Here is a 57671-nt window from a genome sequence, read left to right on the forward strand (position 1 = left end):
CCCCAAGCTTCAAGCAAAGCGGCGATGCTTTCAACTCTGGCTTGAGGCTCGCAGCCTGGGGCTTACTGGCCGGCGAACATTTTCGCGGCGCGGGCGCGGATCTCCTCGACGCTGAGGTCTTCCTTGTGCGTGGAGACGAACCACACGTTGCCGAACGGATCCTTCAGGGCGCCACTGCGGTCGCCGTAGAACTGGTCCTTCAGTTCCGTGACTTTTGTGGCGCCGGCTTTGATGGCCTGGTCGTAGATTTTGTCGCAGTCCTCGACATAGAGGTGCAGGCCGACAGCCGGATCCTTGATGCTTTGGGTGGCCTTGAGGCTGTCTGGCATGTCGCACGGGTCGGCGAGCATCAACGAGGAGTCGCCGATTTTCAGTTCCGCGTGGCCGACCCGGCCGTCCGGGCCTTCCAGGCGGAACATCTCGACGGCGTTGAAGGCCTTCTTGTAGAACTCGATGGCATCGGCGGCACCCTTGATACCGAGGTAGGGGGTGATGCTGTGCTGGCCTTCGGGGATGGGTTTGACTGCCATGTTCGTAAGCTCCTTTCACGTGGGTGGGTTGCAACACCTGGATGATTAGAGTCGTTCAAGCGGGTGGAAAATCGACAGTCGCTTTAGATCGTTTTTCTATAAAAAGGCGGTTCGCCGGCAAGCCGGCTCCTACACGTAGGCGCTAAACGGCTTGCTGGCGAATGGGGCGTCAGAAGATGTAGTCGGTGGTCAGGAAACTCGACTGCCGGTTGCGGATGATCTCGCTGATCAGTTGCTTGTTTGCATCCTGGAACTTCGTTGCCACCAGAGTGCGTATGGAGAACACCCGCAGTGCGTCGTGCACCGACAACGTGCCTTCGGCGCTGTTCTTGCGGCCGTTGAACGGGTAAGTGTCCGGGCCGCGCTGGCACTGGGCGTTGAGGTTGATGCGCCCCACCTGGTTGGCGAAGATGTCGACCAACGCGCCGATGGTTTCGGGGTCGTTGCCGAACAGGCTCAACTGCTGGCCGTAGTCGGAGTCGAGCACATAGTCGATCACCGTCTGCAGGTCACGGTAGGGCACCACCGGCACCAGCGGGCCGAACTGTTCCTCGTGGTACACCCGCATGTCGCGGCTGACCGGGTAGAGCAGGGCGGGGTAGAAGAACGAACCGCGGCTCTGGCCACCGCCTTCATTGAGTACCTTGGCGCCTTTGCTTGTGGCATCGGCCACCAGGCCATCGAGGTAGTCGACCTTGCCAGGCTCCGGCAGTGGCGTCAGGGCAACGCCCGGTTCCCAGGGCATGCCGGGTTTGAGCGCGGCCAGCTTGCGCTGGAACTTGTCGAGGAACGGCTCGACCACATCCTCGTGCACGAAGAGGATCTTCAAGGCGGTGCAGCGCTGGCCGTTGAACGACAGCGCGCCGGTGACGGCCTCTTCCACGGCGTTGTCCAGGTCGACCTGAGGCAGGACGATGCCGGGGTTCTTGGCATCCAGGCCCAGGGCCGCGCGCAGGCGGTGCGGGCGCGGGTGCAGTTTCTTCAGGTCGCTGGCGGCTTTATGAGTGCCGATGAAGGCGAACACGTCGACCTTGCCGCTGGCCATCAGGGCGCTGACTGTCTCACGGCCACGGCCGTAGATGACGTTGATCACCCCAGCCGGGAAGCTGTCTCGGAACGCTTCCAGCAGCGGCCGAATCAGCAGCACGCCGAACTTGGCCGGCTTGAACACCACCGTGTTGCCCATGATCAGCGCCGGGATCAGCGTGGTGAAGGTTTCGTTCAGCGGGTAGTTGTAGGGGCCCATGCACAAGGCCACGCCCAGCGGTGCGCGGCGGATCTGGCCGAGGGTGCCCTGTTCCAGCTCGAAGCGGCTGGAGCGGCGGTCGAGGTCCTTGAGTGCATTGATGGTGTCGACGATGTAGTCGCAGGTGCGGTCGAATTCTTTTTCCGAGTCCTTCAGGTTCTTGCCGATCTCCCACATCAGCAACTTGACCACGGCCGTGCGCTGCTCGCGCATACGGGCCAGGAATGCCTCGACATGCTGGATGCGTTCGGCCACGCGCATGTTCGGCCAGGCGCCGCGGCCTTTGTCATAGGCGGCGACGGCGGCGTCCAGGGCGGTGAGCGCGGTATCGGCATCGAGCAGCGGGGCGCTGCCGAGGATCACCTGGCGCTCACTGTCGCCGTCCTTCAGCCAGACCGGGCTGCGTACCGTGGCCAGCGGGCCGTCCCAGCGCCTGAGTTCACCGGCGACGAGGTAATCGCGTTGTTCCAGAGGTTCGCCCAGGCGCCAGGCCTCGGGAATGTCCGCGGGGGCGGGAAACAGCGAATCGAGCAGACGGTCCATGGGCACTGCACCTCTCTAATCCAGATGATGAAACGCTTCAGCCGGTGAGCATGCGCTCACCGGCTGAAAAACACCAGTCTGGCTCATGAAGCGAAGTGTGGCACCGGCCCTGGGGTCATTCCTCGAAGGGCGGAGGGAACACCTCGTCGTCCAGCAGTCTCATTGCGCCGATCGACAAGGCATAGCCTCTCACCCGAGGGTCGGTAAAGGTGCGCAGCCGCTCCCACAATCGTGGCTGGCTGTAGTCGGGCAATTGCTGCAGGCCCCGGAGCTCGCGGCGATAGGGAAGTGGCAGATCATTCCAGATGGCCCAGTCGCCGACGTCGGTGTCTTCGAGCATTTCGTCGTAGTCAACGTCGGCAACCAGCAGGTCGATGCCGTGCTGGTCGTAGTAGGTCTGGATCTGCTGGCTGATCTGCTCGCTCAGGTCGTCGCTCTCCAGCCACAAGTTCTGGGCGGCAACGCGGGACAGTTGCAGGTCTTGCGGCAGGCTTGCGAAGCGGTTGTCGCGCATGTCGAAAACCGTCGGGCGCCAGTCGTCGTCAGCGCGAATGCCTGTAGGCCAAGTCACGAGCTCACAGTGGTTGAGGTTGAGCATGTCGAGGTCGTCCAACCGACCGAGGTCGGGGCTGCGGCCCAGAGGATTGTGCGACAGGTCCAGCAGCTCGAGATCGCTCAGCCGGTCAAGAGCTGCCTGGTTGGCATCGTTCCAGATGATTCGATTACCTTGCATGTCGAGCCAGCGCAGCGACTCCGGCACTGCGATATTGGGGATCTGTGTCAGACCGCAGTCCATCAGGTGCAGGCGTTCCAGCCGGGGAAAGCGCTCGAGGAACTCCGCGGGCAGCTCGGTCAGGTTGCGATTGCCATTCAGGTCCACGCGGCGGATATGCTCGAAGCGGTCAGGCAACGCCAGCGCGGCCAGGTCCTCGTTGGTCAACGCCAGGTCGGACAGGCTGAGCAGGTGCACGGCGTACCCTTCCTCTTCGGCATATTCCGAAATGCGTTGCCAGTTGCTCACCAGTCTACGGGCGGCGGCATGGCGCAACGGATCATCGCCGGCCCATGTACGCAGTTCACCGCGAAAGTCCATGAGTTGGCGTTCCAGGTCGGCCATCTGTTGCACTGGGTCCAGGCCAGCCTCCACCCATTGCGTCAGTTGTTCGTTGATCTGGAAGTCGGCAGCCTCGGGATAGAGCTGCCGGTAGCGTCGGAACGCCGCACCGATGTCGATGCGCGGGGCCGCCTCTTCCATGCCCCCCGACAGCCCGCCGCGCGGTCCCCAACCCAGCGCAGAGGGTTCGAGCAGGCGCATGGCACGGGTGTTGTCTGATACCACCAGGCGGTGGATCGCGCCGCGCAGGCTATCGGCATCATCGAGCGTCAGCCCCAGGGCCTGGCGGTCGCCTCCGGACAGCGCGTGAAGAGCAGCCCTGCCGAGGTCATGATCCCGAGGCTGCGGTGCCGGCCGATCGCCAAGATAGGCTTCGTAACCTTCGGCGGACTTGATCACGATGCAGGTGCGGCTGCCCGGTTCGGCGCCAGAGGCCATCAATACCACGCCTCGAGGCGACGCCGCGCGCAGCTCGAGGCGCAATTGCGCCGGCCAGCCTGGGAGCTGGGGCAGGGCATTGATGATCAGGCGTTCGCTGTCGGCGCCGGCCTGCTCGGGCAGGAAAAGGCCCTCCAACGCGCTGTTCAGGAACTGGCGGGCCAAGTCGTCGTGCAGGGATGCAACGGCTTTCGATGGAAGCTGCCTTTCGGCCTGCATGCGCCCGGCCATTGGCCTGGTCAGGTGCGGGTAGTCCTGCAGCAGGCGGCCTTGCACCGGTCGCCACAGGCGCTGGCTGCCGTCGTCGAGGGTGATCGGATCGAGACTTTCCATCAATGCGCTCGAGCCAAGCTGCTTCACTGCCTTGCCAGCAAGGTGCAAACCGCCGATCACCGCCAGGTTGAGCGCGACCGACGCGAGATGGTCGATAGCCTGCTGTCGATCGCCAACCTGCCAGGCTTCGTAGCCTTCATAGGCTTCATCCAGCAACTGATAGGCAACCACTGCGGTCATGATCGTGCCCAGGGCCGGTACGAACATGCCAGCAATCATCAGCGCATCGAGGCCAACGCTGTCCCATAAGGCCTTGCGGGCTTTATAGGCCAGTTCGTCGGCATCGGCGGTGGGCACGGCCACTTGCCTGGCCTCACGCTTGAGACGGGCCAGGTGATCATCGTGCAGGAAATCGTAAAGGTCACCGGTGATGGGTGAGGTTGTCGGGTGCAGGTCGGCACCGTTGCGCAGTGCCCAGGGCTGATCATCGGGCGTGTCACCCCTGGCGTCGAGGTTCTGCCGGAGTCGGCTGGCAAACAGGGCGCGTTGCGCGCTCGGTACGTAGTCCATGAAGCGTTGGCGGAACACCGCATCCAACAGTTCCGTGCGTAACTGCTTGTGCAGGGCATCGAGGTTGTCGAACGCGCGTAATGCCGCTTGGTGGCCTGGCAGGTAGAGCAGCAGGCCGGTTGTGCCTGTGTCGATGATGGCGGCTTCGTGCAGGGTAATGCCGAACAGGCACAACTGTTCGCAGGAATATGCACAGCCATCGGCCAGCATCGATTGCACGGCATCCCAGCCTGCGCCGCTCAGTTGATGGCGCACCCTGGCCAGGTCGCTGGCCAGGCGCAGGCTGTCCTGGAGCACACGGACCGCCTGCTGGCGAACGGCGGAGGGGGCGAACAGGGTATCGAGATGCTCCTGGTAGCGCTGGCCGAGGTCCAGTTCGCGGCAGGCCCTGGCGAAGTCGGCGGGCGAGAGCGCAAGCGGTTTGATGGTCACCTGCTCCGAAGGCAGGGTGATGTCCACCCCTGTTTCACTGTCGCCCAGGGTCGTCTTGCCTGTCACCGTTGTCTTGCGCACAGTCCAGTCACCGTCCAGGGCAAGGGCACTGTCCCAGCTGAAGGTGACGGGGTCGGCGAAGTTCTGCAGGGCCGCTTCGAGCAGCGTGCGGTGCTCGTGGTGGGTGACATACACCTGGAAGGTGTAGAAGTGTCTTAGCCATACCAACCCGGCCGTACGTAGCGGGGCGTTGACGCCGTATGTTTTGCGCAAGCGTTCGGCAAGCAGGGGCTCGGCGAACGCGGTGATGTTCTTCAGGCCGCGTAGTTGCGCGGCCAACGAGCGTTGCGAGGTCATCAAGCGTGCCTGGCTGGCCTTCACGGCTTCGCGCAGGTCAGGCGCGGCGTTGGCGAACCAGTCGGCCTCGGCGCCGGGCAAGCCCTGTATCGGCATGATGCCCTCGCTCAGCCGCTGCCAGTGCTCAGGGAGGGCGTCCTGTGTCCAGACGGGCAGCTGGCGTTCGAGGAGGGCCTGATGTGGGTTGGGTGTATTCGAGTCCATGTGCGGCTCCTTGCAAAAGGCCTATCAGACCGGCCGCAGCAGTGCCGCAGGTCGTACATAGGTCTGGCGCTGGCCGTGCCGCAAAAGAAACCTCAATTTCGCCCGTGCCGCGCCGATAACCGCTCAATAGCCTTACGTCGCCTGCCTATGACCCTCTCCCAATTCCCCCATGAAGCGCTGCCGCCCACTTCGGGTGCGCTGCGTCAAACGTTGAACCGCTTGCTGCCGGTCGGCTTCGCCCTGGTCGGCATCGGCTTGTCGGTTGCCCTCGGCTACCTCGATGCACAGCGCGAACGCAACGAACAGTTGGGTAACCTTGCTGCGCGCCTGGCCGGGATGCGCGGGGCGCTGGAGGCACAGCTGGGCGCCGCGTTCGGTGAAGCCGAAGGCATCGCCCAGTTGATCGCCGCCGATGGCGGCATCAGCCCGGCGCATTTCCATGGCATGGCCCGCGATGCCTTGCAGTCGATGCCTTACATGCGCCATATCGTGCTGGCGCCGGGGGATGTGATCCTCGATGTCTACCCGATGCAGGGCAATGAACGGTTGATCGGGCTGGACTACCGCCAATTACCGGACCAGTTCCCGCTCCTGCAGTCGGCCCGCGACCAGGCACGGCCCGTGCTGGCCGGCCCCTTGCAGCTGTACCAGGGCGGCAGGGCGCTGATCTACCGGCGCCCGGTGTTCATCACGGGCAAGCGTGGTGTGCAGTTCTATTGGGGCAATGTGTCGATCGTGGCCGATATCGACCGGCTGCTGCTCAGCGCCGGGTTGCGCCCGGACACCGAGTTCGAACTGGCCGTGCGCGGTGTCGACGGCAAGGGTGCCGATGGCGCGCTGATCTGGGGCGACCCCCGGCTGTTCGAAGAGTCCCAGGTGAAGATGACCGTCGATGTACCCGGGGGTGTCTGGCAGTTGGTGGCCGCGCCTCGGGCGAGCGCGGCGGGGCTCGACTTGTTCGCCTCGCCGCTGTTCCTGTTCGCCTTGAGCTGCACCGGGTTGTTCAGCCTGTTCGTTGCCCAGCTCAACCGCAAGCAGCGTCTGCTTGAACAGCGCAACCGCGAACTGCGCCAGTACCAGGCCCAGCTGGAGCGCCTGGCCCACTACGACACCATCACCGGGTTGCCCAACCGGGTGCTGTTCCAGCAGCAACTGACCGAGGCCATCCTGCAGGACCATGGCCTGGCGGTGCTGATGCTCGACATCGACGGTTTCAAGCAGGTCAACGACAGCCTTGGCCACCCCATGGGCGACCTGCTGCTGCAGCAGGCTACCGCGCGCTTCCTGCAGGAGTTGCACAGCCAGGATCGGGTATGCCGCCTGGGCGGCGATGAGTTCGTGTTCATGCTCCAGGGCGCCCAAGGGCAGGTGCAGCACCAGATCCGTGCCTTGCTGCGTTGCTTGCAGCGGCCGTTCGATCTCAACGGCAATGCCACCTTGGTCACCGGCAGCATCGGACTGGCCTGGAGCCCCCAGCACGGTGAAGACGCTGACAGCCTGCTGCGCCACGCCGACACCGCCATGTACGCGGCCAAGGAGAGCGGGCGCAACGCCTGGCGCCCGTACCACCCGGACATGACCGAGCGCCTGCAGCAACGTCTTGAGCTGGAGCGCAACCTGCGCAGGGCGCTGGAGCACAACGAGTTCGAACTGTGGTACCAGCCCAAGGTCGACCTCTTCAGTGGGCAACTGGAAGGCGTCGAGGCGCTGCTGCGCTGGCGTGATCCGCACCATGGCCTGGTGTCTCCGGCCGAGTTCATTCCGTTGGCCGAGCGCACCGGCCTGATCATTCCGCTGGGTGAGCGGGTGCTGGAGCTGGCCTGTGCCCAACTGGCCGCCTGGCGTGCCGGCGATGGCTTGCCTGGGCCGCTGGCGATCAATGTGGCGGCGTTGCAGATCGAGCGCAGCGACTACGTCACCAGCCTGGCGTCGGCGCTGGAGCGCCACGGCCTGCCGGCCAACCTGCTGGAAGTGGAAATCACCGAAAGCCTGCTGATGGAGAGCCAGCAGCAAGCCTGTGCGGTGCTCGCCCAGTTGCAGGCCATGGGCGTGGCCACGGCAGTGGACGACTTCGGCACCGGCTACTCGTCGCTCGCCTACCTGAGGGCCTTGCCGATCGACCACTTGAAGATCGACCGTGCCTTCATCAAGGACCTGCCCGAGGACGACGATGCCGTGGCCGTGGCCAGGGCAATCATCGACCTGGGGCATGCCCTGGGTTTCAGGATCACCGCCGAAGGTATCGAAACCCAGGCCCAGTTCGACTTCCTGCGCAATGCAGGGTGCGACCAAGGCCAGGGCTTCCTGTTCGGGCGGCCGATGCCCGCCGTCGATCTGGCGCGGTGGCTGGCGGCCAATGAAAGCCGCCGCCGTGGCGCATGAGGGTCAGAGGTCGAGCAGCTCGATCGCTGGTCGCTCAAGGGCGTACTGGAGGAACGCCGGGTCGTTGTCCATGCGGGCTATTCGCTGCCAGACAGCCTCGCGAGTGGCTGTCGGATTGCGATCGAATTGTGCGGACTCCAGGATCTCGCGCATGCCCCGGCGGTACTGCAATGGCAGCTTTTGCCATAAGCGCAGCCGGGCAGGGCTGGCGTCGCGCAACAGTTCCTGGTAGTCGAAATCGCTGACCAGCAGGTCGATACCGTGCTGTTGGTAATAGTCCTCGATCTGTTCGCGTATCACCGGGTTCAGCCAATCACTTTCCAACGCAAGGGGGCTGCCGACTTCGGAGGGGACCTCGAAGCCTCTCGGCAGGCGCTCGAATGTATTGCCGGAAAGGTCCAGCAACAGCGCCTGACGCAGCTGCCCGAGACCGCTGGGCAGTGCACTGAGGTGCGAGTTGTTGAGCATCAGCGATCGTAAGCTTGGCAAACGGTCGAGTGCGGGTGCGCGCAGCAGCGGATTACCGCTCAGGTCCAGCAGTACCAGTTTGGAGAGGCGGTCGAGCGCGGCCTGGGCGCGATCATCCCAGGTCACGCGATTGGACTCCATGTCCAGCCAGGTCAATCGTGAAGGCGCAGCGACATGTGGAGGGCGGGTGAATCGGCAATTACCAAGGCTCAAGCGCGTGAGGCGTGGGAAGGCGCTGAGCAGTGGTTCGGGCAGATGACTGAGTGCCGCGTTGTCACTCAGGTTCAGGTCCTCGATGTGCGTGAAACCGTCGGCAAGCGTAAGGTCGGCGATATCGTGGTTTTCAAGCTCCAGCCCGGACAGGTCGAGGCTATGCAGCGCCCGACCGTCGATCAACCATGCAAAGGTGTTGCGTCGCCAAGCGTTGAGGATGGCACGTACCGCGCGCTGGCGGCGCGGTATCTCGCCTGCCCAGGCGCCCAATCGCTCACGCAAGTCGCGCAGTGAGCGTTCACGGGCAAGCAGTTCGGCTTCTGGTGCGATCAGCCGCTGTCGCCAGTTGGCAAACACTTAGCTGATCTGCGTGTCGCTGACGCTTGGGTATAGCCGGCGGTAACGGGCGAACAAGGCATTACGTGGGGATTGCAGCACCGATTGTGCCGTCAGCGGAGTACCGCCGCGCAGGCCATGACGCAATGACGGGCGTTTCAGCCCCCAGAGGCGGTGTGGCCATTCACTACGCGATTGCACGGCCTGCTGTCGGATCAGGTTGCCCAGGACTTCGGGGCGGCCTACTTGCAATGACCCGCGCATGGCCTCGGGAAGGGCGTCATGCAATGCATCGAGCAGCGTAGGGTGCTGGTGTCCGGCGACAGGACGATCGTCTTTGTAGACCTCGTAGCCCTCGGTGGACTTGATCAGCACGCGCCGCCAGCGCGCCTGCTCGGGGCCGGCGCTGGCGAGCAGGTTACCGTCCGGTCGAGACTGACGCAGTTCAATGCGCAGTTCGCCGGTGTTACCCGGCAAGCGCTCCAGGCAATCAAGCATAAGACGCTCGCCGTCGAGGCTGGTCAGGGCCGGGCGGTAAAGACCTTCCATCGCGCGGACGATCGGTAGCTGTCCTTGCGTCTCGGCAGCTTGGGTGAGTAACCACTGCGGCAGTTGATCACCCTTGGCCCAGGCACTGCGCTCCTGCGCCGACAGACGTGCCAACAATCTTCGAGCCAATGGGGTGGTCAGGCGCGGATAGGCCTGCATCAGGTGCTGTTCCATTGTGCTTGCAGCCTGACTTGCGTACAGGCTTTCAAGGGCTTCGGATCCCAGCGCGGGCAAGCGTCTGGCCATTCCCATTCGCACCAGGGTGTCAGCCAGCAGGGCGGGTGTCGGCTGGTTCGCCAGGTAAACCTCCTGAAGGTGAGCGCGATCGACGCCGCTGATATCCAGGGCCTCCAGCAGCTCGGCGTCGTCGAGTGCATCCAGGCCAAATCCGGGCCCCAGGCGACGCAGCAACTGGATATCGCTCCATCGCTGAGGCTCCTCCTGTTCGACGTGCCAGGTGCCTTCGTCGTTGTGTTCGAGCCAGGGTCGGTAGGCGTCGTTCTGTTCTGGATGAACGATTCGCCAGCGCCCCGTGGAGCCGTCCAGTGCTTGGCGATAGGTTTTTCCTTCGATGCGAATGAAGTGCTGTTCCTGGTACAGGTATTGCCCCTTGGCGTTGGGCTGCACCGTCTCGGGGAGTTCGACCGGGCTTTGATAGGGGGCCAAGTCGGGTTTGCACAGTCGCTGGCTGCTGTCATCCAGGGTTACCGGATCGAGGCCTTCGAGCAAAGGGCTGTTGAAAAGCCTGGGCAAGACCTTGCCGGCCACATGCAGCCCGGCCATCAGGCCGAGGTTCAGGCTCACCGCTTCAAGATGGCGCAAGGCCAGATGGCGGTCGCCTGCATGCCAGGCTTCGTAGCCTTCATAGGCTTGATCAAGCAGTTGGAAGGCCGTGACCGCCAGCATGAACGTGCCCACGGCGGGAACGAATAGACCGGCAATCATCAGCGCGTCCAGGCCTGCGCTTTCCCACAGCGCCAGGCGCCGCTTGCGTTCCTGCTCATCCGCGTCGGCGGTGGGCACGGCAAACAGTCGGGCTTCGGCCTTGAGACGGGCTACATGGTCGTTGTGCAGAAAATCGAAAACCTCCGCTTTGACCGGCAGCTGCGCCATATGCAGGTCTGCCTGGGCGCGACGTGGCCAATTCTGGTCGGTTGGCGAATTGCCGTTGGCATCGAGGTTCTGCTGCAGGCGGTCGAGAAACGCGGCTTGCTGCAGGCGGGGCACATAGTCGAGGAACCGTTGTCGGAACGCTGCATCGAGCAGGTCAGCGCAAAGTTGCTCGTGCAGGCTGTCCATGTCGGTGAACTGGCGCAGCGCCTTGTCCTGCTCGGGGAGGCTCACCAGCAGGCCGGATTCACCGGCATCCATGATCAGGACTTCATGCAGGGGGATGTCGAACAGACTCAGCTGGGCACAAGGCAGGGCGACGCCGCCGTCGAGCAGCGTCTTGAGTGTGTCCAGCGCAGCCCCCGTCAGGTGATGGCGCAGGAAGGCGATATCTGCTGCCAGGCGCAGACGGTCCCTGTGTACCTGCTTGCTGTGCCTGGCAACCTTGGCTGGCGCGAACACTGACGCCAGGTGATCCTGGTAGCGCTGCCCCAGGTCCAGCTCGCGGCACGTCCGGGCGAAGTCCTCCGGTGACAGCCCCAGGGCAGCAATCGTGTAGGTTTCCGAGGCCATGACGATATCCACCCAGGTTTCGCTGTCACCGAGGGTGGTCTGGCCGACCACGGTGGTGGTGTTCACCTGGATGCCTTCGCGGGGTGCCAGTGCGCTGTCACGGCCGAAGGTGACGTTGCCGGCGAAGTTGTGCAGGGCGGCCTCCAGCAGCGTGCTGCGCTCGTGGCGAGCGACATCCACTTGGTGGGTCCAGCGGCGATGGATGCGGATCAGCTCGGTATTGCGCAGGGAGTGGTCGAAACCGTGCTCCGTGTGCAAGTGGTCTGCGAGCAGAGGCTCGGCGAACTCGGCGATCTGACGCAGAGGTTTGATCGCCCGTGCCAGGGCCTGCTGGGATCGGGCGAGACGGGATTGGCTGTCCAGTACCTGCTCGCGCAGGTCCGGCGCCGTATTGGCGAACCAGCCTGGGGGCTGTTCGGCGGTGCCCTGGGCGGGTGCCAGCGCATTCGTGAGGGGGCGCCATTGCTCGGCGCAGGCCTGGCGTGCCCAGGTGGGCAGGCGTTGCTGCAACAGCGACTGGTGGGGGATGTCGTTCGGCATTGTGCTGCTCCTGTCGAGGGAAGCGGCAAGCAGACACCATCAGCCTCGCGTAATCGCAGCACATAACGCTGGGTGTTTTCAGTATCGGACGTGATAAGAGAAAAGTTACCTCTACCGAAGCAGTAGCTATAAGCGGTGGTTTTACAATCACCAGCGCGCTGATAAAAAATTTGACGTCATTAAAAAACCAGCATTGATCTCAATTGGCCGCTTGCCAAGGTCGAGTCGCGCATCTTTACTTGTTACTGGATATGAACTGCTTGCGAAGTGTTTGTCATGTTTATCAAATAATTACGTGCGATATCCAAGGGTAAGCCACTTTTTCTGATCTGCCCCACCGGCAGCATGCATGGACATCGGAGAAGACATGAAAGCGCACTTGGCGGCCATTGCCCGGACACTCCTATCACCTTCCCTGCGCTTCGAAATAAGAAATGCTTCTAACAAACTGCGGGATCTGCTCAGTCGCGCCTGCTTCTGGCGTTGGGAAGTCGCCAGGTTCAAGTTGCAGCAAGAAAGCCCCTACGAAATTCTCTACATCGGTAGAAAACAACAACGGGCCATGGCCAAGTTGTTGATCGGCGGGAAATCCCATGGGGATGTGCCGGTCGCGGAAGGCGAAAGCCGCTCGACCGCCTCCGGTCATGTGGTCGTGGTCAGTGAAATGCCCACGTCAGGGGCCTTGAACGTGCCTCATTACCTGAGTGCCGTGGTGCCTCTGGGGCGTTCCCTCGACGAGATAACCGCCCGTTACGACAGCGAACTGCGTCGCAGCATTCGCAAGCACCGGCCGCTGTACCAGATGCGCCAGACCCTTGACGACGAAGAAATCGCCATGGCCGACAGGGACCTGCTACGGCCTTATGCCACGGCACGCCAGGGTATCCATGCGGCGCAGTTTCCCACCGACGACGTATTTCGCCTGGCCAAGGGGGTGGGGCGGCTCGACCTGATCACCTTCGAGGGAGAGGTGGTGGCCTGCCACCTGGGGTGCGAGATCACCCGGGGCGGCAAACGGTACTGGAGCACTTTACGCTTCGGCTACTGCGAGGCGGTGTTTTCGGATGCCAAGCGCTTGCGCGAGGTCAACTCCATCACCACCTTCATGGCGTTGGAGTGGGCACTGGAGAACGGTTTCGACTATTACGACATTGGCCTGTGCCTGGCACGGCCGGATGACGGGTTGTTGAAGTGGAAGAGAAGGCGTGGTGGCGATATCGACTCACTGGGCAATCACGCCTACATGTTCGTGCGCCTGCCCAAGACCGGCGTGGCGCAGTTCCTCTGGGACACGCCACTGTTCGCCGTGGAAGGCAGAAAGTTGACGCTTCACCTGGGGTTGCCGGATGAAGCCAGTGATGAGGAAGTCGCCGACCGTTATCACGAAATGGTCTTTGGCGGCCTGCACAAGATCTATCTCTACGGCGCGGGTCGCGCTGGCGAGCAGTTCCTCGAGACCCTGCGCACGCGTTACGCCAATTTGCAGTCGCCCCCCTCGATGGAACGCATCTTTTCCAATTGAGCCCCGTGCGGCTCACCGACGCCATCCTCAAGGGAGGACGCCTCATGGAAAGTGATATTACGAAGCTCAGCGAAGTGCCCGCAGCCAGTCGGCATACCTGGACCCTCGCGGCCTACAGGTACATGGCGAGGAAGCGTCTCGCGCGCAAGGCAGACCTGGACATCAAGCGCGTGGCGGCGAAAAGCTGGGATATCGCCCCGGGCGAAACCACGCTCTCGCCTCCGGCGTTCTACCTGCCCAACCAGATGGAGCGGGTGACCGGCTGGGAAGGCAAGCGCTTCTACCCCTACGTGCACCCCGGGCGCACGATGGAAGGCGGCATCACAACGGAGCAAGGCCCGACACGGGGCTATCTGATCAAGGATGTCTGGCTGGTCGACGGCGCCCTGTACAAAGGTGACGCCAGCCACTGGCTGTCGCTGAAACCAAGCACGTTCCCGCGGATCATCGTCGAGCATGAGCTTGAACGTGCGGCGGCCTATTGCACGCAGAACGGCAACACCTGGTTCGGCACCTGGCTGATGGAGGACTGCCCGACCTACGCCCTTGCATGCGAGGAGGGCATTCCGATCACCACCGCGCCCTCCACACGATTTCCGCTGTTCACCCAAGGGCCGGCCTACGAAGATTGGCTGGGGATGAAGCCGCAGCGGTTGCGCAGTGCGTTCATCCGCGAACTGGTGTTGTTCGACGACCTGAGCAACAACCGCAATCGGCACCTGCGCTACCGGGCCATGGGCGACAAACTGCTGTCGCATGTGGAGCATGCGCCGCATCCCGGCGTGTTCATCCTGCGCGGCAGTGACGGTGACTTGCGTTTGCTGCGCAACGAGCTGGAGATTGCCGAGCACCTGCGCCAGCACCGGGGTTTTCGGGTCATCGATCCGATGAAGAACGATGTCCCGGCGATCATCGCGGCCTGTGCGGGGGCGAGGGTGGTGATCGGCGTCGAAGGAAGCCAGCTGGTCCATGGCGTCAACGTCATGCAGGCAGGCTGCACCTTGCTGGCGTTGCAGCCGCCCAACCGTTTTGTCAGCTACTACAAGTACCTGACCGACCGGGACCAGCAGCACTATGCCTTCGTGGTTGGCGTACCGGAGGGCGAAGGTTTCAGGATCGATATCGACGAAGTCGAACGCACGTTGGATTTGTTGCCATCCTGAGACGCTTGCATTAGCCACGCCAGGAGCATGAGCAGGCCGGATTCTTGCACCTGCTTCAATGGCGGCAGCAACGTGTCAAATAATGAGCGAAAAGCACAATCATTCTCGCTTTTATGTTCGCCGATGAAACACCGTATTGTTCGCCGTCAGGTACCACGCAGGGATCATAACGACATACCGTTGACAGGATTGCTACGCAAAAGTGTTTGAATGTTTGATTATTTTGGTATTCGTCAAAAGATTCATGCATTGGCTGTGTGGAAAGACAGTTGCATTATTTGTTGGCGGGATTTTGACGAGTGCGATGATGTCCGATTGATTTTTATTATGGTGCCGGATCGTTGACGTAATGTCATTGTGCCCATAAGCTCAATTTACCAGCGATGGAAACTACCGCTCACCTACAACGGTTGTCCTCTTTCCAGGAGGGGAATATGCGCTCGACACTGTTCATCAAGTCGATTTTCCTGTTGGTGCTTATTAGTGGCGCAGCGCGAGCGGCCGATTCTTATATCAATCAGTCCAGTGTCATTCCTCTGGCGACGGCAGGTTGGCTGTTTGGCTTCGCCGTCATCGGCTTTGTCGCGGTAGCGAATAGAAAACGGATCTGACCGCCTGCCTGGAAGGCTTGAGCTTGACCCGATCCAAGCGCCTTCCCAGGCTGGTGTCGACAAATCGACGGTCAAGGGTGACTGACAGTATTGTCAAACGCTTGAGAAATCCCGGGCGATTGCTATATTCCACTAGCCAGTATCAACAGCCAGCACCCTAACTTTCGGGTGGTGGCTGAACTGGCAAGCGGACCTCCAGGATGATCGGGGTCACCGCAGCGAGCCGTATGGCTGCAAAGCGGAGCGAAGAGGTAGTGTGCTGTTCTCGTTCAGTGCTCTTTTGCATGGCCACCCGTTGGCCGGAGGGACCCCTCATGGTGCGTTTGCTGCTTCCCCTGCTGGGCGTGCTGATGCTGTGGTCCGGTGCATCTGGCGCCAACGAACCGACAACCCCTTACCTGTTGAGCCCCGGCGACAAGGTGCTGATTTCCGTCTGGCAGGAGGATACCCTGCGACGGGAAACCACCGTGCTTCCAGACGGCAGCATCACCTTCCCATTGGCTGGCCGGGTCGATGTCGCCGGGCTGGATGCTGCAACGGCCGCACAGAAGATCAGCGTCAAGCTCAAAACCTACCTTGCCGAGCCGAATGTCAGTGTCGACATCATCAACCCGGCCGGCAATGTTGTGTATGTCCAGGGCAAAGTCATCAAACCGGGCCCTGTACCAATGGCCGGCCCGACCGCCGTGCTCCAGGCGTTGAGCCTGTCGGGCGGACTGGACAAATTCGCGGACGTAAGCGACATCAAGGTGATTCGCATCCAGGGCAATGATCAAAAAGTGCTGCCGGTACGTTACAAGGACCTGGTTTCCGGCCGTGACCTTTCCACCAATTTTCAACTCCAGGCGGGCGACACCTTGGTCGTCCCATGAGCCTGCTCGACTTATTAAGACCGCATAGTGCCTATTATTCGAACAACAAGTGTTGCAACAGCGTTATTGATGTTGCCGTACACGGGCTTGGCCCAAGCGTCCATCTGGCAATCCTCGTTCGTGGTCCCCACGACCGTCGAGTACGACAGCAACCCATTGCTCCTGACCTCGGACGAGAAGGGTGTGATGCGAACGATCATCGAGCCACGTTATAGCCTAGTCGGCACCTTCGACCGCGATGAGTGGCGGCTGGGGTTGGGGGCGCACGTGCTGCATTCCTCCGACACCCGCGTGCTGGGCAATCGCGAGGACCCCGACCTCAGCCTGGGCTGGCGGCGGGAGACCGAACGCGGGCATTTCGGCTTGAGTGGGCAGTACATCGAAAGTTCGACCCTTTCCGGCACCGTGCTCGACACCGGCGTGGTGACCACCGACGGCACGCAGAAACTGAGCACGCTGACTGCGGACTGGAGCTATGCGCTCACCGAGCGCAGCACCCTGGACAACGAAACCACCTACAACCACGCGCGCTATGACATCACCTCGCTGACCGGCTTCGACGAGTACGCGAACACGCTCAAGTACACCTATGCCTGGAACGAGCGCACCGACGTCTTCAGCAGCATGCGGGTGCGGCGCTATGAGCCGGAGCAGACCAGCGCGGGGGCTGTCGCCACCAACAGTTACACGCCGACCATCGGCATGAAGTACCAGTTCTCCGATCAACTGGAAAGTATCGTGCATCTTGGCGTCAGCCAGGTATCCGGTTCTGGCCAGCGCCGCGGAGAAGGGGGGGTGTTGCTCAATTACCGAGGCCTGCGCACCGACGCCAGCCTCAGTGCCGAGCGCAGCACCGTCGCCAGCGCCGAGGGTGGTTTCGCTGAACTCGACATGATCCGGGGCAGTTGGAGCTACGCGCTCAGCGAGCTCAACCGTGTGGGTGTCGACGCGGCCTGGCAGGACAGCAAGGGGCAGACACCGAACACGCTGCAGACCTACAGCATCTGGGGTAGTCGACAATTCTCGCCTTTTTGGGATCTGCGCCTATCGTTGATGTACAAGGAGCGCCAACAAAATGGCTCGCCCGATGCCCAAGCTACGATCGCTGGACTGACGCTGACTTATAGATTTCCCGACCTCTGAATCCTCAGTTGGGTGGCCGCCATGAAATCTGAATACGAGCTGTCCCTGAAAGACTACATCGCCATCATCAAGGACCGGGCCCTGCTGCTGGGGGTGACGGCGGTGGTCATACTGGCGGCGACGGTGGGTGTGGCGGTCACCGTGCCGCCAGTCTATCAATCGACTGGCACCATCCTGGTCGAGTCGCAGCAGATCTCTCCGGAGCTGGTGTCGGCCAACAACAACAGTTTCGCCGATGAACGTATCGAGGTCATCCGCCAACGGGTCATGACCCGCGAGAACCTGCTGCAGATCATCGACAAGTACAACCTGTTCGCTGACAAGGGCCGGCAATTCAGCGAAGCCGACAAGATCGACCAGATGCGCAACGCCATCGTCGTGACCACCCTCAGCACCTTCGTCAAGGGGCGGGGCGAGACCACCGTGGCGTTCAGCGTGTCGTTCGAGCACAAGCGTCCGGAAGTCGCCAAGGAAGTGGCCAACGAACTGGTGACGTTGTTCCTCAACGAGAACATGAAGCAGCGTACCGAGCGCGCCAGTGAAACCACCGAATTCCTGACCCAGGAAGCCGACAAGCTGGGTACCGAGTTGGCCACGCTGGAAAACCAGCTGGCGGACTTCAAACAGGCTCACGCCAATGCCTTGCCCGAGAACCAGTCGCTGCGCATGAGCATGTTGTCGCGCTCGGAGCTGGAGTTCCGGGAAGTGGACCGCGACTACAAGAATGCCCAGGAAGAGCTGCGCTACCTGGAGCTCGAACTCTCGGCGGCGAACGCGGGGCTGGCCACGCGCCCCGACGGCACTCGCCCCTCGGCCGCCGAGCAGCCGCAGGACTTGGGCAGCCTCAAGGCCGAGTACACCCGGTTGCTGACCAAGTACACCCCGGCACACCCTGACGTGGTCGCGATTCAGCGCAAGATCCAAGCGCTTGAGGGCGCCACCGACGGCAAGGGCCTGGCGGCGGCATCGGTCAGCCTCGACGTGGCCCGGGCCCGCGCCAAGATTGTCGCGGCGCAGGACACGATCGCTTCGTTGGCCCAGCAAAAGCGCGAGCTGACCAAGAAGATGGAGAGCTACGAGGCGCAGATTCTCGAAGCGCCACAGGTCGAACGTGGCCTGGTCACCTTGATGCGCGATCACGACAACGCACGCAAGAAGTACGAGGAAATCCGCGCCAAGGAAATGGGCGCCAAGATCACCGAGAGCCTGGAGCAGGAAAACAAGGCTGAACGCTTCGTGCTGCTCGAGCCCCCGCTGATGCCCGAAAAGCCGGTCAAGCCCAATCGCAAGAAAATCGTCGCCCTTGGCCTGGTGCTGGCACCGGCCGGTGGTGGTGCATTGGTCATGCTGCTGGAGTTGCTGAACCAGCGCATACGCGGCGTGGGGGCCTTGGAGAGCGTCTTGGGTAAACGTGTGCTGGTCGCTGTTCCCTACATCTCTACCCAGGCGGATCTGGCTCGGCGCAGGAAATGGCGGGTGATGCTGGTCAGCGTGGGTATTCTGCTGGCGGCTATTCTGCTGGTGGTCGTCCACCTGTTCTATATGCCGCTTGATGTTCTGCTGTTCAAAGCCATGGCTCGGTTTGCATAGGGAAAGTCACGATGGACAGGATTACGCCGGTTGTTGGAAAGAACCTTCATCAGGTTTCACCGGGTGCCTCGGAGACGCCGCAGCCCGTGCCACTGGTGGAGCAGCATGAACTGCTGGGCCCCTTCGATTATGTGCAGACCAAGGTCGTGCCTCTGCGCGCGGAGCATCTGGAGCGCAATCGAATCGTGGCCTACAACAAGAACTCGAACATGAGCTGGGCATTCGACCTGCTGCGCACGCAGATCCTGCAGACCATGGAAGAGAAGGGGTGGCGTACCCTGGCGATCACATCGCCGACGCCCGAGGCCGGCAAGACGGTGCTGTCGATCAACCTGGCCATGAGCATCGCTCACCACACGACCAAGACTGCGTTGCTGGTGGATTTCGACCTGCGTCGCCCGAGAGTCGGCAGCGCCTTGGGGCTGCCGATGGACAAGGCGCTCAATGAGCTGCTGGCCGGCAAGTCGGGGCTCGAAGAGGTGATGGTCAACCCGACCTTGCCGCGTTTCGTGGTACTGCCGACGCGTGAGCCGATCCCGTTGTCCACGGAGATGCTGTCTTCCCCGAAAGTGAGCAACCTGATCAGCGACCTGCGCGAACGTTACGAGTCGCGTATCTGCATTTTCGACTTGCCGCCGCTGCTCAGTTCCGATGATGCGATCACCGTGCTGCCCAAGTTCGACTGCGTGTTACTGGTGGTCGCCAACGGCGTGAACAGCAAGAAGGAGATCGAGGACTGCCTGTATCACCTGGCCACGGCCAACCTGATCGGTGCGGTGTTGAACAAGGCGGAGCCGCAGAAGCGCTCTTACTACTGATGTCGAGAGCCAGCCCTTTCAATGAGGTCGAGCGCCGCCCGGGCGGCGCATCGCGGCTAAGGCCGCTGCTACAACATTGCAACGTGGCTTGGCGTTTGTTTTTCGTGTAGGTGCGGATTCATCCGCGATGCACCGCGTATGCGGTGCTCGATCTCAAGAACGCAGCAAGGCAGTCGCCATCAGGTGGACTGGGCGATATGCCCGTCCACGCGTTCTTCCAACGTTTCTTCCTCGCCTGGCAGCGCGGTGATCACGCTGAAGTCACTCACCTCGACCTCTCCGCCCCCGTAGCCCAGCAGGTGGAAAGAGAACGCCTTGCGCTCGGTCGGGTTGTCGAAGTCGAACTCCATTTCCAGTGGCTGGTCGGCCGTTACCCGCACTTCCTCGGGCAGCCCCAGCGCGACATCCTGCTCACGTTCCTTGGCCTTCAACTGAATATAGGCTTCGTGATTTGGGTCGAGCGCCCGAATCTTGACGCGCACCCGGGTACGCGAGCCCTCGGGCATTTCCAGGTATTGCGCACCGATGAGGTTGTCCGCCCAGTCGTCACGAATGCGGTCCTGCAACGCGATGGGCGCAGGGCCGCCGAACTGGTAGCGCAGGTTGAGCGGGGTGTTCAGCAGCGACTGGTCGAGGGTGGCGGCCAGCAAGTTGATCTGCGGGCCGAGGGTGTGTTCGCCATGGCCCAGAAAGCGGGCCTGACGGGTGATGAAGCCATCGCTGGCGTAGCGCCGGCAGCGTTGCTGGAAATCGCATTCGCTGAACGTGCCTTGGCCGTCGTGGTAGCGCAGCACACCGTTGGTGTAGGCGATCATTTCGCGGCCGGTGTCGTAATCGCGGTACAACGAACGCCCCGCCAGCGCTGCCGGGATCGGCAGGGTGAAGTAGTCGAGCAGCGAGGCGGTCAGGTCTACATGGCCGTAGGTGCCTCGGTTGAGTCTGGGCAGCTGCCCTTGCTCAGGCGCCAGGGTAAGGTTGAAGCCCCACGAAGAGGCCAGACGTACGCCGTCGATGCCGTGGGACTCGTCCGAGGTGACGACCACCAGGGTGTCTTTCAACACCCCTTCGCGTTCCAGTGCGTCGAGAAAGCTGCCCAGGGCGTCGTCAAGGTAGGCGACGGCGGCCTGCTTGGCGGTGGCATGGCGTTGCAGGTAGTCGTCGGGTGCGGAGTAGGGTTGGTGGGTGCCCACGGTCAGCAGGGTGAGCATCCAGGGTTGCGGCTGCTTGCGCAGCTCGCCCACGTAGTCCAGGGCGCCTTCGAAGAACGCACGGTCGTCCTTGCCCCAGGGGAACTCCAGGTAGTTCGCGTTGTTGAACCACTCGAGGCCGTGCACTTGGTCGAAACCGATGTGCGGCATGATTCGGTCCTTGGCCATGAAGCGCAGCCCGGCCCCTTGCAGGTAATGGGTGCTGAAACCGGCCTGGCGCAATTGCGCGGGCAGGCAGGCCTGATTGCGAACGTCCTGGGTCAGCAGCTCGACACCTTTCGGGGTGCCGTTGGCCAACTTGTCGTAGTCGCCACAGAGCATGGCGTACAGGCCGCGAATGGTCTGGTGGGTGTGCAACACGTAGTCCGGCGTGTTCATGCCGCGTTCGGCCCAGCGGCTGAGGTTGGGCATGAGCTCTTCGTCGAACGGGCTACCCACCGCCTGGCGGTTCGCTCGAACATAAGTGCCCGGGATACCTTCGACGGTGATGATCAGCAGGTTGCGCGCCGCGCCCGGGCCGTCGAACAACCGCTGGCCGTGCAGGTCGGTCTGGGTGAGGCCGGCAATGGGTAGCGGTGTGACGGGTGTTTCCCCCGCGACCAGCACCTGGGCCCGCTGCTGCAACTGGCCCGCTGCCGCTGAGAGCAGCTGGTGTGGCAGGTTGTATTGGCGCCATTGATCGGCCTCCGACGGCGCGAGCTGCTGGCTGCCCCAATGCATCGTCAGCAAGACTGCCGGTACGGCCCAGGCCTTGCGCGGCAGGGCTGCGCCTTGACGCGTACCGAAGCAGGCGGTTGCCAGCCAGGCGAGCAGGGCACCCGCCAGCAGCCATGGCAACCAGGGCCTGGCCAGCGCGCCGCCGGTGGAGTTCTCCATGAACTGCGGATCGAACAGGTAGGTGAGGTCCGCCTGGTTGGGCAGGCGCCCGACCGCGCTGACCAGTTCGGCAGAGGCGATCAGCAGGCCGGCCCAGGCCAGTATCACGGGCAGCGCCAGCCACAGTGGCGCACGCTGCAACAGCAGCACCAGCAGGCTGCCGATTGCCAGGTCGGACAGGTACCCCAGCGGGTCGGACCAGCCCAGCAGGGCGCGGGTTGCCAGGGGAATGGCCAGCACCAGCGTGGCCAGGGCGAGCAACCGGGCGCGGGGGTGGCCAAGCATGTTTCTCACGTAAGCGTTCCTTCTTGCCATCAAATCGTCACATAAATGTGCCGAATGATATCAGGCCACGCATACGCAGCGTCTGTAGGACAAAGCTGGTAACCAAATGACGGGCCCGCGCTGCAGGCCCATTCAACTGGCAAGGTCAGAAGTAGTAGGGGAATTTCAGGCTGAAGGAGAAGTCCGGCGCGTCCTCGGTAAGGCCGATGGACAGGTTGGGCACGATGGTCAGGTTGTTGGAGGCGGCGAAGGTCAGGCCAACGTTGAAGTTCGCGGCGTTGTAGTCGCTGTTGGTGATCGATTGCCAGTCGCCGCCGTCCTGCTTGATCTTGCTCTTGCGGGCGAACTGGTCGGTGACCGAGAACGACATGCTCATCTTCTCGTTCAGGGCGAATGCGATACCACCGCCAACCTGCCAGGAGTCGCCGAGTTTCACGTCACCCCCCACCTTGGTGTTGATCGCGGGGCTGATGTCGCTGAACGAGTCCTGCATGTTGTAGGTGTAGGACAGGCTACCGAACAGTACGGCCGGGTCGAAGGTCTTGACCAGCGAGATGCCGGGCGTGATCGCCCAGACACCATTGCCGGTGGGCAGGCTTTCGGGCACGAACAGGTTGTCGTTGGAGGGGTCGGCCTGGATCAGCTTGATACCGTAGGGATCCTTGCCGGTCGGGGCCTTCACGCGCAGCGTTGCAACGGCGTCTGGCCAGTTTTCCGATTCATCGATGAACTTGTAGGCAACGCCGAAGTTGACATCGCCGATCTCGGGGTCGCGAGTAACACTGGCGTCGGAGGCGTTCTTGCCCGAGCCTTGCACACCGCCGGAGGAATAGGTGGACTCGCGATAGACGATCGGAACGTTGACGTCGAATTGCCAACGCTGGTCGACGTTGTAGCGGGCGGTCAGGTCCAGCGTCCAGACATCCGCCTTGATGCGGTCGATGTTGATGTTGCCGAGGAAGATCGAGTCCAGCGCCAGGAAACCGTTGAGCACCAGCGCCTGGGTGTCGTAGCGCGAGTAGGTAAGCCCGGTTTCGACACTGAACTTGCCGCCGCCGAAGAAGCCGCTGGCTTCGTCATACAGGTTGGACACGCTCTGTGCGGGCTCCGAGTCATCCTTTAGCGACTGGCCATAAGAGCTGCCAGAGGCGCCTGGTGCCCCAGAAGCCACGGTCTGTGCGCCCTTGGCCTTCTCCGCTGGGGACCGCACCAGGCGTTTGGGTGGCGCTGCTGCCGGTGTTTCTTCGACCTGGCGAAGCCTTTGCTCCAACACCATCAGCGCGTTCTGTTGTGCCTCGTAGCGCTGTTTCAACTGGATAAGTTCCTGTTTCAGCGCTTCGACCTGCGGGTCCGTTGCCGCGTGCAGCAAACTGGCCGGGGCCAGGGTACTCAAACAGACAATAGCTCTGAGTGTTGACAATCGGTGCATGAGTTAGCCGTCCCTTCTGACTACAAAAGATGAGACTCAGCGTAGATCAGTATCCGGAAGTGCGTAGGCCTTTGAGCTGGTCAAGATTGGTACCGACCGATCCGGCTGCCGCCGCACCGTCGCGCAATACGATATTCAGGGAGGTCAGGTTGTTCACCCGGTTGCCGGAGCCCAGCAAGGTGGTGTTCTGCATCAGTCCACCCTGGGCCAGGCGCTGCAGGCTGCTGCCCTGGTTGTTGCCGGCATCGATATTGAGTTGCAGCCCCGAATTGCTCGCGGAAACGCTCAGTGTGCCTGCGCCGTTGCTGCCCATCACGGTCGAGCCTGCTGCCAGAAGCTGGCCCTGAGGTTGCGTCGTGGGCGCCTCGTTGCCTTTGGTGACGTTGATGTCGACATTGTTCTGCGCCGCGTTGAAGTCGCCGGCGGCGCGCACGACCTGGGTGACGCCCTGGGTGGTGTTCAGGCCACTGCCACCGGTCACGCTGCCAGTCCCGGTGCTTTGCGACGAGGAGGCGCCATTGCCCTTCTCATTGATCATCGACACATAGAACTGCGGCGTGATGGTCGAATGCTGGATCTGCATCGAGGACGTGGCGCCGATCACCTCACCGTTGGCGTTCTGCCAGGTGCTGGTCATGACGATGCCGAAACTGACGATGCGCCCCGGCAACACGTAGCGGCCGCGCAGGTTGGCCAGTTCCTGGTCCTTCAGCTCGATGGGCTTGAAGGTCTCTGCCTGGGTCGACAGGCTGGCGGCCAGGCACGCCAGTGCCAGCCAGATGCGTGTGTTCATGGGATGCTCCCGGAGCGTGGTGCTCCTTTTCATCAGAAGAAGTCGCTGCGAATGAAGCCGAAATCGACCAGCTCAGCGTCTTGCACCGGGGTGAAGTTATTGATGCGGTTCTTGGCGGACAGCGGCAGTGGTGGGTCGAGCAAGGCATTGCTCTTGTCGTAGCCCTGGCCGATGACGGCGAAGATGATGCCGTTCCAGCCTTTGACGAAGTCGTCGACCTTGAAGCGTTTGTGGCCGAGCACCGGGTCGCCGATATAGACCCAGCCTTTTTCGACCCGCTGCATGACCACGAAGTGCTTGTAGCCGCGGATGTCCATCAGGACCACCACGGGAATGCGGATGCTGTTCAAGGTTTCGGGGGCCACCCGGTAACCGCGGGCACGCATGCCGAGGCTTTCCACGTAGCGTTTCATGTCCAGCATGGAGAAGCCCTGGACCCGCACCATGTCCTGATCAGCATGTTCGAGCATGCCCTTGATGATGTGTTCTTCATCGACGTCGAGCCAGTAGGCCTGGCGCAGGATGGTCGCCAGCGCCGCGGCGCCGCAGCTGAAGTCGGTCTTCTGCTGGACCAGGTCGACGAATTTACGCTCGCGGATGCTTTGCACGGGCTTGTAGATCATGGCGCCACCCGGCAGTACGGACAGCGGCATCTGGGCGGCCTCGCTCACACTGGCCACGCACAGTAAAAATACCAAGGCGATGATGCGCATTTTCCCTGTCCCCCCTGGTTCCCTCGTGAAGAAGGCCCCCCGAAGGGGGCCTCCAGGCCACGGCTGTTACATCGAGGTGTTGGAGATGGCCAGCGAGTTGCTCTGCTGGTTGCCCACACCGGCTGCCACGTTGACGCCCAGGTTGCCGCTGCCACCATTCACCGAACCGCTCAGGGTTGCAGTGTTGGTCACAGGGTTGGCCCAGCCGGTCGGGGTCAGCACTTGGAACGAGACGGAGTTGCTAAGCGAGAAATCGCTAGCTTCGTTGTAGCTCTTCGAGATGCTGTCCGAAGACTGCGAAGCTTTCTCGCCGGACTTCTCGTAGGCCGAAGCGCTGGCTTTGTCCCATGCCGACTCGTGGGCTTTTTCGTACGAAGAATCGCGAGACTTGTCATACGACGAGTCACGGCTGCGGTCATACGAAGAGCTGAACGACTTGTCGAACGACGAATCACGGGACTTGTCGTAGGACGAGTTGCTGGACGACTCGTGCGACTTGTCGATCGACGCATCGAGCGAGGCGTTCAGAGAAGCATCGAACTCGGCGCTGCGAGAGCGGGTGAAGCGACCGGCAGTTTCGGACGAAGAAGCACTGCCCGAAGCGCTGGCATCCAGCGAGGCGTTCAGCGAAGCGCTAGACGACGAGCTGTGGTCGCGGCTCGACGAACCACTGGCATTCGAGCTGCTGGAACCATTGGCAGCCCAGTCGTTGGAGCCGCTGGCGCTGCTGCTGTGCGAGCCACTGGCGTTGCTGCTGCTCGAACCACTCGAGCTGCTGCTGTGGGAGCCGCTGGCGCTGCTGCTGCTGTTGCCCGCTACGCTGAAGCTGGAGCTCGAGTTCTTGTCGACACTGGCGTCGAACGAACCGCTACGCGAGGACGAGCCGCTCTTCGTGGTGGTGAAGGTCAGCGTGTCCACACGGTAGGTGCGGTCGGCGTTGTTTTCCACTGTCAGGCCAGGGCCATTCTGGTCGGCGGAGGCAGTGGCCGTGGCGTTACCCAGGGCGGCATTGCTGTTGGCAATGGCCATGGTGTTTTTCTGCTGGTTGAGATCACCACCGGCAATGTTGATACCCACGTTGCCGCTGCTGCCATCACCCGAACCACTCATGACGGCGGAGTTCTGGGTCGACCAGTTGTAGACCTTGTTGTTGCTGCTGGTCTGGGTGACTTTGGCGGTTGCGGTGGCATTGCCGAAGACGAAGGCGTTGTCCAGGCTGCCCAGATCGGAGCCGGCGTTGGCGATGGCGGCGGCGTTGTCTTGTTGGTTGCCGTTACCGGCCGCCACGTTGACACCGACGTTGCCGCTTGCGCCTGCGGCGGAGCTGCTCATCTCGGCATTGTTGAGGGTGCCTTCATTCTTGATCTTGTTGTTGGTACTTCTTTGCGTGTCAGTCGCCTTTGCAGTGGCGGTGACGCTTACTTTGGTTGGAGGTGGGTCATAGTGACCGTGGTGGTTGCCACGCCGATCATTCTGCCCAGCTTGTACAGCAACAGCCATGACCGCAGCAATTGCGAAAACCAGAGGCTTGAGTGCCATCGAGGGTTTCATGGTGATTCTCCGTACTTTATTTTAGGTTAAGTGTTGTTCTTACCTGTTTGGGTCAATTGGCGACCCGTACGCTCAGGGTGTTAGCCGTCTGGTTCCCCACCCCGGCGCTCTGATTCAACTGAACCACCCCACGGCTACCGGTGAATGCCTGGTCACTGGTGGTGACCTGGCGATGGCCGGGTGCGAGATCAGTTGGATCGGAGCTGTTGATCAGCGCCACGTTCTGTTGCAGAAGGACGCTGTCGTCGATGCTTTGCGGCTGGGCACTGATGCTGATGCGCAGTGCGTTGGCTTGCTGGTTGGCGGCACCGGCGCTCTGGTTGACACCCAGTGCGCCACTGCCGTGGCTGAACGAATCACCCTTGATGTTGGCCTGGGCGTCGATGGCGGGGTCGACCTGGCTGCGCAGCCGCTGGCGGATCTGGGTGCTGGCGTTGGCGTCATGGCCAATGGCGAAGGCCCGGGCGTTGGCTTGTTGCTGCTGGTCGCCGGCGGCCTGGTTGACACCGACGTTGCCCTGGTACTGGGCCCCGGAGTTGTCGATGTCGGCGTTGTTGACTACCGGGCCCTGGGCAAAAGCCGACGCACTGCACAGCGCGGCCAGAATCAACACGGTGGGCTTCATGTTACTGGCCTCCGGTCAGGATATTCAGCGCGCCCATGCCCTTTTGCACGCCGGAGTTGACCATGTTGGAGATGCCGTTGCCGCCGGACCCGGCGCCGCGCCCTCCGGCCAGGTTCGGCAACTGGCTCTGGGTGCTGATGTTTGCACCCATGTTGTTGGTCTGCTGGGTGATCAGGGTGCTGATGCCCGAACCACTGCTGATGCCGGCAAAGTCACCATCACTCAACTCGTTGGTCTGGGTGAGGATGTGCGCGGACGGGTTGGCGTTGGCGGTGGTCGGGTAGGGGTCGGGAGCCATGGGGCGGGTGGTGGCGATGCGCGGTTGCACATCACGGGTGATGACGATGATGCCGTTGTCGGCGTACACGGGCGCGCTCACGCCGCAGGCCAGTGCGCAACCGACCAGCAGGAGGCTATTGATGCCTTTTTTCGGTGTCCTCACGATGGCAATTCCTTCTTCAGGTCGCTGGCCCTGCTCAGCGTTGCCGGGAAGAAAGCAGAAGATGTGCCGGTTTTTGTTATTTCATGAGAATCAAAGGGTTGTGCTTGAAAGGTGAGGGTGCCAGGAATCTGCTGTATCAGCGTTGAGACAGACGCCCGGGCAATTTGAGCCTGGAGGAGTGTTTACCCCCTCAAACGGGCTTGCAGGGCTGTTTCACCGACGTGACACTCCAACCCCGAGCGGGCGAGCGACGCCCAGTGACAGGCACTTAGGTGCATGGGGTTGTGTCAGCGACTTAACACTCGGTGGCGCAATCCGGAGTTTTTCCGTCGAGCAGGCGTTGCACGGCGCTCAAGGCAGCTGCGCTGCGGCTCGGCCAATCACCGCCCACGACTTGAAGCGGTTGCTGGTGGCGTTGCAACCAATCAAGGCTGTCGTCGAAAAACGTCTGGCGCTGGCTCAACCCGGGCTGGCAACGCTGGCCATCACCCACCCAGTCGACGCCCATCGGGTCGAGCAGCAGGTGCAGGTCATAACGGCGTTCGAGCAGCGCCTGCTCGATCCAGGCCGGACAGTCGCCGAACAGTGCGCGGCTCCACAGCAGGTTGCTCAACAGGTGAGTATCGAGGATCAACAGCTCTGGCTGATGGGCGCGGGCGTTGTCTTCCCAGGCCAGTTGGCCACGGGCGATGGCGGGGATGTCGGCGTAACAGGTATCGCGGCCTTGCTCGTCGATGAAGTGGCGGACATATTCGCCGACCAGTTCGCCGCCGAAGTGCGCCTGGATCTCGCCACTGAGCCAGCTCTTGCCGCTGGACTCAGGGCCACACAGCACCAGGACTTTCATACGCCAGCCAGCGCCGGGTCACGGCGCCACTCCAGCCAGCCGCGCACGGCGATCAGGGTGAACAGGGCATACAAGGCTGCGGTGAGATACAGGGCCTGGTACAGGAACAGGCCGACAAAGATCACATCCACCACCACCCACAACGCCCAGCATTGCAGGCGCTTCTGCGCCATCCACACTTGCGCCACCAGGCTGAAGCCGGTCAGCGCGGCATCCAGCCAGGGTTGCGTGGCATTGGTCCAATGGGCCATGGCCGCGCCCAGCAAGAGGCTGCCCAACAGACCCACGCCCAGTCCGCCGACTACCTGTGAGAGGTCGAGGCTGGAAACCTGGCGGGCATCTTCGACGTGGCCGGAGCGGGTCCATTGGCTCCAACCGTAGAGTTGCAGCACCGCGAAGACCACCTGCAGGAGCATGTTCGAGTACAGCTTCTCCTCATAGAAGATCCAGCTGTAGAGCATCACCATCACCAGGCCGATCGGCCAGCACCAGGGGTTTTGCTTGACCGTGAGCCAGACGGCAATGACGCCAAGCGCGGCGGCGAAGAGTTCGAGGCCGGACATCGGCGTTCCTTGGAGAGAGGAGAGGGCGGGATGCTACAAGCTTCAAGCCACAAGCTTCAAGCCACAAGCGTCGGTGGCCAGTGCTTCGCAGGTGGGCCCGCTCCCACCCAGGCCGCGCCAGACCGAAGCCTTGCGCGATCCCTGTAGGCGCCGGCCTTGCCGGCGAACACCGGCAAAGCCGGTACCCGCTTCACGGCAGAGCGGGATTGTCGACCTTAGACCCTGAACTGCCGCAACAACTGCTCCAGTTCCTCGCTCAACCGCGCCAGTGCAGCACCCGCATCGCTGGATTGGCGCGCCGCCTCGGCGGTCTGCTGCGAAAGATCGGCGGTCTCGGTCACGTTGCGATTGATCTCCTCCACCACGTGCGATTGCTGCAGGGTGGCGCTGGCAATGGAGGCGTTCAGCGCGCCCAGGTTGCCCAGGGCCTGGCTGATGGCGTCGAGGCTGGTGCCCGCTTCGCGGGCCTGTTCGACCGTCTGGCGCGAGGCCTCGCTGCTGGTGTCGATGGCCTTTACAGCGGCTTCGGACTGCCCCTGCAGGTGCTCGATCATGGTCTGGATCTCGGCGGTCGATTGCGCGGTGCGCTGGGCCAGCAGGCGTACCTCGTCGGCGACCACGGCAAAACCGCGCCCTTGTTCACCGGCCCGGGCCGCTTCGATGGCAGCGTTGAGGGCGAGCAGGTTGGTCTGCTCGGCGATCGAGCGGATCACTTCGAGCACGCCCCCGATCTTCGTGCTGTGGCTGGCCAGTTCGCGGATGACCTGGACTGCCTGGTCGATGGTCGCCGAAAGCCGGTCGATCTGTTGCAGGCTGCCATGGATCGCCTGCTGGCCGTGGCCGACTTGCTGCTGGGCGTTGCGCATCTCGCTGGCGGCCTGCTCGGCATGCTTGGCCACATCGTGCACGGCATAGGTGACCTCGTTGACCGCCGTGGCCACCTGGTCCATCTGCAGCGACTGCTGGGCACTGCGGGCCTGGGCGGAACCGGCGTTGTCGCCGACGTGGCTGGCCGATTCGGCCAGGGCGTGGGCGGCGCCTTGCAGTTGGCCGATCACACCTTGCAACTTGCCATTGAAGCGATTGAAGTGCTCACCCAAGTGAGTGATTTCGTCACGGCCGTGGGTATCCAGGCGGCGGGTCAGGTCACTCTCGCCACTGGCGATGTTGCCCATGGCTTGCACCGCCTCCTGTAGGGGGTGGGCAATGCTGCGGGCGATGAGCACCACCAGCAGGGTCATCAGCAGGGCGATACCCAGGCCCACCAGCGAGGCGTCACGCAACTGACGACCGAACTCAGCCTGCACATCGTCGACGTAGACCCCTGAACCGATGATCCAGCCCCAGGGCTTGAACAGCTGGATATAGGAGGTCTTGGCCACAGGGTCGCTGGCCCCGGGCTTGGGCCAGCGGTAATCGACCGGCCCGGCGCCCTGGCTGCGGGCGAGGGCGACCATCTCGTTGAATACGGCGAAACCGTCGGGGTCGCGGATGGCGGAGAGGTCCTGGCCATCGAGCTTGGGGTTGGCCGGGTGCATGACCATCCGCGGGGTCAGGTCGTTGATCCAGAAATAATCGTTCTGGTCGTAGCGCAGGCCACGCACCACGGTCAGCGCCTGCTGCTGCGCCGCCTCGCGGCTGAGCGTGCCGGCAGCTTCCAGGCCCTGGTAATAGGCCAGCACGCCGGCGGCGGTCTGCACCACATGGCGGGTCTTCTCGGCCTTGGCCTGATACAGGTCGCCATGGATCTGGCGCAGCATCAAAAGCCCCAGTACCACCAGCATGGCCACGGCGACCAGCAAGATCAGCCACAGACGGCGGCTGATCGACATCGACCTCAGGGTCTTCATGATGCGTTACTCCGGTGTTTTTCTTTTTATCCAAGGCATCCAAGCATGCTTTGCCGGCAGTCCCTACTCGACCAACGGCTAAGTGCCCGCCGAGACAATCCGTGTTGCAGGTAATGCAAGCCTTCAACGGGGCGCTCTGCTAGGATTTCGGCCGTGCCAGATGAAACCTTTAGTCCACTGAACTTTTCAGCTGGCTTTGCGACCAACTGTCGCTGTAAAACAGCCTCGCCTTCCATGGCACGAACATGCAAATCAAAAACAAGGGGCCTGCCACCGGCAGCGCTCCACTGGGGGAATGATGGATTTTTGGAGTGCCTTGCAGGCAATCATCTTGGGCGTGGTCGAGGGCCTGACGGAGTTCCTGCCGATTTCAAGTACCGGGCACCAGATCATCGTCGCAGACCTGATCAACTTTGGTGGTGAGCGCGCCATGGCGTTCAACATCATCATCCAGCTCGGCGCCATCCTCGCCGTGGTGTGGGAGTTCCGCCGCAAGATCTTCGATGTGGTGCTGGGGCTACCCACCCAGGCGCCCGCCCGGCGGTTCACCGCCAACCTGCTGATCGCGTTCTTCCCGGCGGTGGTGCTGGGGGTGCTGTTCGCCGACCTGATCCACGAATACCTGTTCAACCCCATCACCGTGGCTGCGGCGCTGGTGGTCGGCGGGGTGATCATGCTCTGGGCGGAGCGTCGCCAGCACCGTGTCGAGGTCGATCATGTCGACGAGATGAGCTGGCACCACGCCCTGAAGATTGGTTTCGTCCAGTGCCTGGCAATGATCCCGGGGACATCGCGCTCCGGCTCGACCATCATTGGTGGCCTGCTGTTCGGGCTTTCGCGCAAGGCCGCCACCGAGTTCTCGTTCTTCCTGGCCATGCCGACCATGGTCGGGGCGGCGGTCTATTCGGGCTACAAGTATCGCGAGCTGTTCCAGCCAGGCGACTTGCCGGTGTTCGCCCTGGGCTTCGTGGTGTCGTTCATCTTCGCCATGATCGCCGTGCGTGCCCTGCTCAAGTTCATCGCCAACCATAGCTACGCGGTGTTCGCCTGGTACCGCATCGCCTTTGGCCTGTTGATCCTCGCGACCTGGGAGTTCGGTTGGGTCGACTGGTCGACGGCGCACGGCTGATGGCGCACGGGCAGGAAGGCGTGCGCAACGCACGCCTGAAGCTTCTGGTACTGGCTGGGTTATGCCTGCTGCCGGTGCTGGGTGGCCTGCAGATGGGGTTGAATGGCGACTCCTGGGTGCCTTTGGCGTTGTATCCGGTGGTGAGCCTGATCAGCCTGCTGCTGTACTGGCAGGACAAGCAGCAGGCGCGTACCCAGGCCTGGCGAACACCGGAAAAGGTGCTGCACGCCAGCGAGCTGCTGGGTGGCTGGCCGGGAGCGCTGCTGGCGCAGCAGCTGTTCCGGCACAAGACACGCAAGGTGTCGTATCAGGCCGTGTTCTGGGGCATCGTGCTGTTGCACCAGGTGTTCTGGGCCGACCATCTGCTGCTGGGTGGGCGCTGGCTGGGACGCCTGGTGTAATGCCCAGGCTTGGCGCGGTCCCTGTAGGAGCCGGCTTGCCGGCGAACCAGACGGCGCGGTGTGTGGCACCGGCATTGCCGGTGTTCGCCGGCAAGCCGGCTCCTACAACAACGCGTCGCCCCCTGTAAGCAGCATCCCCACTTGCAAGCGCTTGGGCAGCCGTCGCACCACCAGCTGGTGCGAGCGGCGCAGCAGGTCGCTGAGCTCCTCGCGGCCCATGGGGTAGGGGCGTGCCATGCTGATCCACTTGGCCCTCGCCAGATAGGGTGCCGGGCTTATACCCGGGCGATCGCAATAACCCAGGAACAGCTCGTCGGCAACCTTGAACGCCAGCCCGTCACCGTTGAGCCTCTGTATCGCGAACATCTTGTTACCCGCTACCGAGAACACCCGGATCCCGCCCCACTTGTAATCTTCCCTTGCCCCAGGCAGGCCCAGGCAATACGCCGCAACTTGCTCTTCGGTCATCCTTTTCTCAGACATAACGCTCTCCACAGGCTTCGAACGAGGCGGCCAGGTGGTCGATCCACACCCTGACCGCAGGCAGTAAACCACGCCGGTGCGGGTAGACCGCTTGCAGGTAGCCGCCCGGCAGCGACCAGTCTGGCAACAGGCGAACCAGTTCGCCGCGTTCCAGCTCTTGCTCGCAGAACATGCTCGGCAGCGCGGTGAAGCCCAGGCCCGCGCGCACTGCGGCGTTGCGCACGACAAAGTCGTCGATGGCCAGGCGGGGCTCCAGGGCGACATCCTCCTGGCGCCCGTTGGGGCCGAACAGGCGGAAATGCACCAGGCGGTCGGCCTCGGCCGCACCCAGCACGGGTAGCGTAGCCAACTCGGAGGGTTCGCGAATGTGATCGGCGAAACCCGGCGCGGCCACCAACTGCATCTGCGCCTGGCGCAGGCGACGGGTGACCAGGGCCGGGTCTTCATCGCCCAGGTCACGCACCCGCAGGGCCACATCGATGCCTTCCGAGATCAGGTCCACCCGACGATTGAGCAGCACCATGTCCAGTTGCACCAGCGGGTACTGGGCGAGGAAGCGGCTGATCACGTCCGGCAGGAAGGCATGGGCCAGGGCCACCGGGCAAGACACCCGCAACCGGCCACGGGGCTCGCTGGACATGCTGGCTACCACTTCATCGGCCATTTCCGCTTCCAGCAACATGGCCTGGCAATGGTGCAGATAACGCTCGCCCACCGCCGTGAGCTTGAGTTGCCGGGTGGTGCGTTGCAGCAGGCGTGTGCCCAGGCGCTCCTCCAGCTCGGCGATGCGCCGCGAAAGGCGCGATTTAGGGATGCCCAGCTGGCGCCCGGCGGCGGCGAAACCACCGGCTTCGACCACCCGGGCGAAGTAGAAGAGGTCGTTGAGGTCCTGCATATGACAATCTCATTGTTCTACCAGTGGAACAATCTAACGCATTTTTGCCGGCTTATCAGTCATTCGGTGTATCGATAGGATTCTCCCCAACGTGATCGCCCACCGCCGCGGTCTTCTTTCACAGGAGAGTCCCATGAAACTGTTGCATATCGATTCGAGCATCCTGGGCGACAATTCCGCCTCCCGTCAGCTGAGCCGTGAAGTGGTCGAGGCCTGGAAAGCCGCCGAGCCAGGCATCGAGGTGGTCTACCGTGACTTGGCCGCCGATGCCATCAGCCACTTCTCCGCCGCCACCCTGGTGGCTGCCGGCACCCCCGAGGAAGCGCGCGATGCCGCCCAGGCCCATGAAGCCAAGCTCAGCGCCGAAACCCTCGAAGAGTTCCTGGCTGCCGACGCGGTGGTGATCGGTGCGCCGATGTACAACTTCACCGTGCCGACCCAGCTCAAGGCCTGGATCGACCGCGTCGCCGTCGCCGGCAAGACGTTCCGTTACACCGAAGCCGGCCCTGAAGGCCTGTGCGGTGACAAGAAGGTGATCCTGGTTTCGACTGCCGGTGGCCTGCACCAGGGCCAACCGACCGGCGTCGGTCACGAAGACTTCCTTAAAGTGTTCCTGGGCTTCATCGGGATCACCGACCTGGAGATCGTCCGTGCCCACGGCCTGGCTTATGGCCCGGAGCACCGTGCCAAAGCCATCGACGCCGCCCAGGCGCAGATCGCGGGTGAGCTGTTCGCCGCAGCCTGATCGAGGCGATAAAAAAGCCGATCGTCGCCCCAAGGCGCCGGTCGGCTTTTTTTCATGCTTTTTTCATGTTGGCCGGGCACAACGGGTTCTAAGCTGGCGAATACGTCCGCCATGCGGGCGTGGGAGCGCCTGCGCATGAACAGATTCCTCACCTTGATCACCTGTGTGCTGCTCGGCAGCCTGATGGCCCAGGCCGAAGCCGCACCGTGGGCGGCCGGGTTGCATCGGCTCACCCTGACTGACCCGGTGGATGCCCGGCCCATGCAGGCGCTGGTGTTCTACCCCTCCAGCGGCGAAGCACGCCCCGTGCGTATCGAAGGCTATCAGACCCGGGTCGCAGAAGAAGCACCGGTGGCCATGGGTCAGTTTCCCTTGCTGGTCATTTCCCACGGCAACGCTGGCAGCCCGATGGCCTTGCATGACCTTGCCAATGGCCTGGCGCGGCAGGGGTTCGTGGTGGTGGCGGTGGTCCACCCCGGTGACAACGGCCGCGACCATAGTCGGCTGGGCACCCTCAGCAATCTCTACGGTCGCCCCTTGCAGATCAGCGCCGCTATCACGGCGGTGCGCACAGACAAGCTGCTGGCACCTTATCTGAACGATGGCAAGGTTGGCGTGATCGGTTATTCCGCAGGCGGTGAAACGGCCTTGATCCTGTCGGGCGCCCGTCCCGACCTGGAGCGCCTGCGCCGCTACTGCCAGGAACGCCCCACGGACGCCGATGCCTGCAAGACCCACGGCGTGCTGATCGCCGACCACAGCGAGCTGGCTCCACGGGCCGACCCGCGCGTAGGGGCGGTGATGCTGATGGCACCGTTGAGCCTGATGTTCGGTCGCCATGCCCTGGCGAGCGTGCACGTGCCCGCGCTGATCTACAGCGGTGACAACGACCAGTTACTGGCCCTCGAGCACAATGCCGATGCGCTGGCGCGCAAGTTACCGGTCACGCCGGACTACCGTTTGCTCTCTGGTGCCGGGCATTTCGTGTTCATGGCCCCCTGCGATGATGAGCAACACCTGCGCATGCCCGCACTGTGCAAGGATGCCGACGGTGTCGACCGCCGCCATATCCACCGCTCGCTGCGCAGCGAGACCACGGCGTTCTTCAGCCAGGCGCTGGGTGCGCCGGAGCCGGCCGAACGTTCAGCCGCGGCGGGCCAGCAGCAGGGTCAGGGCCACCCCTGACAGCGCCAGCAGGGCGGCGACCGCGAAGATCGAGGCGTACCCAAGGTGCACGGCCACCGCGCCCATCAATGGGCCCGCGATGGCCAGGGCCAGGTCGAAGAACACCGCGTAGGCGCCAAGCCCAGCGCCTCGGCTGCTGCTGGGGACTTGCCGGATCGCCTCCACACCCAGGGCGGGGTACACCAGCGACAGCCCGAACCCGGTCAGCCCGGCACCCAGCATCGCCCACAGCGGCGAGGGCGCCAACCACAACAAGGCCAACCCCAGCACTTCGGTGGCCATGCAGGTGACCGCCACGTTGTAGCCGCCGAAGCGGTTGACCGCATTGACGAACAGTAGCCGCGACAAGATGAAGCACAGGCCGAACGCGCTGAGGCACCAGGCTGCGCCGACCCAGCCGCGTTCGAGGTAGTAGAGCGTGACGAACGTGGTGAGGGTGCCGTAGCCGATCGACGCCAGGGTCAGCCCCAGGCCGCAAGGCGCGACCCGGCCGAATGCCGACCAGAATGGCAAGCGCTCGCCGCGGACCACCTGGACTTCAGGGCGAGTGCGCAGCACCAGCAGGGCCACCGCCGCCAGCGCCAGGAGGACCGGCCCCAGCACCGCGAAATCCAGGCTACCTACCAGCAGCACGCCTGCCGGTGCGCCGATGGCGATGGCGCCATACGAGGCAATGCCATTCCATGAGATCACCCGTGCGGTATGTTCAGGCCCCACCTGGCCGATTCCCCAGCTCAAGGTAGCGACGCCAATCAGCCCCTGGGCAACGCCCAGCAGCAAGCGCCCGGCCAACAACAGCACCAAGCTCACCCAGGGCAAGGCAAGGGCCCAGGCCGAGAGTAATGTCAGCACGCCGCAACCGGCGATACCGTACAACCCATAGCGAATGGCCCGCTTGCCGCCCAGGGTGTCGGCGACCCGGCCGGCGAATGGGCGGCTGACCAGGGTGGCAAGGTACTGCAGGCCGATGGTCAGCCCGGCGATGACCGCACCGAAGCCCAGTTGGTCATGCACATGGCCAGGCAGCACTGCGATCGGCAGGCCGATGCAGAGGAAGGCGATGAAGGTATAGAAGACGATGGCGAGGATCTGCAGCGTGATGCTGGAGGTGGGCTGTTGCGCGGTCATGGGTTCGTTCGCGGGCAGGCGGTGGGGCGTGGCGCCATGATGGGCGCTGCATGGTGAAAAAGGAAGCAGGCTAACGAATAATTCGCGCGGCATCAGAACCCTGTAGGAGCCAGCTTTGCTGGCGAACACCGGCAGGGCCGGTGCCATCCACCGCGTCGCTCGGTTCGCCGGCAAAGCCGGCTCCTACATGGACCGAAGAGGTCAGGGTTGCCGTTCGGCAACAGCCCTGAGCGTTCTGAGCGTGACGACCGGGGCGTCGACCACGAAGCGATTGGCCAGCCAGCCCGGGACGTCGCCGGCCGGGTCGGCCTGCAGTTCATAGGTCACCTCGGTCAGCCGTTCACCCAGCGGCTTCATGACCCATTCGCCCCGCAGATGACGCACGCGGATCAGGCCCGGTTGTTCGGGCAGCCTGCCAGGCTCGGCGCTCAGATGGCGTACCAGCGAACCATTGTCCAGGCGCTCGGTGCGCACTTTCAGCACGATGTCCCGTGGCAGGGTGGGCCACGGCAGGTTGGTGGTCAGGTAGACCCAGGTGCTGTCACCTTCGACATCGAGCAGGCGCATCTGGTTGCAGGCATACAGCCATTTGCAGGCCACCCGCAGGTTTTCCTGCAGGTCGGTGAGGGTGCGTACGCTGGCCTTCATGGTACTGACACCGCGGAATTGCTGGTAGGGCGATTCGGCGACGGCGCTCAGGTAGACACGGATGCCTTCACGGTCGTAGGCCAGGTTCCAGGTATCGGCGGCCAGGGGGGGGGCCGAGAGCAGAAGGGCGGCGAGCAGGGGGTAGCGGTTCATGGCCGGTATCGCGCGGGGAGAGAGGACGAGTGGCCAGTATGCGCGGCAAATGAGTGGGTTGCCACGGGGAGAGGTTCGCCGGCAAGCCGGCTCCTACGGGAGACGGCTTGCCGGCGAAGAGGGTCAGCGCTGTGGGTTCAGGGTCAGGTGCACGTGGCGGTTGACGTCCTTGTACAGCAGGTAGCTGAAGGGCCCTGGGCCGCCGGAGTAGCAGGCCTGCGGGCAGAAGGCGCGCAGCCACATGAAGTCACCGGCCTCGACCTCGACCCAGTCCTGGTTCAGGCGGTACACCGCCTTGCCTTCCAGCACATACAGGCCGTGTTCCATGACGTGGGTTTCGGCGAACGGAATCACGCCGCCCGGCTGGAAGGTCACGATGTTGACGTGCATGTCGTGGCGCATGTCGGTCATGTCGACGAAGCGGGTGGTGACCCAGCGGCCTTCGGTGCCCGGCATTTCGATGACGGTGGCGTTGTCACGGTGGGTGACGAACGACTCGGGTACCGGCAGGCCTTCGACTTTCTGGTAGTGCTTGCGCAGCCAGTGGAAGGTGACGTTGGCCTTGCTGTTGTTGCGCAGGCTCCAGTCGGCGCCAGGCGCCAGGAAGGCGTAGCCGCCCGGCACCAGGGTGTGGTGCTTGCCTTCGACGGTGATGTCGATCTGGCCTTCGACCACGAACAGCACCGCTTCGGCGTTCGGGTCCAGCTCAGGGCGCTCGCTGCCGCCTTCGGGGGCGACTTCGACGATGTACTGGGAGAAGGTTTCGGCGAAGCCAGTCAGCGGGCGGGCGATGACCCACATGCGCATCTTGTCCCAGAACGGCAGGTGGCTGGTGACGATGTCACGCATCACGCCTTTGGGGATGACGGCATAGGCTTCGGTGAACATGGCACGGTCAGTCAGCAGCTCGGTCTGAGCCGGGTGCCCACCGTGGGGGGCGAAGTAGGAAGGTTTCGACATGAACGGTCTCGACTTGTTGTTCTCTCCCCATGCCTGTCTCCACACCGGCCGGTGCGTGCAGGGGATGCGTGGACAGCATAAGAGCCTGCTGGTGGCATCCACAAATTAAATGTTGAAATGCTCGACATTCGATTTTTGAATTTCTGGTTCCCGTGCCTGGCTGTGCAGGCGAAGTTGAAAGCAGGGTCGGCTGCCCGATGCGTTGGAACGTCGTGCAGCCTTGCCTGTTTTCACCTTGCCGATCGATGCGCGACGAATGCTCGTAGGCGCCTTATTTTTTTATCTGGTTACGATTGTCACTGACCCGCTTTCTAAGGAGGTTGGTAATGCGCAGGCCGTTATTTATTGGTTTCTCAATGTCGTCGAGGAAGATTGCCTCCTTGCCTTTGGAGTTTGGCGATATAATGCCAAGGCTCGGTGTGATGTCAGAATTATTCGGGTCCACGACTTGCCATGCTCCCTCAATATTGGCTATTGGTTTTGCAAGTTTTTTGAAAGTGTCGTAGAGCTCTTGGTGTAACTCTGTCAGGTAGTGTATGGTCTTTTCTGCGCTGCTATCAACCAAGTCAAGGTATTCTCTCCTTGAGAGATTCATGGCGCTGTATGCGCTTCCTAAAGACTTTGATAGGCTGACAAGCGAGACAGACTCCAAATCTAAGCCGATTATCTCTTCCAGGGCTGCCTTGGCAGCGCTTTCGGTGACGTCTTGTAGCTTGTTTGTAATCGTGTCCTTGGCTTTGGAAATAATTTCTCTTTTTATGCTGGCTGACGCATCCTTGACTTTTGATAGCAAGTCATATTCCGGGCTTATCGGTTGAGGGTCTGCAAACGCATCTATTAGAGCGATCACACCCTTTTTTGCCAAGGACTTTGTAGCGGGTGGGGCTGCAATCGTTATAAGGCTATTGGCGGAGCCTGAGGCAAAGTTTGCCCCGATCTCGAGGGCGATGTGCGTGGCTTTTGACTGGGTAAAACTATACATCTGTTTGTTTATGCTTTCAGCTATTTCCGGTATCTTTCCGAGGCCTTCAAGTTGGCCTTTGAATAGTTTTATTTTTAGGTTTTGTATTTGTTCGTTGAGTTTGCCCTTTGCGCTGTTTAGTAGGGTTTCAAAATGGGTAGGGGGTGACGAGTTCTCCGTGGCGTTGGCGTCCTCCAGGTTGAGCCCCAGCATGTCCTTGAATGATGTCGGGTTGTTCTTGACCATACGATACAGGTTCAGCCCATCCACTGTGCCCGCCGAGTCTGCGCTCAGCCAACGCCCCAACCAGGGCTGGTAATAGCGATAGCCGTAGTAATACAACCCGGTCGCATCCCGTTCCTTGCCGGAATAGCGCACGGTCTTGTACTTCGCTTCAACGTTATTGTGTGGCATCCACACTGCGGTTTCCCCATACGGGTAATACTCTTCCTGGCTGATGATCTCGGCGTCTTTATCCAGTTCCAGGCCGATACTGCCAATCAGGTCGGCATAGCTGTAACGTATCGAGTCGTTGGTCATGCGCGGAGGCAAACCGGTTTCCCAGTGCAGCACCCGCACCTGGGCACTGCCGGCGGCCCCGACGATGATTTCGTGCCGCGACGATTCCACGGTCGTGCCGCTGTATTGAGTGCGCAGTTCCAGCCCCGGCAGGTAGAGCACGTGGCTGAGGCGCAGGGTCCCGGAGGTCAGGTCCGAGCGGCGCTTGACGACCCGCTGGCTGTGGGCGTCGTAGTGGTAGGTTTCCTCATCGGTCGTGAGGCTGGGGCGGGCGATCAGCGCGGCCCGCGCCAGTTCGCCCCGGGCGGTCCAGTCCAGTTGTTGGGCCGCCTGCAACTGGCGTTGATTGCCCGCCGCGTCGAAGTACCCGTCGACCTGGGCGGGATCTGCCGTCACGTCCTTGGACACGGCGCGGTTGCTGCGGTCGGACACCGTGAGTTCGATCGTGTAGGCGCTGGGCGGGTGTTGTGGGTTGTGCTGGATACGGAAGAGGTTGCCGCCACGGTCGTACTGGTAGTGGCGAACATAGTTGACGAGGGTGCCGTCGGTGGAGGGGGGCAGGAGGGTGATCGGGCGATTTTTCTGGTGTTGCTTGGCGATGTCGAGCAGTTCGCGGCTGGTGGCGCTGGCCAGCTGGTAGAGGGTGTCGTAGGTAAAACGGTGTTCGGGGACGACCTTCTGGTTGCGGTAGAAGCGTGTCGCCTCGGCGTCATTGTGCAGGAGGATCACATTGCCGACCGGATCGTAGGCGTAGCGCAGGTCTTGCAGTTGTTTCGGATCTTTCTTGCGCTGCGTCAGGCTTTGAATGAGACGTTGGGTGCGTGGTTCGTAGGTGAAGGTGGTGACCACACGGTTGCCGTGTTCTTCGCGCAGTTTCTGGCCGGCGGCCGAGTAGACGATGGACACGAGAATAGCTTGCTCTGAGCCACCGTTGACGGTGAGCCAACTGCTGGCCAGCTGTCCGGCGATATTGTGGACCAGGCGCTGTTTGTGGCCACGGGCGTCGGTCTGTTCCCGCAGGGTGCCGGTGGCGTCGTTGAGGGCCAGGGTGGTGTAGGGTTCCGGCGCCAGCAGGCGCTCCCATGCTGCTTCGTCCGGGCCTTGCCAGTCGGCTTCGTCGTTGGCGGTGAGCAATTGGCGGGTCGAGGACAGCGGCTGACCGGTGAGTGCGACGCTGTCGGTGCCGAGACGGCCGGCAGTGTCGTAATGACGGACAGGTAGACCGGCCAGGTTATGGTCTTTGCTAGCCTGGTCGGTGCCGGCCCAGACAAAGCGCTCGGCGATGCGGGGCGTTGCTCCGGCGAAGCTCTCGGTGGCACTTAATGGCCGCCCTGCGAGTGGCGCCGATTCATAGTGGTGATAACGAGCGACGTCGTTGGCGCTGAGGTGCATCAGCGGGCGCCCGGCGCTGTCGTTCAGCGCGATGCTGCGGCCGGCATCGACACTGTCGGTGTGCAGCGTTTCACCGGTCATGGACAGCTGATAGGTGAAGTTGGGGGCGGGTAGGCGTGGGTCGGTGCTTTCCACGGGATGGCCAAACGCATCGAACCGGTGGCGGGTGATGCGTTCGTCGATGTCCGCGGGTGTATCCGGATGGCGGTGGTAGACGATCTGGCGCACGGCCAGGCCGCGATTGTCGCGGACCGCCACCGTCGGTGTTCTGTGGTGCAGCGAGTGATCTGAGGTTTTCATCCTGTTCTCCTTGACCATGCCGCAGAAATGTCGGCATGCAATTACAGGTTAGTCGAGGTCGAAAAATCACCCTGTAGGGGCCGGCTTGCCGGCGAACAAGGTCGTCCACGAATGCCGGGTCATGACGCCTTGCCTTTCGACAAATTTTTCACATCACCTTGCTAGGATCACGAGCTCTTCCAAGGAGCCGATTCGATGACGCAAATCCTGCGCAGGCGAGCTGTCCGCCTGGCCCTGGCCACCACGGCTGGCCTGGTGGCCAGTACCTTGGGCTTCTTTGCCTGGCAGAGTTTCTACCCGGTACAGGCAGCCAACGGCTGGGAAGTGCAGGTACTGCACAACTCGGTGACGCGCGCCGCTTCGCTGTTGCCCCAGGCCGACGGCAGCCTGCTGGTCAGCCGTGAGCTCAATGGCGGCAAGGGCAGCATCCTGCAGATCAACGCCACCGGTGAGCGCGTGGTGGTTCTCGAGGGGCTGTCCAAGCCTGATGGCATGGTGGCGGTCGACGGCGGCTGGGCGTTCAGCCAGGAAGTGGGCGGGGCGCCGGTCAGCCTGTCGCGCAATGGCCAGGTCACGACACTGTTCGACGGCAACAATGTCCAGGGCCTGTTCAACGATGGCGATTACCTCTATGCCATCGAAGATCGCAAGGGCGATGGACGGTTGATGCGCTACGACTGGCGCAACGGTCAGCTCGAGGTGCTGCGCGCTGGCCTGACCGAGACCGAAGGCCTGACACGCTGCGCCGACGGGCGTCTGCTGTACACCGAGAAGGCCACGGGCAAGATCCGTGCGCTCAACGCGGACGGCAACGACCCGGTGGTGGTCGAGGGGCTGCGCAACCCGACTTTCCTGCTGTGTGATCAGCGTGGCCTGTGGATCAGCGAGGACTCCACCCACCGTGCACGCCTGTTGCGCATCGATGGCGATGGTTCGCGGCATGTCGTGCTGAGCTACCTGAAGGCGCCCCAGGCCATCGTGCCCGACGGGCGTGGTGGGTACCTGCTGGCCGAGGGCGGTCGTGATCGTGTGTTGCGGTTGAGTCCATCCATTTCGCAAAGCACGGCCGAGGTTGAAAGTGGCAAGGGTGAGCCTGAGGCCTGAGTCTTGCGATGGGGCGGTTCGCCAGCAAGGCTGGCTCCTACAGGGTAGGTGGCGCGCTCAAGGCAGGTGCTGGGCCACCAGTAGCAGGGACTGTGGCACCGGGCTTTGTGGATGTTGTGGCTCTTGCAGCTCGACCAGGCTGAACCCTGCCATGCCCAGCGCCTTCAGCCAGCTGGACAGCGTGCGGAAATACCAGGGCATCGGTTCCCACTCACCTGCAAGGCCAGTGAATGACTCCTCCCTCCAGCCATCCTGATAGTTTCCGCCTGCCACGGCCCAGGGGTGAAGGGTCTGGATCAACAGGCTGCCAGCGGGCTTGAGCAAACCATGCATCGCCGTGAGCAGGGGAATGATGTCTTGCTGCAACAGGGCGAAGTTGGCGCAGATCAGGTCATAGTCGTGGCCAATGTCCACTTCGCCCTTGGCCAGTTGCGCATAGCTGGCCAGGTGCACGCTTGGCGAACCCGCTGCTTGTGCGGCCTCGACGAGTGTCGCTTCGCCATCCACCCCGACAGCTTCCACCCCGCGATCAGCCAGGGCACGCAGCAGCCAGCCCTCGCCGCAGCCCAGGTCGAGGACACGGCTCGGCTGGTGTCCGAGCAGCGCAACGAGGATTGCCTGGTCGGTGACCTGCCGGCGTGATTCGATGGCGCCGGAGCGCACGGCATCGATCCAGGCGCAGGCATTGTGCCGCCAGCTGGGTAGCAGGGTGTTGTCGGGGCTGGTCATGGTCAGGTCCGCCAGGCTGGGGTGGGTTGAGGATAGAGCAGATTCGCCCTTGTGCCTGTGAGCCTTTGCTCGGCACACTGGCGCTCCTTCGCGAAGGAGCGGCGCATGGCACTTTCGACAACGGATTTCACCACCCGGCTGCTGCTCGATGCCGAGATCGGCCCAGGCATGCGGGTACTCGACGTGGGCTGTGGCAAAGGCGATGTGACCTGGCTGCTGGCCAGGCTCGTGGGGCGAGACGGCGCGGTGGTCGGGGTCGACCGGCAGGTCGAGGCGCTCGCCTGTGCAAGCCAGCGCGAAGCAGCCGCAGGCGCTGCGACACCGATGTTCATCCCGTGTGACCTGTACGCGCTGCCGGATAGCCTCGGGTTGTTCGACGCCATCGTTGGTCGTCGGGTACTGATGTACCAGGCGGAGGGGGTGAGGGCCTTGCGTGCGTTGGCCCGGCATCTGCTGCCAGGCGGGGTGATGGTGTTCCAGGAGCACGATGCAACGCTGGCGCCGGCCTGCCTCGAACCGTTCCCATTGCACCGCAAGGCTCAACAATGGTTGCAGCGCATGATCGCGCTCGAAGGGGCGGACCTGCACATCGGTTTCAACCTGCAGCGCCTGTTCAGTGAGGCGGGGCTTGCCGTCGAGCACCTGCGCGCCGAGTTGCTGGTACAGACACCCGCTCAGCCCTACGCCTTGGGCGATATTGTCCGCGCCTGCCTGCCACGGATCATCGCCCTGGGCGTGGCGACGGCCAGGCAGGTCGGCATCGAAACCTTGCAGGCCCGCCTGGATGCCGAGCGCCTGGCGACGCCGGCCATCTACATCGGTGACGTGGCGTTCGGCGTGATCGGGCGCAAGCGCTGAACGCCACGTCCGCTTCAGAGTGGTTCAGGCCGTAGCAGTGGCTTTTTCATCACGACTTTGATCCACACCAGCGCGATCAGCGATACCACCACCAGCACCACGCCCGCCGTGCCGAAGATCTTCAGGCTCATCTCCGGGCTGGGCGAGGCATTCCAGATCGCATACAGCATGCCGCCGATACCGAACAGTTGCGGCAGCGGATAGAACGGCGTGCGGAACGGACGCGCCAGGTGCGGGTAGCGCTGGCGCAGGGCGATCACATCGAGATGGACGATGATGTAGGCCAACAGCCAGGCCAGGGCCGCCGACAGCAGCAACAGGTTGATCGCCGCTGCGTCCTGGCCCATCAGCAGGATCGGCAGGCCGGTGATCGCCGCGACGAACAGCACCGCCACCCACGGTGTGCGCGCACGCGGGCTGAGCCGTTTGAACTGCGGGAATGCCTGGCCATTGCAGGCCATGCCGTAGAGCATCCGTGGGATGGCGGCCAGGGAGGTGTTCAGGGTGCTGCAGGTGGCGGTCACCGCGGCGATCACCAGGAACACTTCACCGGTCTTGCCAAACACGGTGGTGGCGAACAGGTAATGCGGCAGCGCATCGCTGCTCAATCCCTCGCGTGGCACCAGGAACAGCGCGCCGAGACCGTACAGGCCGATGGTGGCGAAGATCACGGTCAGGCCGATCATCATCGAACGCGGGATATTGCGTTCGGGCTTGCGGGTCTCTTCCACCAGCGAGCAGACGAATTCGGCGCCGACGAACCCCCACACGGCCATGGCGGTCAAGGCCAGCACGCCCGCGCCCATGGGGTTCCAGTCACCTTGCAGCAGGGTGGTGGTGGCGCCCTCGGCGTGGCCTTCACTGATCGCGGCAATGCCGAGGATCAGCAGCACGACGACCATCACCACCGCCATGGCGCTCTGCAACTTGGCGAAGATGTCGATGCCCATGAGGTTGAGCAGGGTAAACACGGCGAGCACGCCAAATGCCACGCTGTACTGGGGAAAAACGCCGGGGTAGACCTTGCCGATGATGAGGTCCAGGAGCAGCAGTTCGGCCGAAAGAGCGAACATCGCCACTACCACGTAGCCGGAAAAGGTGGCGAGGATCGCCGGGAAGTGCCCGAGGGCGACCTCGGTGTAGCTCGACAGGCTGCCGGCGCGCGGCACCAGCAGGGCCAGCTCGGAGAACGAACAGGCGTAGCTCAGGGCCAGCAGGTAGGCCAGCCCCAGCGGTACGATGAAGCCCAGGCCGGCGGTGCCGACGCCCTGGAGCATCATCACCATCACCCCTTGCGATACCACCAGGCCGACCGCCACCGCCAACAGCGATCCCAGCCCCAGGACCCGGCGAAAACCGGCTTGATCGTGCTGCACGCTGGCAGGCACGGATGCACGTGCACTCATGAGAGTTTCCCCGCTCGTTGTTGTTGTAGTTGCGCCAGATAGTGGAACAGGGGGCGGGGTGGGGAAATTAGTAAAAATGTGGTCGGTGCAGAACAAAAAGCTGGCCCAAGGCAGCGTAGGAGCCAGCCTTGCTGGCAAACCGGGGCCGGAGATCGGGCAACGCCATTCGCCAGCGAGGCTGGCTCCTACAGGCTGTCAGAAGGAAGCCTTGACCTGCAGCCCCACCACCAGCGCATTGTCGATGTCCTTGCCGGAAAACGCTCCCGGTTCGACGATGTACTGTACATCCGGGCGCAGGTTCAGCCAGGGCGTGGCCTGGTAGCCGTAGCTCAGCTCGATCAACTGCTCGGCACTGTCCAGGTTGGGGAAGCCCTGCCCGGCATCGAGCGCGGACGCTTCCAGCACATCACGGCTGCGCGGATTGGGCACGGCACGGCCATAGCCCAGCGCCAGGGCGTCGCGTGGCCTGCCTTCGAATGGCTTGTACAGCACCACGCCCGCGCCATACCACCTGGTGAACGGCGAGGCGGCCTTGCTCGAGGCCGAGTACTGGCCGAAGGCATGCAGAGTTCGCCCAGGCGACACCGGGTCGCTCCACACGGCCTGGTCGACCAGCAGGTAATGCCCGCCACGCCCGGCGACTTCCTGGCTGCTGCCGATGCGTTTCACATTCGAGCTGTCGTAGTAGTACCCCAGCTTGTACTCGGCCGGCAGTTCACCCTGAAGTTTGTACACCAGCTCCACGGGCACCACGGTACCGGTGGTGTGTTTCGGCCCCAGGTGCCAGGCGCGGCTTGAATTGCCGTTGCTTTCGGGGTCGACGTTGAACGCTGCGACGCGCAGTTGCCAGGCGGGAGACAGGTCGTATTTCACCCGCGCGCCCAGGTGGGCATTGGGATAGTTGGTCCAGCCGCTGCCGCCGGACATGTTCAGTGGGTGGCCGCAGAAACCAGCGTTCATGAAGTTGCACAGGATGCCGCTGTCCAGCCCGCCAAGGTCGTTGCCCATGGCCATGTAGCCGAGCTTCACGTTGAGCGTGGGGGTGAGATTACCCTCGTAGCTGAGTTCGGTGAGGCGGGTGTAGAGACCGCCATAGTTCTCCTGGATCGGCAGGCGGTTGCCCACCAGGTCTTCCGAGGCACTGTTGCCACGGCGGTCGTTGACGGTCAGTTGGACTTTGCCGCCGTTGTCCAGGCCGTAGAGCTTCGCCAGGTCGAATTGCACGCCAAGCTTGAGGTTCTGTGAGTAGCGTGCCGAGCGATGCCGGCCGCCGTGGGTGTTGTAGGCGGTTTCACCGCTGTAATCGCCGGTGAACTTGAAACCGTCTGCTTCGAGTTGGTGACGCAGGCCGCCCCAGTCGCCGGTCAATGTGTCGCGGGTGAGCAGGTTGGCGTCGGCGAGGACGGCGGTGCTGGCCAAGGCCAGCAACAGCGTGGGGGTAATACAGAGTGCGCGGGGCATTGCAGGGTGTCCTGGGAAATTCGATTGACTTCGAAACTGGTTCGCCGGCAAGCCGGCTCCTACAAGGACCGTAGGAGCTGGCTTGGCGGCGAACGGGGGCGACGCGGTCTATGGCAATGCGTAGGCCATCACATAGTCGCCACGGTCGGTCGACTGGCGCGCGCCGCCAGCGGTGACCACCACGTACTGCTTGCCGGACTTGGGCGACACATAGGTCATCGGGCCGCCCTGGCTGCCGACCGGCAGCCGGGCCTTCCAGATCTCGTTGCCGTTACCGCTGTCGTAGGCGCGCAGGTAGAAGTCCTGGGTGCCGGCGATGAACACCAGGCCGCCTTGGGTCGACAAGGTGCCGCCCAGCGTCGGCAGGCCGATCTTGATCGGCAGGTGCATGCGGACCCCCAGTGGGCCGGTGTCCTCGACGGTGCCGACCGGCACCTGCCAGGCGATCTGCCGGGTGTTCATGTCGATGGCGGTCAGGGTGCCGAACGGCGGGGCCTGGCACGGGATGCCGGCCACCGAGAGGAAGCGGTTCTTGTTCACCGCGTAAGGGGTGCCTTTGAGCGGCACCGCGCCCATGCCGGTGTTCAGCGCCTCGCCACCGGAAGCCGCCGAGCCCTGGTTCTGCGACGGGATCATCTGGATCCACAGGCCCAGGCGCATGTCGTTGACGAAGATGAAGCCGTGCACCGGGTCGGTGGAAATGCTGCCCCAGTTCATGCCGCCCAGCGAGCCCGGGAAGCTCAGCGACAGGTCGGTGCCGGGCGCGGTGTACAGGCCGTCGTAGCGCATCTTCTTGAAGTCGATGCGGCACAGCAACTGGTCGTAGGGGGTGGCGCCCCACATGTCCGACTCGGTCAGCGTTTGTGCGCCGATCTGCGGCATGCCAACCGATTTCGGCTGGGTCGGGGAATACGGCTCGTTGGGAATGTTGCTGGGTTTGACCGCCACTTCATCGACTTGCGTCAGCGGCTTGCCGGTGGCGCGGTCGAGCACGTAGATCTGCCCGGCCTTGGTGCCGATCACCACGGCGGGCACGGTCTTGCCGTCATCCCGGGTGAAGTCGATCAGGCTTGGCTGCATCGGCAGGTCGAAGTCCCACAGGTCGTTGTGCACCGTCTGGTACACCCACTTTTCATTGCCGGTGGTGGCGTCCAGGGCCAGCACCGAGGCGCCGTAGGTGTGATCCAGCTGGCTGCGCTCGACACCGTAGATGTCGGTGGAGGAGGAGCCCATCGGCAGGAACAGGGTATTCATCGCCGGGTCGTAGGACATCGGCGCCCAGCTGTTGGGGGTGCTGCGTACGTAGCTCTTGCCTTCGTCCGGGATGTTGCGGTCCTGTGGGTTGCCCGGGTCGAAGGCCCAGCGCAGTGCACCGGTGATCACGTCGAAGCCACGGATCACGCCGCCAGGCATGTCGGTCTGCACGTTGTCCGCCACGCGGCCGCCGACCACCACGGTGGTGCCGGCCATCAGCGGCGCCGAGGACAGTTGGTAATACGAGTCGGGCACGTCGCCCAGGCCCGCCTTGAGGTCGACCTGGCCGTTGTTGCCGAAGCCCTGGCAGAACGCGCCGGTGTCGGCGTCGACGGCGATCAGGCGGCCGTCGATGGTGTTGGTCAGCAGGCGGCGCTGGCAGTTGGCGCCGGCCGGAACGCTGGCCGCGGTGATCGGTGAGCTGTTCGGCTGGGTCGGTTGGGCGATTGGCGCGGTGGCGTCGAAATAGGCCATGCCACGGCAGCGCTGCCAGACCTTGGACTGGGCGTTGATCGCGTTCTTCCACAATTCCTTGCCGGTGTCGGCATCGAGGGCGATCAGGTTGTTGTGCGGGGTGCAGATGAACACCTTGTCGCCGACTTGCAGTGGGGTCAGCTGGTCTTCCGCGCCGTTGCCATCGCTGATGGCCACGTCGCCGGTGTGGTAGGTCCACGCCACTTTGAGCTTGTCGACGTTGCCGCGGTTGATCTGGTCCAGCGCGGCGAAGCGGCTGCCGCCCTCGGTATTGCCGTAGTGGGCCCAGTCTTTCTGCTGGTGGCTGGCCTCGACCGGGGTCAGGCCCGGGCCCTTGCCGGTGGGGGCGACGCTGGGGTGGGCGACGAACATGTTGCCGGCGGCGATTGCCAGCAGCACGGCCAGTACGCCGGCCACACCATAGGCGCCACGGGCCTTGCGCCGCACCAGTTGCGGGTAGGCCAGCGCCACCGCCAAGCCGATCGCAGCGAACATGAACAGGCGAGAGAACAGCGGCCAGAACACCAGGCCGGCGTCGATCACTGCCCACAGCGCGGTGCCGGCCAGGAACAGGGCGTACAGCCAGGCACCGGCCGGCTTGCGGCGGGCGATGAGCACACCGGCGATAGCCATGACCAGGCCGCCGACCAGGAAGTACCAGGAACCGCCCAGGCCGGCCAGCTTGACGCCGCCAGCGGTCAGGAGCAGGCCGAGCAGGGCGATGACCACGCCCAGGCCGACCAGAATGAAGGTTGAGGCGCTTGACGCGCGCGGGGTGTCTTTCATGCCAGGGATCTCGCAGGTTGAATGCGGTGCAGTGTATGCCCTTAGCAAGCTAATTAACAAGTTAGTACATTTTGCTTTCCCTAATGTCTCACGCGTGGCCACGTCGCAACAGACGTAGGAGCGGATTTATCCGCGATGCGCTGCGCGGGCGGCGCTCGGTGTTGCAGGCACTGACAATCTTTGCGTCATGTGCCTGAAGCCTTCGTCATCTCCTGTCGAACAGGGAGAGGCTGCTCGGGGCGGCAAGGGCCAGGCCCATGATCGCATGCAGGCAGGCAGATACTGGGTGGGGTCTTGCTGCGCTCTCAGGACCGAGCGCCGCCCGCGCGGCGCATCGCGGATAAATCCGCTCCTACAGGGTGAGGCGCAGTGGACGTGCCGCTACTGTCAGGTCAAGCCTGCAAACCCTCCAGCAAGCACCGCAGCGCGGCCTTCACCCGTTCCGCCGCCACCTGCGGATCCTTCTGGGCAATCACCCACATGCCACTGTCACCCATCGCGCCATTGATCAGGTGAGCCATGGCCACCGCGTCGAACGCCCGCAACCTGCCGGCCTCCTGCAACTCCACCAACCCCTGGGCCATGGGCCCGATGTAGCTGGCCTCCTCGAGTTCGCGCAGACGGGCGCCCAGCACCGCAGGGGCGTCCTGCAAGAGGATGCGGCGCAAGGCCTGGTCGTGCAGCAGGTCGTAGTAGTACAGGCAGGTGTCGATATAGCCCTCCCACGGGTCGTCGTGGGTGGCGTAGCGCTCATCCAACAGTCGGTTGATGTCCTCCAGCAGGCTTTGCACCACGGCGGTGAACAGTCCGGCTTTGCCGCCGAAGTGGTGATGCAGCGCGCCACGGGTGAGGTCGGCCTCGGCGCACAGGTCGTCCATGACCACGGCGGCAAAGCCTTTCTCGCTGAACTGACGGCGGGCCACGGCGATCAGCCGCTCGGTGGTGTCGGCGCTCATCGCGGCGCGGCTGCGACGGGGGGCGGGCATAAGGAACTCCAGAAGAAAAGGCGGTGGCTGCAAATTAGCATACGTTGCGTATGTCAATAAATGGCATTAGCATACGCAGCGTATGTAAATTGGAGGTTTTCACCGTGACTGCTTCTGTTTTGCGCCCGAAGAGCGCCTGGTTGGGCGAATTGCCAGGGCTTTTGCGCCTGGCTTTGCCGCTGGTATTGGGCCTGTCGGCCGCCGAGTTGATCAGCCTGACCGACACCGTGTTGCTGGCATCGCTCGGCACTTTGGTGCTGGCGTGCGTGTCGCTGACCGCCAGCGCCGGCCTGATTTTCCACGCTGGGCTCTACGGGATGCTCGCCACGCTTAGCGTGCGTGCCGGCCTGGCCTTTGGTGCCGACGATCCGGGTGCCGTGGCGCGTACCTTGCGCGCCGGCCTGGGCTATGGGCTGCTGGTCGGTGTGCTCGGCTGCCTGGCAATGCTGGCCAGCCTGCCGGTACTGCAGTGGCTGGGCGTGCCGTTGCCGGATGTGGCGCTGCTGACCCCGTACTGGCAAGCCATGGCGGTGTTCCTGATCCCATATTGCCTGGCGGTGGTGTTCAAGGATGTGCTGGAGGCCATCGGTCGCCCATGGGTGGCGGTGCTGCTGGTGATGAGCGCAGTGCTGTTCAACATCCCGCTGAGCTACGGCCTGATCCACGGCCATTTCGGCCTGCCCAGGCTGGGGCTGGTGGGTGCAGGTATCGCCGGGGTGGTCGCCGAGTCGCTGGCCGTGCTGCTGGCCCTTGCATACTGGCGCCTGGCGCCGTCGTTGGCGCGTTATCGCCAGGCCACTCGCGGGCAACCTTTGCACTGGCGGACACTGCTGGGCGAAGGATGGCCGTTGGGCCTGGGCTACCTGGCCGAGGCTGGCGCGGTGGTGATCGCCGCCTGGATGCTGGGCTGGCTGGGCAATGCAGCGCTGGCGGCCAACCAGGTGGTGCAGTCGATCGGCGCATTGCTGTACATGCTGCCGCTGGGCATGGCCGCGGCGGTGAGCATCCGTATCAGCCAGGCCCAGGGGCGAGGCGAGCAGGCCCGGGTGCGTGCCATCGGCAGCGCCACCTTCATCAGCGTGACCGCCTGGATGGTCGTCGCCACGGTGTTGCTGGCCGTGTTCGGTCGCCGGATCGCCGAGGCCATGAGCGACGACCCGCAGGTCGTCGCCATCGCGGTGCCTATGTTCGTGGTGGTGGCGGCGATGCAGGTGGCCGATGGCTTGCAGTCCACCGCGCTGGGCGCCTTGCGTGGGTTGCAGGACTACCGCTGGCCGGTGGGCGTGACCATGGTCAGCTACTGGTTGCTGGCGCTGCCGTTGAGTTACTGGCTGGCGTTCCATTCCGCGCTGGGCGCGGTGGGCGTGTGGGTCGGCTTTGCCTGTGGCCTGGCCGTGGCGGCAATGCTGCTGCCCTGGCGCTTCTACTGGTTGCAGTCCCGCCCGGCAGGGCAGCCGCTGGTTCAGGCGCCGTAGAACACCGCCAGCCACACCGTGGCCACGCCGGCCTTGGTCCATTCCACCCGGTGGCGGCAGTGGGGCGGAATGTCCAGGTAATCGCCGGGGCGCAGCACACGGGTTTCGGACTCGTGCTCCAGGCGCAGCCCGGCGCTGCCGCTGAGCAGCACCACCCACTCGCCTTCGGCCTGGTCGTACCAGAAGTCCGGCGGGCTGGCCTGGCCGCTGGAGACAATGCGCTCGATGCGCAGGCCAGGACGGCGCAGCAGGTCGTCGAATTGCTCGGCAGCCTGTGGGGTGAGGGCGGGCAGGGCAGTGAACAGATTGTCGGCCATGTGTGGTCTCGTGCGTGGTTGATTACCGCTGGTGATTGTAGGAAGGTTCCGGGTTTTGCCCCAGGGATAATCGCAATGGACAAGCTGCTGGCGATCAAGGTGTTCATGGCCACGGTCGAGGCCCAGGGGTTTTCCGCCGCCGCGCGCAAGCTTGGAGTAGCGACTTCCTCGGTGACCCGGCTGGTCGATGCACTGGAGAACGAACTGGGCGCCTCCTTGCTCAATCGATCGACGCGCCAGGTCAGCCTGACCGAGGCGGGTGCGGGTTACTACCAGCGTGCGAGGGACATCCTCGAGGCGCTGGCCGAGGCCGATGCCCGCGTGGCCGACCGCGGTGAGGAACCCGTTGGCGTGCTGCGCCTGTGCCTGCCGGTGGAGTTCGGTAGGCGGGTGATCGCACCGCACCTGGGCGCATTTCTGGCACGTCACCCAGGGATGGAGCTGGACATCGACCTCAGCGACCGCTTCGACGACCTGCTCGATGGCCGCTACGACATGACCATTCGGCTTGGGGAGCCGGTGCCCAGCGATGAACTGGTGTGTCGCCCGCTGGGGCGCTTCGAGCGCTGGCTGGTGGCCAGCCCGGCCTACCTGGCGCAGCGGCCGCCCCTGGAGCACCCCCGGCAGTTGACCGACTGCGCCTGCCTGCGTTTCCGCTATGGCCAGTCGGCCAGACCTTGGCGCTTGAAGCGTGGCGAGCAGACGCTGGAGCTGGATGTCGCCGGCCCGCTGCGTAGCGCCAATGCCGACCTGCTGCGTGAGGCGGCGATGGCCGGCAGCGGTGTGGCCCTGCTCGCCGACTGGCTGGTGCGCGAGGATGTCGAGGCCGGCCGCCTGCGGCGGCTGTTCAGCGACTGGCAGGCGAGCCCCGGGGCGGCCAGCACCAGCATCAATGCGTTGTATTTGCCCAATCATCGGGGGTCGAGGCGGGTGATGGCTTTCGTCGGTTTCTGCGAGGCGCTGCTGGCGGGGTGAGGAGGTGATGTTTGGCGGTGGCCTTGAATTGCTCCCGAGACCGAGCGCCGCCCGCGCGGCGCATCGCGGATGAATCCGCTCCTACATCGATTGCATTGTTCGGCTTGTTTGCATGGCTGATGCGCCGTGGGCGGCGCTTGATCTCATAGACGCTGCAACGCTTGCGTCCGGAGCGTTGCGTCCAGCGCAAAGGCCCGTTGCGCTGACGTCGGATTCTCTGCAACGGCGATGCACGGCACCATGCACGCACTTTCCGTCGATTCCCGAGGCAACCTCCCATGAATCCCTCCCTCGCTGTCGCCCAGCCGTCGGCCCCGGGCCTGAGCCGGGCGCTGGTCACACTGCTGGCGTTCTGCTGTGGCGCCATCGTCGCCAATATCTACTACGCCCAGCCGATCGTCAGCCTGATCACCCCGGACCTGGGGCTGTCCACCGAAAAAGCCAGCCTCATCGTGTCGTTGACCCAGCTTGGCTATGCCCTTGGCCTGCTGTTGCTGGTGCCGTTGGCCGACCTGCTGGAAAACCGCCGGCTGATGATCGCCACGGCGGTACTGGCCACCGTCAGCCTGTTACTGGCGGGCACCAGCGGCCATGGCCAGGGCCAGTTGTTCCTGGGATTCGCCTTGCTGATCGGCTTCAGTTCGGTGGCGGTGCAGATGCTCATCCCGCTGGCCGCCCACCTGGCGCCGGAGCAGCAACGCGGTCGGGTGGTGGGCAACATCATGGGTGGGTTGCTGCTGGGTATCCTGCTGGCGCGGCCACTGTCGAGCCTGGTGGCCGACCACTTCGGCTGGCGAGCAGTGTTCATCGGCGCGGCCGGGGTGATGCTGGCAATCATCCTGCTGCTGGCGCTGACCCTGCCGCGTCGGGTGCCCGAGCACAAGGCCAGCTACCCCGGGTTGATGTTGTCGCTGGTCGGTTTGCTGCGTCGCTACCCGCTGCTGCGTCAGCGTGCGCTGTACCAGGCGCTTATGTTCGGTGCGTTCAGCCTGTACTGGACGGCGGTGCCGCTGGCCCTGGCAGGCGAGCATGGTCTGTCGCAGAGCCAGATCGCGTTGTTCGCCCTGGTGGGCGCAGTGGGGGCGGTGGCGGCACCGCTGGCTGGGCGCCTGGCCGACGCGGGGCACGCACGGCGTGGCTCGTTGCTGGCGATGGCCCTGGCACCCATGGCGCTTCTGATGGGCTTGAGCGCGCCAGGCATGAGCGTGATCGGCCTGGGGTTGACGGGCGTGTTGCTGGACTTCGCGGTGCAGATGAACATGGTGATCGGCCAACGTGAGGTGTACGCACTCGATCCGGCCAGCCGTGGCCGGCTCAACGCACTGTACATGACCAGCATTTTCCTGGGCGGTGCCGTGGGTTCGGCGGTGGCCAGCGGTGTCTACGCGCAGTTTGGCTGGAACGGTGTGGCACTGGCGGGCGCCACGCTGCCCGCCCTGGCGTTGCTGGTGTTCCTGGTGATCTCGCGCAAGGGCTGATCAGCGGCCCAGAGGCAGCGCCACGCCAATCAGGGCGAACAGACTGCCACAGCAACGATTGAAGCCCCTGCCGCCCTTGGCCAGCCAGGGGCGGATACGAAATGCCAGGCGCGCCAGCAGCCACTCGACCAGGCACTCCACGCAGGCGAAGGTCGCCGCCAGCACCACGAACTGCATCGCCAGGCCCCGGTTCGGGTCGATGAACTGGGGCAGGAAGGCACCATAGAACAGCAGGACCTTCGGGTTGGCCACGGCCGACAGCAGGCCCTGGCGGAACAGCCCGGCATTGCTCAGGCTCGCCTTGGCTTCAAGGGGTTTCAGGTGCAACGCCGGCGTGCGCCACAGCTGGACGCCCAGCCATATCAGATAGGCACCGCCCACCCACTTCATCACTGTCAGCAACGATGCCGAGGCCAGCAGCAGCGCGCTCAGGCCAAACAGGGTGAGGGCGATCAGGGCGGTGAAGCCGACGCCACCACCGATGATCGTGAACAGCGTGCGCCGGGCGCCATAGAGTGCGCCATGGGTGAGCGCCAGCAAACTGTTGGGGCCTGGAGTCAGCGACAAGCCGAGGCAGGCAAGCAGGTAAATGAGCCAGGTATCGAGTGCCATGTAGGTGCCTTGGGTGTTTTCAGGAGGCCAGTATGAAACAGGTCGATGCCGGCACAGCGTATGATCTGGTCATTTCATGGTGATATCTGGACACTCTGCATGACCCCTGACTTGCGCCTGCTGATCTTGCCTTTGCCTGAGTTCGCCCTGCTGCCCCTGGGCGCCTTTCTCGACAAGCTGCGTTTTTCCGCCGATGACGAAGACTACAGCCGCCAGCGCTACTGCCACTGGCACGTACTGGGGCTGGACGGGCAGCCGGTGCCTTCGAGCAGCGGCGCGGTGCTGCAGGTGGAAGTGACGCCGGAACAGGTCGAGTGGCGCGAGTTTGACTACCTGGTGTTGTTCGGCGGGCGCAACGCCACCGCAACGGCGGTGCTGGCCCCTGTGTATCGGGCATTGCTAAGGCGTGCGGTGAAGGCTGGCGTGAAGTTGGTCTGTGTCGACAATGCCGCCTTCCTGTTAGCGGCTTGCGGTTTGCTGGATGGGTTCAAGGTGGTGGTGCACTGGCGTCATGAGGCCGAGTTCCGGGCCAGCTTTCCGCGCGTGCAAGTGCTGACCGAGCAGTTGTACTGCATCGACGGCCCACGCATCACCTGTGCGGGCGGCACTGCGGCCGTCGACCTCGCGGTGGAACTGATCGCGCGGGCCTGTGGCCGAGCCAGGGCGCTCAAAGGCCTGGCGGACATGCTGGTGGACGAAAGCCGTGACAGTCGCCACGCACTGCGCTCTTTGGAGGCCGGGCCGGGGCAGGGGCGCCAGGTGCAGCGTGCCCTGGCATTGATGCGTCATCACCTGGCGGCGCGGCTGTCCATCGAACAGCTTGCGGCGCAGTTGGGCATCAGCCGCCGCCAGCTCGACCGGCAGTTCCAGGCCAGCCATGGCATGAGTGCCAAGGCCTGGTGGCAGGAAATGCGCTTGCAACAGGCGCGGTGGCGGTTGCTCAACTCGAGCCACAGCCTGGCGCAGATTGCCGACGAGGTGGGGATGGGGGATGCCAGTTACCTGGGCAAGTGGGTGAAGCGGCGGTTTGGTTGCACGGCATTGGCGTTGCGCAGGGCGCGTTAGAGGCAAGGCTGCGCCTTGCGTTCGCCAGCAAGGCTGGCTCCTACAGACCGTGCGCCATCCGCGCTTACTGGGGGGTACCGAACAACCCCGTCCAATAGATCCCGGCATCGCTCTTCGGATCGACCGCATACGCCGCCCCCAGCTCGCGGTAGTCCGGGTTCATCAGCGTCGCGCAATGCCCGGGGCTGGCTAGCCAGCCATCGACCACCTTGCCCGCGGTGTCGCGCCCGGCGGCGATGTTCTCGCCGATCTGCCGGTACAGGTAGCCGGCCAGCTCGGCACGATCACCCGGCGTACGGCCGTCGCGGTCGATATGGTCGAAGAAGTTCTGGTTGGCCATGCTGCGCGTGTGGTTGGCGGCTACGCCAGCCAGCGTGCTGTTCCAGGCCAGCGCCGGGGCGGCGGGGAAGGGCTGGCCGCCGCACTGGCGTGGCACGTTGCGCGCGGCGTTGATCGCCTGCAGCAACTTCTGCCCCTCGGCCTGCCAGTCGCCCAGGCGGCCACTGAGCAGCGGCCGGGCCAGGACGATGCGCCAGTCGCGCCCCTCCTGGCTGACACCGATATCGACGAACTGCGGGTCGAGCACCACCTGGCAGAAGCTTTCCTCGATGGCCCTCATCGCCGCCTGGGCATCGCGCGGGCCGGACAGGCTGATGGCCTGGACGTTGACCATGGGGTAGGCGGCGCGGCTCATGGCCTGTTGCAGGTCGCGGGTGCCCTCCGGCGAGAGTGCCAGGCGGGTGTCACTGCTGAGCGGTGGCAGCTCCAGCGAGGCTTCGCCACCGCAGCGCTGGGCCTGGCTGCGATAGACGTTGATCGTATCGATCAGTTGCGCTTCCTCGCCGGTGAACGCCAGGGCACTGGTCGAGGCCAGCAGCGACAGGCCGTAGAGGCAGGCAACGGATGACAGGACGCGCATGTGGATCTCCCTATGACTGGCAACGCCGGGGTGCGAGCCCGTCCGCGCTGCTCATCCTACACAAGCGCACGGGTTTTGGCCCGGCCCTGTGCAG

47 protein-coding genes and 1 pseudogene are annotated in these 57671 nt (G+C 63.4%); 18 read left to right on the plus strand and 30 right to left on the minus strand.

Annotation, left to right across the window (positions count from 1 at the left end):
* Nucleotides 1–62: 62 nt before the first annotated feature.
* From NGM28_RS07460 to NGM28_RS07470, 3 genes are all read right to left on the minus strand, one after another.
* Nucleotides 63–530, minus strand: a complete 468-nt coding sequence (locus NGM28_RS07460; RefSeq protein WP_240063073.1) for a VOC family protein — start codon at nucleotides 528–530, stop codon at nucleotides 63–65.
* 169 nt (nucleotides 531–699) lie between these two features.
* On the minus strand, nucleotides 700–2319 hold the full coding sequence (locus NGM28_RS07465; protein ID WP_252089464.1) for an NADP-dependent glyceraldehyde-3-phosphate dehydrogenase: 1620 nt from the start codon (nucleotides 2317–2319) through the stop codon (nucleotides 700–702).
* 115 nt (nucleotides 2320–2434) lie between these two features.
* Nucleotides 2435–5707, minus strand: a complete 3273-nt coding sequence (locus NGM28_RS07470) for a dermonecrotic toxin domain-containing protein (protein ID WP_252089465.1) — start codon at nucleotides 5705–5707, stop codon at nucleotides 2435–2437.
* Between the two features lie 147 nt (nucleotides 5708–5854).
* Here NGM28_RS07470 and NGM28_RS07475 point away from each other — a divergent pair, with 147 nt between their 5' ends.
* Nucleotides 5855–8089 carry a putative bifunctional diguanylate cyclase/phosphodiesterase gene (locus tag NGM28_RS07475; RefSeq protein WP_252089466.1) on the plus strand — a complete coding sequence of 745 codons (2235 nt, stop codon included), beginning with the start codon at nucleotides 5855–5857 and terminating at the stop codon, nucleotides 8087–8089.
* A 3-nt stretch (nucleotides 8090–8092) separates the two neighbouring features.
* Here NGM28_RS07475 and NGM28_RS07480 read toward each other — a convergent pair whose 3' ends face one another.
* Nucleotides 8093–9127: a leucine-rich repeat domain-containing protein gene (locus tag NGM28_RS07480; RefSeq protein ID WP_252089467.1), complete on the minus strand. Its 1035-nt coding sequence runs from the start codon at nucleotides 9125–9127 to the stop codon at nucleotides 8093–8095.
* Complete coding sequence (locus tag NGM28_RS07485) at nucleotides 9128–11878, minus strand: dermonecrotic toxin domain-containing protein (protein ID WP_252089468.1); 2751 nt, start codon at nucleotides 11876–11878, stop codon at nucleotides 9128–9130. It lies immediately after the preceding gene.
* Between the two features lie 367 nt (nucleotides 11879–12245).
* Here NGM28_RS07485 and NGM28_RS07490 point away from each other — a divergent pair, with 367 nt between their 5' ends.
* From NGM28_RS07490 to NGM28_RS07520, 7 genes are all read left to right on the plus strand, one after another.
* On the plus strand, nucleotides 12246–13400 hold the full coding sequence (locus tag NGM28_RS07490; protein ID WP_252089470.1) for a GNAT family N-acetyltransferase: 1155 nt from the start codon (nucleotides 12246–12248) through the stop codon (nucleotides 13398–13400).
* Nucleotides 13401–13444: 44 nt separating this feature from the next.
* Nucleotides 13445–14563: a glycosyltransferase 61 family protein gene (locus NGM28_RS07495; RefSeq protein ID WP_252089472.1), complete on the plus strand. Its 1119-nt coding sequence runs from the start codon at nucleotides 13445–13447 to the stop codon at nucleotides 14561–14563.
* A 434-nt stretch (nucleotides 14564–14997) separates the two neighbouring features.
* Nucleotides 14998–15174, plus strand: coding sequence for an EPS-associated small membrane protein EppA (gene eppA, locus NGM28_RS07500; protein WP_167535660.1), 177 nt, complete (start codon nucleotides 14998–15000; stop codon nucleotides 15172–15174).
* A gap of 314 nt (nucleotides 15175–15488) precedes the next feature.
* A complete protein-coding gene (locus NGM28_RS07505) occupies nucleotides 15489–16046 on the plus strand; it encodes a polysaccharide biosynthesis/export family protein (RefSeq protein WP_252089475.1) in 558 nt (185 codons plus the stop codon).
* A gap of 27 nt (nucleotides 16047–16073) precedes the next feature.
* A complete protein-coding gene (locus tag NGM28_RS07510) occupies nucleotides 16074–17189 on the plus strand; it encodes a hypothetical protein (protein ID WP_252089478.1) in 1116 nt (371 codons plus the stop codon).
* A gap of 21 nt (nucleotides 17190–17210) precedes the next feature.
* Nucleotides 17211–18779, plus strand: coding sequence for a GumC family protein (locus NGM28_RS07515; RefSeq protein ID WP_240063064.1), 1569 nt, complete (start codon nucleotides 17211–17213; stop codon nucleotides 18777–18779).
* An 11-nt stretch (nucleotides 18780–18790) separates the two neighbouring features.
* Nucleotides 18791–19597 carry a CpsD/CapB family tyrosine-protein kinase gene (locus tag NGM28_RS07520; RefSeq protein ID WP_044488146.1) on the plus strand — a complete coding sequence of 269 codons (807 nt, stop codon included), beginning with the start codon at nucleotides 18791–18793 and terminating at the stop codon, nucleotides 19595–19597.
* Between the two features lie 179 nt (nucleotides 19598–19776).
* On the opposite strand, the gene NGM28_RS07525 is transcribed toward NGM28_RS07520, so the two are convergent.
* From NGM28_RS07525 to NGM28_RS28930, 11 genes and pseudogenes are all read right to left on the minus strand, one after another.
* Nucleotides 19777–21966, minus strand: a complete 2190-nt coding sequence (locus NGM28_RS07525) for an LTA synthase family protein (RefSeq protein WP_502943839.1) — start codon at nucleotides 21964–21966, stop codon at nucleotides 19777–19779.
* 145 nt (nucleotides 21967–22111) lie between these two features.
* Nucleotides 22112–23395: a fibril amyloid transporter FapF gene (gene fapF / locus NGM28_RS07530; protein WP_252089482.1), complete on the minus strand. Its 1284-nt coding sequence runs from the start codon at nucleotides 23393–23395 to the stop codon at nucleotides 22112–22114.
* A 46-nt stretch (nucleotides 23396–23441) separates the two neighbouring features.
* The gene (gene fapE, locus NGM28_RS07535) at nucleotides 23442–24188 is read right to left on the minus strand and encodes a fibril amyloid subunit FapE (protein ID WP_252089484.1); all 747 of its coding nucleotides are present in this window, start codon (nucleotides 24186–24188) and stop codon (nucleotides 23442–23444) included.
* Between the two features lie 32 nt (nucleotides 24189–24220).
* On the minus strand, nucleotides 24221–24901 hold the full coding sequence (fapD, locus tag NGM28_RS07540; protein ID WP_240063060.1) for a fibril amyloid maturation endopeptidase FapD: 681 nt from the start codon (nucleotides 24899–24901) through the stop codon (nucleotides 24221–24223).
* Nucleotides 24902–24967: 66 nt separating this feature from the next.
* Nucleotides 24968–26452 carry an amyloid-like fimbrin subunit FapC gene (gene fapC / locus NGM28_RS07545; protein ID WP_252089485.1) on the minus strand — a complete coding sequence of 495 codons (1485 nt, stop codon included), beginning with the start codon at nucleotides 26450–26452 and terminating at the stop codon, nucleotides 24968–24970.
* A gap of 52 nt (nucleotides 26453–26504) precedes the next feature.
* Nucleotides 26505–27077, minus strand: coding sequence for a fibril amyloid subunit FapB (gene fapB / locus NGM28_RS07550; RefSeq protein WP_240063058.1), 573 nt, complete (start codon nucleotides 27075–27077; stop codon nucleotides 26505–26507).
* Nucleotide 27078: 1 nt separating this feature from the next.
* A complete protein-coding gene (fapA, locus tag NGM28_RS07555) occupies nucleotides 27079–27519 on the minus strand; it encodes a functional amyloid chaperone FapA (protein ID WP_240063057.1) in 441 nt (146 codons plus the stop codon).
* Nucleotides 27520–27814: 295 nt separating this feature from the next.
* Nucleotides 27815–28366: an AAA family ATPase gene (locus NGM28_RS07560; RefSeq protein WP_252089487.1), complete on the minus strand. Its 552-nt coding sequence runs from the start codon at nucleotides 28364–28366 to the stop codon at nucleotides 27815–27817.
* On the minus strand, nucleotides 28363–28929 hold the full coding sequence (pnuC, locus tag NGM28_RS07565) for a nicotinamide riboside transporter PnuC (protein ID WP_240063055.1): 567 nt from the start codon (nucleotides 28927–28929) through the stop codon (nucleotides 28363–28365). The genes NGM28_RS07560 and pnuC overlap by 4 nt, the downstream gene beginning before the upstream one ends.
* A 215-nt stretch (nucleotides 28930–29144) precedes the next feature.
* Nucleotides 29145–29879 (minus strand): methyl-accepting chemotaxis protein, encoded by a 735-nt coding sequence (locus NGM28_RS28925; RefSeq protein ID WP_430624176.1) that lies wholly within the window; start codon nucleotides 29877–29879, stop codon nucleotides 29145–29147.
* A 138-nt stretch (nucleotides 29880–30017) separates the two neighbouring features.
* Nucleotides 30018–30779 (minus strand): annotated as a pseudogene (locus NGM28_RS28930) (cache domain-containing protein); the annotation flags it as partial.
* Nucleotides 30780–31077: 298 nt separating this feature from the next.
* Between NGM28_RS28930 and NGM28_RS07575 the strand changes: the two are divergent.
* On the plus strand, nucleotides 31078–31908 hold the full coding sequence (locus NGM28_RS07575; RefSeq protein WP_240063053.1) for an undecaprenyl-diphosphate phosphatase: 831 nt from the start codon (nucleotides 31078–31080) through the stop codon (nucleotides 31906–31908).
* Nucleotides 31908–32309, plus strand: a complete 402-nt coding sequence (locus tag NGM28_RS07580; RefSeq protein ID WP_240063173.1) for a DUF1294 domain-containing protein — start codon at nucleotides 31908–31910, stop codon at nucleotides 32307–32309. Before NGM28_RS07575 ends, NGM28_RS07580 begins: the two co-directional genes overlap by 1 nt.
* Nucleotides 32310–32411: 102 nt before the next feature.
* Here the strand turns inward: NGM28_RS07580 and NGM28_RS07585 are convergent, their stop codons facing one another.
* Entirely contained in the window at nucleotides 32412–32792 is a 381-nt protein-coding gene (locus NGM28_RS07585) for an MmcQ/YjbR family DNA-binding protein (RefSeq protein WP_252089489.1), read from the minus strand.
* Nucleotides 32785–33687, minus strand: a complete 903-nt coding sequence (locus NGM28_RS07590) for a LysR substrate-binding domain-containing protein (protein WP_252089491.1) — start codon at nucleotides 33685–33687, stop codon at nucleotides 32785–32787. Before NGM28_RS07590 ends, NGM28_RS07585 begins: the two co-directional genes overlap by 8 nt.
* 133 nt (nucleotides 33688–33820) lie before the next feature.
* On the opposite strand from NGM28_RS07590, the gene NGM28_RS07595 reads away from it, so the two are divergent.
* Nucleotides 33821–34432, plus strand: coding sequence for an FMN-dependent NADH-azoreductase (locus NGM28_RS07595; protein WP_240063050.1), 612 nt, complete (start codon nucleotides 33821–33823; stop codon nucleotides 34430–34432).
* Between the two features lie 135 nt (nucleotides 34433–34567).
* The gene (locus tag NGM28_RS07600; RefSeq protein WP_240063049.1) at nucleotides 34568–35617 is read left to right on the plus strand and encodes an alpha/beta hydrolase family protein; all 1050 of its coding nucleotides are present in this window, start codon (nucleotides 34568–34570) and stop codon (nucleotides 35615–35617) included.
* On the opposite strand, the gene NGM28_RS07605 is transcribed toward NGM28_RS07600, so the two are convergent.
* From NGM28_RS07605 to NGM28_RS07620, 4 genes are all read right to left on the minus strand, one after another.
* Nucleotides 35576–36745, minus strand: a complete 1170-nt coding sequence (locus NGM28_RS07605; RefSeq protein WP_252089493.1) for an MFS transporter — start codon at nucleotides 36743–36745, stop codon at nucleotides 35576–35578. The genes NGM28_RS07600 and NGM28_RS07605 overlap by 42 nt on opposite strands.
* Before the next feature lie 201 nt (nucleotides 36746–36946).
* Nucleotides 36947–37546: an START domain-containing protein gene (locus tag NGM28_RS07610; protein WP_252089496.1), complete on the minus strand. Its 600-nt coding sequence runs from the start codon at nucleotides 37544–37546 to the stop codon at nucleotides 36947–36949.
* A gap of 123 nt (nucleotides 37547–37669) precedes the next feature.
* On the minus strand, nucleotides 37670–38506 hold the full coding sequence (locus tag NGM28_RS07615; protein ID WP_252089498.1) for a bifunctional allantoicase/(S)-ureidoglycine aminohydrolase: 837 nt from the start codon (nucleotides 38504–38506) through the stop codon (nucleotides 37670–37672).
* 271 nt (nucleotides 38507–38777) lie between these two features.
* The gene (locus tag NGM28_RS07620; RefSeq protein ID WP_252089500.1) at nucleotides 38778–41678 is read right to left on the minus strand and encodes an RHS repeat domain-containing protein; all 2901 of its coding nucleotides are present in this window, start codon (nucleotides 41676–41678) and stop codon (nucleotides 38778–38780) included.
* 195 nt (nucleotides 41679–41873) lie between these two features.
* On the opposite strand from NGM28_RS07620, the gene NGM28_RS07625 reads away from it, so the two are divergent.
* On the plus strand, nucleotides 41874–42782 hold the full coding sequence (locus tag NGM28_RS07625) for an NHL repeat-containing protein (RefSeq protein WP_252089503.1): 909 nt from the start codon (nucleotides 41874–41876) through the stop codon (nucleotides 42780–42782).
* Nucleotides 42783–42839: 57 nt separating this feature from the next.
* Here NGM28_RS07625 and NGM28_RS07630 read toward each other — a convergent pair whose 3' ends face one another.
* The gene (locus tag NGM28_RS07630; protein ID WP_252089505.1) at nucleotides 42840–43511 is read right to left on the minus strand and encodes a class I SAM-dependent methyltransferase; all 672 of its coding nucleotides are present in this window, start codon (nucleotides 43509–43511) and stop codon (nucleotides 42840–42842) included.
* A 105-nt stretch (nucleotides 43512–43616) separates the two neighbouring features.
* On the opposite strand from NGM28_RS07630, the gene NGM28_RS07635 reads away from it, so the two are divergent.
* Complete coding sequence (locus tag NGM28_RS07635; protein WP_252089507.1) at nucleotides 43617–44369, plus strand: methyltransferase domain-containing protein; 753 nt, start codon at nucleotides 43617–43619, stop codon at nucleotides 44367–44369.
* Between the two features lie 14 nt (nucleotides 44370–44383).
* Here the strand turns inward: NGM28_RS07635 and NGM28_RS07640 are convergent, their stop codons facing one another.
* The 4 genes from NGM28_RS07640 to NGM28_RS07655 all read right to left on the minus strand — a co-directional run bounded on the left by NGM28_RS07640 (nucleotide 44384) and on the right by NGM28_RS07655 (nucleotide 50736).
* Entirely contained in the window at nucleotides 44384–45775 is a 1392-nt protein-coding gene (locus NGM28_RS07640) for an APC family permease (RefSeq protein ID WP_252089509.1), read from the minus strand.
* A 195-nt stretch (nucleotides 45776–45970) separates the two neighbouring features.
* Entirely contained in the window at nucleotides 45971–47236 is a 1266-nt protein-coding gene (locus NGM28_RS07645) for a carbohydrate porin (protein ID WP_252089511.1), read from the minus strand.
* 108 nt (nucleotides 47237–47344) lie between these two features.
* Nucleotides 47345–49750 (minus strand): glucose/quinate/shikimate family membrane-bound PQQ-dependent dehydrogenase, encoded by a 2406-nt coding sequence (locus NGM28_RS07650; protein WP_252089513.1) that lies wholly within the window; start codon nucleotides 49748–49750, stop codon nucleotides 47345–47347.
* A 392-nt stretch (nucleotides 49751–50142) separates the two neighbouring features.
* On the minus strand, nucleotides 50143–50736 hold the full coding sequence (locus tag NGM28_RS07655; protein ID WP_240063039.1) for a TetR/AcrR family transcriptional regulator: 594 nt from the start codon (nucleotides 50734–50736) through the stop codon (nucleotides 50143–50145).
* A 104-nt stretch (nucleotides 50737–50840) separates the two neighbouring features.
* Here NGM28_RS07655 and NGM28_RS07660 point away from each other — a divergent pair, with 104 nt between their 5' ends.
* Complete coding sequence (locus tag NGM28_RS07660) at nucleotides 50841–52211, plus strand: MATE family efflux transporter (RefSeq protein ID WP_252089515.1); 1371 nt, start codon at nucleotides 50841–50843, stop codon at nucleotides 52209–52211.
* Here the strand turns inward: NGM28_RS07660 and NGM28_RS07665 are convergent.
* On the minus strand, nucleotides 52199–52528 hold the full coding sequence (locus NGM28_RS07665; protein ID WP_252089516.1) for a cupin domain-containing protein: 330 nt from the start codon (nucleotides 52526–52528) through the stop codon (nucleotides 52199–52201). The two genes, NGM28_RS07660 and NGM28_RS07665, sit on opposite strands and share 13 nt — an antisense overlap.
* A gap of 75 nt (nucleotides 52529–52603) precedes the next feature.
* Here NGM28_RS07665 and NGM28_RS07670 point away from each other — a divergent pair, with 75 nt between their 5' ends.
* Nucleotides 52604–53503, plus strand: a complete 900-nt coding sequence (locus tag NGM28_RS07670) for a LysR family transcriptional regulator (protein WP_252089517.1) — start codon at nucleotides 52604–52606, stop codon at nucleotides 53501–53503.
* A gap of 278 nt (nucleotides 53504–53781) precedes the next feature.
* Entirely contained in the window at nucleotides 53782–54981 is a 1200-nt protein-coding gene (locus NGM28_RS07675; RefSeq protein ID WP_252089518.1) for an MFS transporter, read from the plus strand.
* Here NGM28_RS07675 and NGM28_RS07680 read toward each other — a convergent pair whose 3' ends face one another.
* A complete protein-coding gene (locus NGM28_RS07680) occupies nucleotides 54982–55593 on the minus strand; it encodes a LysE family translocator (protein ID WP_252089520.1) in 612 nt (203 codons plus the stop codon).
* A 99-nt stretch (nucleotides 55594–55692) separates the two neighbouring features.
* Here NGM28_RS07680 and NGM28_RS07685 point away from each other — a divergent pair, with 99 nt between their 5' ends.
* Complete coding sequence (locus NGM28_RS07685; RefSeq protein WP_252089522.1) at nucleotides 55693–56658, plus strand: GlxA family transcriptional regulator; 966 nt, start codon at nucleotides 55693–55695, stop codon at nucleotides 56656–56658.
* 64 nt (nucleotides 56659–56722) lie between these two features.
* Here NGM28_RS07685 and NGM28_RS07690 read toward each other — a convergent pair whose 3' ends face one another.
* Complete coding sequence (locus NGM28_RS07690) at nucleotides 56723–57577, minus strand: CAP domain-containing protein (protein ID WP_240063032.1); 855 nt, start codon at nucleotides 57575–57577, stop codon at nucleotides 56723–56725.
* Nucleotides 57578–57671 lie beyond the last annotated feature (94 nt).

The organism is Pseudomonas sp. MWU13-3659, from assembly GCF_023757525.1.
Lineage (GTDB): Bacteria > Pseudomonadota > Gammaproteobacteria > Pseudomonadales > Pseudomonadaceae > Aquipseudomonas > Aquipseudomonas entomophila_E.

Bases quoted from the DNA above. Each gene is read 5' to 3' on its own strand.
- NGM28_RS07685 (WP_252089522.1), top strand. From the start codon at position 55,693: ATGACCCCTGACTTGCGCCTGCTGATCTTGCCTTTGCCTGAGTTCGCC.
- NGM28_RS07590 (WP_252089491.1), bottom strand. From the start codon at position 33,687: ATGCAGGACCTCAACGACCTCTTCTACTTCGCCCGGGTGGTCGAAGCC.
- NGM28_RS07620 (WP_252089500.1), bottom strand. From the start codon at position 41,678: ATGAAAACCTCAGATCACTCGCTGCACCACAGAACACCGACGGTGGCG.
- NGM28_RS07515 (WP_240063064.1), top strand. From the start codon at position 17,211: ATGAAATCTGAATACGAGCTGTCCCTGAAAGACTACATCGCCATCATC.
- NGM28_RS07635 (WP_252089507.1), top strand. From the start codon at position 43,617: ATGGCACTTTCGACAACGGATTTCACCACCCGGCTGCTGCTCGATGCC.
- NGM28_RS07465 (WP_252089464.1), bottom strand. From the start codon at position 2,319: ATGGACCGTCTGCTCGATTCGCTGTTTCCCGCCCCCGCGGACATTCCC.
- pnuC (WP_240063055.1), bottom strand. From the start codon at position 28,929: ATGTCCGGCCTCGAACTCTTCGCCGCCGCGCTTGGCGTCATTGCCGTC.
- NGM28_RS07460 (WP_240063073.1), bottom strand. From the start codon at position 530: ATGGCAGTCAAACCCATCCCCGAAGGCCAGCACAGCATCACCCCCTAC.
- NGM28_RS07470 (WP_252089465.1), bottom strand. From the start codon at position 5,707: ATGGACTCGAATACACCCAACCCACATCAGGCCCTCCTCGAACGCCAG.
- NGM28_RS07670 (WP_252089517.1), top strand. From the start codon at position 52,604: ATGGACAAGCTGCTGGCGATCAAGGTGTTCATGGCCACGGTCGAGGCC.
- NGM28_RS07680 (WP_252089520.1), bottom strand. From the start codon at position 55,593: ATGGCACTCGATACCTGGCTCATTTACCTGCTTGCCTGCCTCGGCTTG.
- NGM28_RS07520 (WP_044488146.1), top strand. From the start codon at position 18,791: ATGGACAGGATTACGCCGGTTGTTGGAAAGAACCTTCATCAGGTTTCA.
- NGM28_RS07575 (WP_240063053.1), top strand. From the start codon at position 31,078: ATGGATTTTTGGAGTGCCTTGCAGGCAATCATCTTGGGCGTGGTCGAG.
- eppA (WP_167535660.1), top strand. From the start codon at position 14,998: ATGCGCTCGACACTGTTCATCAAGTCGATTTTCCTGTTGGTGCTTATT.
- NGM28_RS07475 (WP_252089466.1), top strand. From the start codon at position 5,855: ATGACCCTCTCCCAATTCCCCCATGAAGCGCTGCCGCCCACTTCGGGT.
- NGM28_RS07615 (WP_252089498.1), bottom strand. From the start codon at position 38,506: ATGTCGAAACCTTCCTACTTCGCCCCCCACGGTGGGCACCCGGCTCAG.
- NGM28_RS07560 (WP_252089487.1), bottom strand. From the start codon at position 28,366: ATGAAAGTCCTGGTGCTGTGTGGCCCTGAGTCCAGCGGCAAGAGCTGG.
- NGM28_RS07495 (WP_252089472.1), top strand. From the start codon at position 13,445: ATGGAAAGTGATATTACGAAGCTCAGCGAAGTGCCCGCAGCCAGTCGG.
- fapE (WP_252089484.1), bottom strand. From the start codon at position 24,188: ATGAACACACGCATCTGGCTGGCACTGGCGTGCCTGGCCGCCAGCCTG.
- NGM28_RS07690 (WP_240063032.1), bottom strand. From the start codon at position 57,577: ATGCGCGTCCTGTCATCCGTTGCCTGCCTCTACGGCCTGTCGCTGCTG.
- NGM28_RS07485 (WP_252089468.1), bottom strand. From the start codon at position 11,878: ATGCCGAACGACATCCCCCACCAGTCGCTGTTGCAGCAACGCCTGCCC.
- NGM28_RS07630 (WP_252089505.1), bottom strand. From the start codon at position 43,511: ATGACCAGCCCCGACAACACCCTGCTACCCAGCTGGCGGCACAATGCC.
- fapB (WP_240063058.1), bottom strand. From the start codon at position 27,077: ATGAAGCCCACCGTGTTGATTCTGGCCGCGCTGTGCAGTGCGTCGGCT.
- NGM28_RS07490 (WP_252089470.1), top strand. From the start codon at position 12,246: ATGAAAGCGCACTTGGCGGCCATTGCCCGGACACTCCTATCACCTTCC.
- NGM28_RS07655 (WP_240063039.1), bottom strand. From the start codon at position 50,736: ATGCCCGCCCCCCGTCGCAGCCGCGCCGCGATGAGCGCCGACACCACC.
- fapD (WP_240063060.1), bottom strand. From the start codon at position 24,901: ATGCGCATCATCGCCTTGGTATTTTTACTGTGCGTGGCCAGTGTGAGC.
- NGM28_RS07600 (WP_240063049.1), top strand. From the start codon at position 34,568: ATGAACAGATTCCTCACCTTGATCACCTGTGTGCTGCTCGGCAGCCTG.
- NGM28_RS07505 (WP_252089475.1), top strand. From the start codon at position 15,489: ATGGTGCGTTTGCTGCTTCCCCTGCTGGGCGTGCTGATGCTGTGGTCC.
- NGM28_RS07595 (WP_240063050.1), top strand. From the start codon at position 33,821: ATGAAACTGTTGCATATCGATTCGAGCATCCTGGGCGACAATTCCGCC.
- NGM28_RS07585 (WP_252089489.1), bottom strand. From the start codon at position 32,792: ATGTCTGAGAAAAGGATGACCGAAGAGCAAGTTGCGGCGTATTGCCTG.
- NGM28_RS07605 (WP_252089493.1), bottom strand. From the start codon at position 36,745: ATGACCGCGCAACAGCCCACCTCCAGCATCACGCTGCAGATCCTCGCC.
- NGM28_RS07525 (WP_502943839.1), bottom strand. From the start codon at position 21,966: ATGCTTGGCCACCCCCGCGCCCGGTTGCTCGCCCTGGCCACGCTGGTG.
- NGM28_RS07625 (WP_252089503.1), top strand. From the start codon at position 41,874: ATGACGCAAATCCTGCGCAGGCGAGCTGTCCGCCTGGCCCTGGCCACC.
- NGM28_RS28925 (WP_430624176.1), bottom strand. From the start codon at position 29,879: ATGGACCAGGTGGCCACGGCGGTCAACGAGGTCACCTATGCCGTGCAC.
- NGM28_RS07580 (WP_240063173.1), top strand. From the start codon at position 31,908: ATGGCGCACGGGCAGGAAGGCGTGCGCAACGCACGCCTGAAGCTTCTG.
- fapF (WP_252089482.1), bottom strand. From the start codon at position 23,395: ATGCACCGATTGTCAACACTCAGAGCTATTGTCTGTTTGAGTACCCTG.
- NGM28_RS07675 (WP_252089518.1), top strand. From the start codon at position 53,782: ATGAATCCCTCCCTCGCTGTCGCCCAGCCGTCGGCCCCGGGCCTGAGC.
- fapC (WP_252089485.1), bottom strand. From the start codon at position 26,452: ATGAAACCCTCGATGGCACTCAAGCCTCTGGTTTTCGCAATTGCTGCG.
- NGM28_RS07645 (WP_252089511.1), bottom strand. From the start codon at position 47,236: ATGCCCCGCGCACTCTGTATTACCCCCACGCTGTTGCTGGCCTTGGCC.
- NGM28_RS07640 (WP_252089509.1), bottom strand. From the start codon at position 45,775: ATGAGTGCACGTGCATCCGTGCCTGCCAGCGTGCAGCACGATCAAGCC.
- NGM28_RS07610 (WP_252089496.1), bottom strand. From the start codon at position 37,546: ATGAACCGCTACCCCCTGCTCGCCGCCCTTCTGCTCTCGGCCCCCCCC.
- NGM28_RS07650 (WP_252089513.1), bottom strand. From the start codon at position 49,750: ATGAAAGACACCCCGCGCGCGTCAAGCGCCTCAACCTTCATTCTGGTC.
- NGM28_RS07665 (WP_252089516.1), bottom strand. From the start codon at position 52,528: ATGGCCGACAATCTGTTCACTGCCCTGCCCGCCCTCACCCCACAGGCT.